49 protein-coding genes (1 of these 49 only partly in view) are annotated in these 57,671 nt (G+C 69.4%); 18 read left to right on the top strand and 31 right to left on the bottom strand.

All coding sequences use genetic code 11. The annotated features are described in order from the left end of the window. Positions 1-258, bottom strand: partial view of a substrate-binding domain-containing protein gene (locus AP234_RS09825; RefSeq protein ID WP_083501946.1) — the beginning only. It extends 723 nt beyond the left edge of the window; only the first 258 of its 981 coding nucleotides appear in the window; its start codon is at positions 256-258; its stop codon lies off the left edge, out of view. A 203-nt stretch (positions 259-461) separates the two neighbouring features. Between AP234_RS09825 and AP234_RS09820 the strand changes: the two genes are divergently transcribed. Next, positions 462-1,511 carry a LacI family DNA-binding transcriptional regulator gene (locus AP234_RS09820; protein WP_055479245.1) on the top strand — a complete coding sequence of 350 codons (1,050 nt, stop codon included), beginning with the start codon at positions 462-464 and terminating at the stop codon, positions 1,509-1,511. Then, on the top strand, positions 1,508-2,599 hold the full coding sequence (locus tag AP234_RS09815; protein WP_055479244.1) for a M20 family metallopeptidase: 1,092 nt from the start codon (positions 1,508-1,510) through the stop codon (positions 2,597-2,599). The genes AP234_RS09820 and AP234_RS09815 overlap by 4 nt, the downstream gene beginning before the upstream one ends. 643 nt (positions 2,600-3,242) lie before the next feature. Here the strand turns inward: AP234_RS09815 and AP234_RS09810 are convergent. From AP234_RS09810 to AP234_RS09745, 14 genes are all read right to left on the bottom strand, one after another. Next, positions 3,243-3,551, bottom strand: coding sequence for a hypothetical protein (locus tag AP234_RS09810; RefSeq protein WP_055479243.1), 309 nt, complete (start codon positions 3,549-3,551; stop codon positions 3,243-3,245). 299 nt (positions 3,552-3,850) lie between these two features. Then, on the bottom strand, positions 3,851-3,973 hold the full coding sequence (locus tag AP234_RS39150) for a hypothetical protein (protein WP_268778033.1): 123 nt from the start codon (positions 3,971-3,973) through the stop codon (positions 3,851-3,853). Between the two features lie 738 nt (positions 3,974-4,711). Next, entirely contained in the window at positions 4,712-5,485 is a 774-nt protein-coding gene (locus tag AP234_RS09800; protein ID WP_268778037.1) for a VOC family protein, read from the bottom strand. After that, positions 5,473-6,495, bottom strand: a complete 1,023-nt coding sequence (locus AP234_RS09795) for a 3-hydroxyacyl-CoA dehydrogenase NAD-binding domain-containing protein (protein ID WP_083501945.1) — start codon at positions 6,493-6,495, stop codon at positions 5,473-5,475. The genes AP234_RS09800 and AP234_RS09795 overlap by 13 nt, the downstream gene beginning before the upstream one ends. Next, the gene (locus AP234_RS09790; protein WP_055479240.1) at positions 6,482-7,411 is read right to left on the bottom strand and encodes a 3-keto-5-aminohexanoate cleavage protein; all 930 of its coding nucleotides are present in this window, start codon (positions 7,409-7,411) and stop codon (positions 6,482-6,484) included. Before AP234_RS09790 ends, AP234_RS09795 begins: the two co-directional genes overlap by 14 nt. A gap of 10 nt (positions 7,412-7,421) precedes the next feature. Continuing rightward, positions 7,422-8,609 carry an aromatic ring-hydroxylating oxygenase subunit alpha gene (locus tag AP234_RS09785; RefSeq protein ID WP_200926324.1) on the bottom strand — a complete coding sequence of 396 codons (1,188 nt, stop codon included), beginning with the start codon at positions 8,607-8,609 and terminating at the stop codon, positions 7,422-7,424. Positions 8,610-8,686: 77 nt separating this feature from the next. Continuing rightward, a complete protein-coding gene (locus AP234_RS09780; protein ID WP_235558061.1) occupies positions 8,687-9,280 on the bottom strand; it encodes a TetR/AcrR family transcriptional regulator in 594 nt (197 codons plus the stop codon). 68 nt (positions 9,281-9,348) lie between these two features. Beyond that, positions 9,349-11,076: an IlvD/Edd family dehydratase gene (locus AP234_RS09775; RefSeq protein WP_055479237.1), complete on the bottom strand. Its 1,728-nt coding sequence runs from the start codon at positions 11,074-11,076 to the stop codon at positions 9,349-9,351. Between the two features lie 86 nt (positions 11,077-11,162). After that, positions 11,163-12,041, bottom strand: a complete 879-nt coding sequence (locus AP234_RS09770) for a carbohydrate ABC transporter permease (RefSeq protein WP_055479236.1) — start codon at positions 12,039-12,041, stop codon at positions 11,163-11,165. Further along, a complete protein-coding gene (locus AP234_RS09765; protein WP_055479235.1) occupies positions 12,038-12,979 on the bottom strand; it encodes a carbohydrate ABC transporter permease in 942 nt (313 codons plus the stop codon). The genes AP234_RS09770 and AP234_RS09765 overlap by 4 nt, the downstream gene beginning before the upstream one ends. 76 nt (positions 12,980-13,055) lie before the next feature. After that, on the bottom strand, positions 13,056-14,465 hold the full coding sequence (locus tag AP234_RS09760; RefSeq protein ID WP_055479349.1) for an extracellular solute-binding protein: 1,410 nt from the start codon (positions 14,463-14,465) through the stop codon (positions 13,056-13,058). Between the two features lie 213 nt (positions 14,466-14,678). Then, complete coding sequence (locus AP234_RS09755; RefSeq protein ID WP_055479234.1) at positions 14,679-16,859, bottom strand: alpha/beta hydrolase-fold protein; 2,181 nt, start codon at positions 16,857-16,859, stop codon at positions 14,679-14,681. A gap of 162 nt (positions 16,860-17,021) precedes the next feature. Continuing rightward, positions 17,022-18,017: a LacI family DNA-binding transcriptional regulator gene (locus AP234_RS09750; protein ID WP_235558081.1), complete on the bottom strand. Its 996-nt coding sequence runs from the start codon at positions 18,015-18,017 to the stop codon at positions 17,022-17,024. Positions 18,018-18,584: 567 nt separating this feature from the next. Beyond that, a complete protein-coding gene (locus AP234_RS09745; RefSeq protein WP_063842833.1) occupies positions 18,585-21,002 on the bottom strand; it encodes a glycoside hydrolase family 3 N-terminal domain-containing protein in 2,418 nt (805 codons plus the stop codon). A 450-nt stretch (positions 21,003-21,452) separates the two neighbouring features. Between AP234_RS09745 and AP234_RS09740 the strand changes: the two genes are divergently transcribed. Further along, the gene (locus AP234_RS09740; RefSeq protein WP_055479233.1) at positions 21,453-22,322 is read left to right on the top strand and encodes a fumarylacetoacetate hydrolase family protein; all 870 of its coding nucleotides are present in this window, start codon (positions 21,453-21,455) and stop codon (positions 22,320-22,322) included. Between the two features lie 145 nt (positions 22,323-22,467). Here the strand turns inward: AP234_RS09740 and AP234_RS09735 are convergent, their stop codons facing one another. Beyond that, on the bottom strand, positions 22,468-22,989 hold the full coding sequence (locus AP234_RS09735; RefSeq protein ID WP_200926322.1) for a TIGR03086 family metal-binding protein: 522 nt from the start codon (positions 22,987-22,989) through the stop codon (positions 22,468-22,470). Positions 22,990-23,008: 19 nt separating this feature from the next. On the opposite strand from AP234_RS09735, the gene AP234_RS09730 reads away from it, so the two are divergent. Both AP234_RS09730 and AP234_RS09725 read left to right on the top strand, forming a co-directional pair. Further along, positions 23,009-23,836 carry a DUF6597 domain-containing transcriptional factor gene (locus tag AP234_RS09730; protein WP_055479231.1) on the top strand — a complete coding sequence of 276 codons (828 nt, stop codon included), beginning with the start codon at positions 23,009-23,011 and terminating at the stop codon, positions 23,834-23,836. Positions 23,837-23,938: 102 nt separating this feature from the next. Continuing rightward, positions 23,939-27,049 carry a BTAD domain-containing putative transcriptional regulator gene (locus tag AP234_RS09725; RefSeq protein ID WP_055479230.1) on the top strand — a complete coding sequence of 1,037 codons (3,111 nt, stop codon included), beginning with the start codon at positions 23,939-23,941 and terminating at the stop codon, positions 27,047-27,049. 5 nt (positions 27,050-27,054) lie between these two features. Here AP234_RS09725 and AP234_RS09720 read toward each other — a convergent pair whose 3' ends face one another. The 3 genes from AP234_RS09720 to AP234_RS09710 form a co-directional block, all read right to left on the bottom strand. Beyond that, complete coding sequence (locus tag AP234_RS09720) at positions 27,055-27,906, bottom strand: ABC transporter permease (protein WP_055479229.1); 852 nt, start codon at positions 27,904-27,906, stop codon at positions 27,055-27,057. Next, positions 27,903-28,874, bottom strand: coding sequence for an ATP-binding cassette domain-containing protein (locus AP234_RS09715; RefSeq protein ID WP_055479228.1), 972 nt, complete (start codon positions 28,872-28,874; stop codon positions 27,903-27,905). The genes AP234_RS09720 and AP234_RS09715 overlap by 4 nt, the downstream gene beginning before the upstream one ends. Positions 28,875-29,053: 179 nt before the next feature. After that, a complete protein-coding gene (locus AP234_RS09710; protein ID WP_055479227.1) occupies positions 29,054-29,899 on the bottom strand; it encodes an alpha/beta fold hydrolase in 846 nt (281 codons plus the stop codon). Between the two features lie 66 nt (positions 29,900-29,965). On the opposite strand from AP234_RS09710, the gene AP234_RS09705 reads away from it, so the two are divergent. Then, positions 29,966-30,517 carry a helix-turn-helix domain-containing protein gene (locus AP234_RS09705; protein WP_055479226.1) on the top strand — a complete coding sequence of 184 codons (552 nt, stop codon included), beginning with the start codon at positions 29,966-29,968 and terminating at the stop codon, positions 30,515-30,517. A 45-nt stretch (positions 30,518-30,562) separates the two neighbouring features. Here AP234_RS09705 and AP234_RS09700 read toward each other — a convergent pair whose 3' ends face one another. Genes AP234_RS09700 through AP234_RS09665 form a run of 8 tightly spaced genes read right to left on the bottom strand, consistent with a single transcriptional unit; the run spans position 30,563 to position 37,987 of the window. Then, complete coding sequence (locus tag AP234_RS09700; protein WP_055479225.1) at positions 30,563-31,507, bottom strand: NAD(P)-dependent oxidoreductase; 945 nt, start codon at positions 31,505-31,507, stop codon at positions 30,563-30,565. Then, positions 31,507-32,361 (bottom strand): class II fructose-bisphosphate aldolase, encoded by an 855-nt coding sequence (locus AP234_RS09695; RefSeq protein WP_055479224.1) that lies wholly within the window; start codon positions 32,359-32,361, stop codon positions 31,507-31,509. The genes AP234_RS09700 and AP234_RS09695 overlap by 1 nt, the downstream gene beginning before the upstream one ends. An 8-nt stretch (positions 32,362-32,369) precedes the next feature. After that, positions 32,370-34,025 (bottom strand): FGGY family carbohydrate kinase, encoded by a 1,656-nt coding sequence (locus tag AP234_RS09690; protein ID WP_083501940.1) that lies wholly within the window; start codon positions 34,023-34,025, stop codon positions 32,370-32,372. 49 nt (positions 34,026-34,074) lie between these two features. Beyond that, positions 34,075-34,968, bottom strand: coding sequence for an SIS domain-containing protein (locus AP234_RS09685; RefSeq protein WP_055479222.1), 894 nt, complete (start codon positions 34,966-34,968; stop codon positions 34,075-34,077). After that, complete coding sequence (locus AP234_RS09680) at positions 34,965-35,777, bottom strand: MBL fold metallo-hydrolase (protein WP_055479221.1); 813 nt, start codon at positions 35,775-35,777, stop codon at positions 34,965-34,967. The genes AP234_RS09685 and AP234_RS09680 overlap by 4 nt, the downstream gene beginning before the upstream one ends. 2 nt (positions 35,778-35,779) lie before the next feature. Further along, positions 35,780-36,718 (bottom strand): hypothetical protein, encoded by a 939-nt coding sequence (locus AP234_RS09675; RefSeq protein WP_200926320.1) that lies wholly within the window; start codon positions 36,716-36,718, stop codon positions 35,780-35,782. Next, positions 36,715-37,419: a deoxyribose-phosphate aldolase gene (gene deoC, locus AP234_RS09670; protein WP_055479220.1), complete on the bottom strand. Its 705-nt coding sequence runs from the start codon at positions 37,417-37,419 to the stop codon at positions 36,715-36,717. Before deoC ends, AP234_RS09675 begins: the two co-directional genes overlap by 4 nt. Continuing rightward, a complete protein-coding gene (locus AP234_RS09665) occupies positions 37,406-37,987 on the bottom strand; it encodes a glucose-6-phosphate isomerase family protein (protein ID WP_200926318.1) in 582 nt (193 codons plus the stop codon). Before AP234_RS09665 ends, deoC begins: the two co-directional genes overlap by 14 nt. Before the next feature lie 357 nt (positions 37,988-38,344). Between AP234_RS09665 and AP234_RS09660 the strand changes: the two genes are divergently transcribed. From AP234_RS09660 to AP234_RS34815, 9 genes are all read left to right on the top strand, one after another. After that, entirely contained in the window at positions 38,345-39,112 is a 768-nt protein-coding gene (locus tag AP234_RS09660; RefSeq protein WP_055479219.1) for a DeoR/GlpR family DNA-binding transcription regulator, read from the top strand. Between the two features lie 61 nt (positions 39,113-39,173). Further along, on the top strand, positions 39,174-40,259 hold the full coding sequence (locus tag AP234_RS09655) for a sugar ABC transporter substrate-binding protein (RefSeq protein ID WP_055479218.1): 1,086 nt from the start codon (positions 39,174-39,176) through the stop codon (positions 40,257-40,259). Positions 40,260-40,277: 18 nt separating this feature from the next. Further along, complete coding sequence (locus AP234_RS09650) at positions 40,278-41,825, top strand: sugar ABC transporter ATP-binding protein (protein ID WP_055479217.1); 1,548 nt, start codon at positions 40,278-40,280, stop codon at positions 41,823-41,825. Between the two features lie 2 nt (positions 41,826-41,827). After that, a complete protein-coding gene (locus AP234_RS09645; protein ID WP_055479216.1) occupies positions 41,828-42,868 on the top strand; it encodes an ABC transporter permease in 1,041 nt (346 codons plus the stop codon). Between the two features lie 207 nt (positions 42,869-43,075). After that, positions 43,076-44,026: a sugar phosphate isomerase/epimerase family protein gene (locus AP234_RS09640; RefSeq protein WP_055479215.1), complete on the top strand. Its 951-nt coding sequence runs from the start codon at positions 43,076-43,078 to the stop codon at positions 44,024-44,026. A gap of 4 nt (positions 44,027-44,030) precedes the next feature. Beyond that, positions 44,031-45,014 carry a 1-phosphofructokinase family hexose kinase gene (locus AP234_RS09635; RefSeq protein WP_055479214.1) on the top strand — a complete coding sequence of 328 codons (984 nt, stop codon included), beginning with the start codon at positions 44,031-44,033 and terminating at the stop codon, positions 45,012-45,014. After that, positions 45,011-46,333 carry an FGGY family carbohydrate kinase gene (locus tag AP234_RS09630; protein WP_055479213.1) on the top strand — a complete coding sequence of 441 codons (1,323 nt, stop codon included), beginning with the start codon at positions 45,011-45,013 and terminating at the stop codon, positions 46,331-46,333. Before AP234_RS09635 ends, AP234_RS09630 begins: the two co-directional genes overlap by 4 nt. Before the next feature lie 24 nt (positions 46,334-46,357). Beyond that, complete coding sequence (eda, locus tag AP234_RS09625) at positions 46,358-47,008, top strand: bifunctional 4-hydroxy-2-oxoglutarate aldolase/2-dehydro-3-deoxy-phosphogluconate aldolase (protein ID WP_055479212.1); 651 nt, start codon at positions 46,358-46,360, stop codon at positions 47,006-47,008. Continuing rightward, the gene (locus AP234_RS34815) at positions 47,005-47,154 is read left to right on the top strand and encodes a hypothetical protein (protein WP_235558060.1); all 150 of its coding nucleotides are present in this window, start codon (positions 47,005-47,007) and stop codon (positions 47,152-47,154) included. The genes eda and AP234_RS34815 overlap by 4 nt, the downstream gene beginning before the upstream one ends. A 7-nt stretch (positions 47,155-47,161) precedes the next feature. Here AP234_RS34815 and AP234_RS09620 read toward each other — a convergent pair whose 3' ends face one another. The 4 genes from AP234_RS09620 to AP234_RS09605 all read right to left on the bottom strand — a co-directional run bounded on the left by AP234_RS09620 (position 47,162) and on the right by AP234_RS09605 (position 51,816). After that, entirely contained in the window at positions 47,162-47,992 is an 831-nt protein-coding gene (locus AP234_RS09620; protein ID WP_055479211.1) for a carbohydrate ABC transporter permease, read from the bottom strand. Next, on the bottom strand, positions 47,989-48,873 hold the full coding sequence (locus tag AP234_RS09615; RefSeq protein WP_152990332.1) for a carbohydrate ABC transporter permease: 885 nt from the start codon (positions 48,871-48,873) through the stop codon (positions 47,989-47,991). The genes AP234_RS09620 and AP234_RS09615 overlap by 4 nt, the downstream gene beginning before the upstream one ends. Positions 48,874-48,971: 98 nt before the next feature. Then, positions 48,972-50,270, bottom strand: a complete 1,299-nt coding sequence (locus tag AP234_RS09610) for an extracellular solute-binding protein (RefSeq protein ID WP_063842830.1) — start codon at positions 50,268-50,270, stop codon at positions 48,972-48,974. A gap of 370 nt (positions 50,271-50,640) precedes the next feature. Next, complete coding sequence (locus AP234_RS09605) at positions 50,641-51,816, bottom strand: acyl-CoA dehydrogenase family protein (RefSeq protein ID WP_055479208.1); 1,176 nt, start codon at positions 51,814-51,816, stop codon at positions 50,641-50,643. Between the two features lie 357 nt (positions 51,817-52,173). Here AP234_RS09605 and AP234_RS09595 point away from each other — a divergent pair, with 357 nt between their 5' ends. From AP234_RS09595 to AP234_RS09585, 3 genes are all read left to right on the top strand, one after another. Continuing rightward, complete coding sequence (locus AP234_RS09595) at positions 52,174-52,851, top strand: GntR family transcriptional regulator (protein WP_235558059.1); 678 nt, start codon at positions 52,174-52,176, stop codon at positions 52,849-52,851. 651 nt (positions 52,852-53,502) lie between these two features. After that, positions 53,503-55,836, top strand: a complete 2,334-nt coding sequence (locus tag AP234_RS09590) for an extracellular catalytic domain type 1 short-chain-length polyhydroxyalkanoate depolymerase (protein ID WP_055479205.1) — start codon at positions 53,503-53,505, stop codon at positions 55,834-55,836. Between the two features lie 200 nt (positions 55,837-56,036). Further along, complete coding sequence (locus tag AP234_RS09585) at positions 56,037-57,647, top strand: MFS transporter (RefSeq protein ID WP_055479204.1); 1,611 nt, start codon at positions 56,037-56,039, stop codon at positions 57,645-57,647. Positions 57,648-57,671: the final 24 nt, after the last annotated feature.

Raw genomic sequence — 57,671 nt, 5'->3', positions numbered from 1 at the left:
TTTGGCCGGATCGTCGTTGGCGTTGAAGATCGTGAGATCGACGTCCGCCTCCTCGGCCGCCTGCTGGGCGCCGGCGTTCATCTCGTTGAAGAAGATCGCCTGCTGGTTGATCTGGACCAGTCCGACCTTCGGCCGGTCTCCGCCGGAGGCGCCGGAAGCGCCGGAGTCGTCTGAGCCGCCGCAGGCCGCCGCCAGCAGGCCGGTGGCCAGGATCGTCGTCGCCGCCGCCAGGCGGGTGAGTCGCGGGGATCGCGCCATGGGAGCTGAGCCTTTCGGGGGGGCGGGAAGGAGAGAGAAGCTTGGGTAATCGATTACCCGGTTTTCGGGCATGCTAGTAGGCCCAAAAATGCAGCGTCAAGATGCGAGTTTTCCAAGGAACCTCTATCGTTCGGTGTGGTCGTGGCATCCCGAAGGTCGGCTAGGTCGATCGAAGGTAAAGATCAAGGGAAATCGATTACACGATGGGCGTGACGATTCACGACGTGGCACGAGCGGCCGGCGTCTCCGTGGCCTCGGCCTCCCGTGCCCTCTCGGGACGGCGCAAGGTCACGCCCGAGATCGCCGAGCGGGTGGCACGCGCCGCCGCCGAGCTCGGCTACCAGCCGAACGCGGTCGCCAAGGCGCTTCGTGACCAGACCACCGGCACCATCGGCATGATCGTCCCGGGTATCGGCAACCCGTTCTTCACCACGATCGTCGAAGCCGTCGAGCGCGAGCTGCAGAACTCCGGCACGGACCTGCTCCTGTGCTCGTCCCAGTACAGTCCGGAGGTCGAGGCGCGGAGGCTGGAGACCCTGCTGGCCAGGCGCGTGGACGGACTGATCATCAGCCCGTGTGACATCGAGGCCAGCGTCCCGGCGGTGCTGGACGCGGCCCGACGGGTGCCCCTGGTGCAGCTCGACCGCTACATCGGGGGCGGCGGGGCCGACTGGGTGGGCGTAGACGACGAGGCCGGGGTGTCCCTGGCGGTCGATCACGTGGTCGCGGGCGGGGCCCGCTCGGTGATCTTCGTGGGCAGCCGGTTGGTGAGCTCCTCCGCCCGGTTGCGGCTGGGCGGGTTCGAACGCGCGGCGGCCCGGGCAGGTGTGGAGGCCCGGGCGCCGCTGCTGGGCGAGTTCACCCTCGAGTGGGGCATCGAGGCCGGGCGCGGCCTGCTCGACAGCGGCCCCCTGCCGGACGCGGTGGTCTGTGGAAACGACGAGATCGCCGTGGGCCTGGTGCGAGCGCTGCGGATCGGCGGGACTCGAGTGCCCGAGCACGTGTCCGTGGTCGGATTCGACGACGTGGGACACGCGACGATGTGCGACCCGCCGCTCACCACGGTACGCCAGCCGGTGGAGGAGATGGCGGCGGAGGCGGTGCGCCTGCTGGGCCAGGTCAGAGCCGGCGACCCCCGCCCCGCGCAGCGCATCGCGATCGCTCCCAGCCTGGTCGTACGGCAGACCAGCCGAGCGGTGGCGGCCGGGACGCCGGTGGAACCGGGCCGGAAGCCGGGAAAGGAGTCCGTGTGAACGAGGCGGTCGAGCTGACCCGCGAGCTGATCAGGATCGACTCGGTGGGCGGGAACGAGGCCGCGGTGGCCGAGCCGCTCGCGAGGCGGCTGTCGGACGCCGGTTTCGCGGTGCGGCGGCACGAGCTCGCTCCCGGCCGCACCGGGCTGGTCGCCCGTTGGGGGACCGGGGAGCCGGTGACGCTGACCGGACACCTCGACACAGTGCCTCTGGGCGGCCGCGCGTGGCGGCATGCGCCGCACAGCGCGGAGATCGACGGAGATCGCCTGTACGGGCGCGGTTCGAGCGACATGAAGGCCGGCGTCGCCGCGCTGGTGGTCGCCGCCGAGCGGCACGTACGCTCCACCGGGCCGAAGGTCGCCCTGGAAGTGGTTTTCACCGCGGGCGAGGAAACCGGGTGTGCGGGTGCGGCCGAGATGGCGGCCGCTGATCTGGTGGGCAGGTCACGCGCCCTGCTGGTGGCCGAGCCGACCGCCAACCGCGCGCTGCTCGGGCACAAGGGTGCGCTCTGGTTGGAGGCCACGACTCGGGGCAGAACCGCACACGGCTCGATGCCGCATCTGGGCGACAACGCGATCTACAAGCTCGCCCGCGTGATCAGCGCCGTCGAGAAGTTCGACGCCGGGGTGCCCGAACATCCCTGGCTGGGCCCGCCCACCGTGAACGTGGGGACGGCGCGGGGCGGGATCAACGTGAACTCCGTGCCCGACCTGGCCACCGCGACCATCGACATGCGCACCGTCACCGGCCAGGATCACGTACGGCTCCGCGAGCGGTTGCTGGCCGCACTCGGTGCTGAGGCGACCCTCGACGTGCTCGTGGACCTGCCCGCGATCTGGACGGAGCCGGACGATCCCTTCGTCCGGGCCCTGGTCGATGCGGGGGCGGGCGCGCCCGGCGACCGCCCGGCGGCCAGCTACTTCACCGACGCCTCGATCCTCGCCACCGCATGTGGCGGGGTGCCGACAGTCATCTGCGGTCCAGGTGAACCGGAGCAGGCGCACGTCACCGATGAGTACTGCCTGATCCACCGAATCGAAGAAGCCGTCGAGATCTACACCACCGCCCTGGCCGGACTCACCCCCTGACGCGGTGACGTCTGGATGCGGGAAGGCCTACGTCTCCAGGAGCGAAGGTCAGCTCGCTCTGGGAAGGGGCCGCAGTTGGACGCTGAGCCGCAGTTCCAGCGCTTCGGCAAGGCGTTCCCGCGGTCTCCTGGTCGTCCTGGTTGAGCGAGTCGAACCACTCGTCGGCCTCGGGCTCCAGTTCCACCTCCCCGACTCATAACACGAACGTCATATGCGAGGCGGCAAGGCTCCTGCCCCTGGAGCGAGAAAATCGGCCCCACCGGAGCGCTCATCCGCTTGGCAGAAGTTCCCGACACGGTCTCACCGGTCGACACGCCTTCGCGGTGCCGTCAGTCGAACCAGACGACCAATCGCACGCCGCCAGGTCCGAACCGCCCCGCCAATGCCTGCATGACCGCGAAAACGTGTTCCCACCCCGTGCCCGGTCCCAGCACATCTCGTCGCGTCACCGGACGATATTCGAGCGTCGCTCCAGAAACCTCCCAGCGGCCCGCCGGAGCCTCGACGGGCGAGGCACCCGACGGCGGCGTGCCGTACGCGTCCACGACACCCTCGGGCCACTGGTCATCGACCCGATACCGGCTGATCAACGAGCCATGTCGTGGCCGAACATCGAGCACCCCCCGAGCGGCAGGGCGGACGGTCAATCCAGATCACGCAACTCTGCCCAGGTGACCCAGGTGCAGCCATGTATGGCGGCGTCGATCCGGACACTGTCCTCATATTCGATGCGAACAGGTTCCGACGCGTCGGCGGGTAGACCGCGTCCGGCCGCGGCCGGAGACCAGCCGAGTCGATCACGAACGCCGAAGAGGCAGCCGAAAGACTCATGGTCACCGCCGTCATAGAGCGGGTAGAGAGGCATGAACACCGCCCAAGCATCCCCGTCGTACCAGTCCTCGTCAGCGGACGGGTGGCGAGCCTCGATATAGCCGTAGATGTCGGTGCCCACGCCGACAGGTTAGACATGTTTAGATCGATGGCCTTCCTGATCCCGTGCCGGCACGTCTTCTCGGCGGAGAATGACGCCAAACGGCAGCCACCTCGATGAGTGGGGCTTCCAGACCCGCATGGGAGTCGGCCACGAGCAGGCCCGCGCCGTACTGCACGTGATCAGCGCTGTCACTCGTGACCGGCCTGAAGCCCAGGTCGACGCGCTTACGCCGCCAAGACCGACTTCTGCGACCACTGCTTGTCGGATGAACAGGTTCGCGCGACGAGGGCAGCGCCCCTCCGCATGCTCTCACCGCATCAGCGTTCGGTCCCTATGCCGACCACGCCATGTCCACCTGGGGTGACCTCGACGAGTTCAAGCACTTCCTTGCCCGGCTCCTCGAATTGCTCATCCTCGAAGAACTCGACGGCTTCTTCCATACCGAGGCCCTGATGAACGGAAGCACCCGTTGGATGACCGGACCTACGCCCGGGTCAGCGCCTCTTCAGGACGTGGTCCGTACGATTCTCAAGCTGGTAGCGCGGGTTCGATTTCCCTCACCCGCTCCAACATCAAAGCCCAGCTTAAGAATGTGATCTAGGGCTGGGCATCCTCGTTTCCCTGGCGCTGACGACTCCGAGTAATCCTGTCGCGGCTGAAGACCGCTACCGCGGAAGGCGCAGCGGAAGCCTACGAACGCAGACTTGAAGTGGCCGCCTGCAACCTATGCGGTCGCGAGCTGTCGGTGATGCAACCTTAGAGGCTCGACTTCAGTGGTGTCGTCGTCGACGACGAGCTCGACGCGGAACCGAACCCCCATTGCCGCACCGAGGCGCAGCAATGTCGCTATATCCGGAATGCCGCCACCGCCCTCGATGCGAGACAGGGCGGGTTGGGACATCCCACCAAGCCGGAATGGTCATCTCGAATAGAGGGTCTGTGATCGTGTAGAAGGTCCCGTCGAAACTGATCACCGCTCCGCCTCTCTCTGCTCCTCCGGGAGACCATAACGAGATCGACACCGACAAGCAGGTGACGCAGTGGCAATCGCCCCCGGCCTTATCCATAACGACGACCAGGAGGCGCACCATAGAGCCGTGGTTCTCCAGGGCGCCCCTCTTCTCAAGGCCGCCCGTCTCTGTCCCGCCGACGTTCGAGCCGGGGAAACCGGCAGTGCCTTATGGGTGGAGCACCTCCGTACCGAGCCGGGCGCGACCGATCGCGATGCCGTCGGCGGGACCGCCGCGCAGGCTCATTCCGGTCACGCCTGGGCGCTCCGAGGCGTGCACCCGGACCGACCCGCCGGGCCATGACAGGTCCAGCGCCGAGTCGTCTTCGGTCACCCGAGCCCCCAGCAGTTCCCCGAAGACGAGCCGGGAGAACTCGAGGTCCGTCGAGCCCAGATGCGTGGTCCCCAGCCGTGCGACCGCTCCCGGTGCGGTCTCCCACAGCGGGGTCCACCACAGCGGCTCGGTGGCTCCCCGGGAGCTGGGGAGGTTTTCGACGTCACGGGTACGAGTCGACAGCAACCGGTCGACCGGCGGGTAGCTCCGATCGGACTGCGCGAGTTGGATGACGACACCGTGCTTGGCGTCCGGCGCGATGAACGCCTCACACCAGGGCGGGTGGTCGTAGTCCTCGCCGACGACGGTCAGGCCGAGTGCGCGGGCCCGCACCACCGTCGTGCGCAGGTCCGGTACGACGAAGGTGATGTGATGCGGACCCTCGCCGCGGGCGTCCAGGAAGCGGGTGAGGAACCCCTCGCCCCTCGGCTCGAGCAGTTCCAATCTCGCACCATCGTCGGCGGTGCCGACGTGGAGCAGCAGGTACCTGAACTGCGCGAGCTGCTCACCGAAGATCGGGGTCGCGCCCAGCTCGCGCCGTAGCCGCCGGGCCCAGCTCATCGCGTCGTGGACGGCGAACGACGTGTGGTCGAGGGCTACGCCGGCGATGGCGTGTCTCCTTTCACGCGGCCGGCCGCCAGGATGGCCGACACGATCATGGCGTCGCGCTGCGCGGCCAGGGCATCGAGGTCACCGGACCTGGCGGCCGTCAGTCCGTCGGCCAGCCGGGCCGCGGTGGCCTCGTCCAGATGTGGCTGACCCAGGTCGTCCCACCAGCGGTTGAAGCTGTCGGCGTACCGCTCGCAGAAGGCACCGATGCCGCCCTCGCCCGCGCCGAGGTGGAACAGCGTCGTCGGACCCCAGGCGGCCCAGCGCAGACCCGGTCCGGACGAGATGGCGGTGTCGATGTCGTCCACGGATGCCACGCCCTCGTTGACGAGGTGGATGACCTCTCGCCACAGGGCCGCTTGCAGCCGGTTGGCGACGTGGCCGGGGACTTCCCGCTTGACCTCGATCGTCACCTTGCCGACGGACTCGTAGAAGTCACGGGCCCGGTCGACGACGTCGGCGGCCGTCCGGTCGTTGCCCATGACCTCGACGAGGGGGATCAGATGCGGCGGGTTGAAGGGGTGACCGAGGACGAACCGGTCCGGATGGTCCCAACCGGCCTGCAGTTCTGTGAGGGTCAGGCCGGATGCCGACGACGCCACGATGGCGTTCTCGGCGAGGGCGGGTTCGATCTCGGCGTACAGCCGGTGCTTGAGCTCGATCCGCTCGGGCACGCTCTCCTGGACGAACTGGGCGTCCGCGACCGCCGTACGCGCGTCGGCGCACACGAGCAGTTCGCCTTCCGGCTCGGCCCGGGTCGTCAGACCGAGCTCGATCAGGGCCGGCCACGCTGTCTCCACCGCGCGGCGGACCCGCCCTTCCGCGGCCGGGTCGGGATCGAACAGCGTGACCGACTTTCCGGCGGCCAGGAACAGGGCGGTCCAGCTCTGGCCGATCACTCCCCCGCCGAGCGAGGCGACACGGGTGACCTCGACGGGCGCCCAGGCGCCCGCGGAAGGGGCCGCCTCGGAAAGGGCCGCCTCGGAAGGGGACAGCTCAGAAGGTGACATGGTCGGCTCCCTTGAGACCGAGCCGCTCGCGGGCCTGTGCCGGCGTGGCGACCTCATGCCCGAGCGCCTCCACGATGCCGCGGATCTTGCGTACCTGGTCCGCGTTCGACGTCGTGAGCTCGCCGGGTCCGATGAACAGGCTGTCCTCCATGCCCACCCTCAGGTTGCCGCCGAGCATGGCGGCCTGCGTCGCGAACGGCATCTGGTGGCGGCCGGCGGCGAGCACCGACCACTCGTAGTCGTCCCCGAACAGCCTGTCGGCCACCGTGTGCATGTGCTGGAGGTTGTCGAGGTCGGCACCGACACCGCCGAGCACACCGAAGACCATCTGGACGAAGAAGGGCGGCTCGATCCAGCCCTGGTCGATGAGCCAGGCCAGGTTGTAGAGGTGGCCGAGGTCGTAGCACTCGAACTCGAACCTGGTCCCGTGACCGTGGCCGAGCTCCTTCACGACGTACTCCAGGTCGGCGAAGGTGTTCTTGAAGACGAAGTCGCGCGTCATCTCCAGGAAGGCCGGCTCCCAGTCGTGCTTCCACTGCGAGTGCTTCCGCAGCATCGGGAAGATCCCGAAGTTCAACGAGCCGACGTTCAGCGATGCCATTTCCGGAGAGGTCGCGACGGCGGCCCGGAGCCGCTCCTCGCGGGTCATGCCGAGTCCTCCGCCGGTCGAGACGTTCAGGACGGCGTCGCAGGCGTCCTTGATCTTCGGCATGAAGTCCAGGAACAGCTCGGGCCGTGGGTCGGGCCGGCCGGTCTCGGGGTCGCGAGCGTGGAGGTGGATGATCGCCGCCCCCGCTTCTGCGGCCTCGATGGACGCGGCGGCGATCTCGTCCGGCGTCACCGGCAGGTGCGGTGACATCGTCGGCGTGTGAATGCCGCCGGTGGGTGCGCAGGTGATGATGACAGGCCTTGGCATGGCCGTACCTCTAGACGGTGCGGGTGGGGACGGCGTCCCCGTGATCGCGCTGGGCCGCGGTCCCTTCCACCCATGTCCGGTAGGCGTCGAGGACGAGGCCGTGGAAGTGATGCACGCCGTGCTCGGACAGCCCCGAGCCGGACGGGTCGTACACGATCCGGCCCTGGTCGAAGGCCGGGGTGTTCATGCCGCGCTGGACGCTCTCCACGATGGAGATGTCCTGCTGCTGCAGCACCTCGTCGATGTACCGCACTGCCTCCACCTCGGCGTCCATGAGCTCGGCCGTCTCGAAGTAGAAGTCCCAGGTCTCCAGGGTGCGATCGGGACCGGCCGGAATGACCTGCAAGACCATGAAGTTGCCGCGACCGGGATATCGCAGCAGACACGTGTTGGGCCACAGCCACCACACCGCGTGCTCCGTCACCGAAGCGCCCGAGACGTCGTACGCGGTGTTCTCCTGCTTGCCGGCCTCGGCGAAGTGACTCGACCAGATGCCGTGGGTCTTCACCTCGTAGGTGTCCATGTCGACGAGCTCGACGAACTCCTTGTGGGCGATGTGACAGTGGTAGCACTCCAGGAAGTTGTCGATGACGTTCTTCCAGTTGGAGGCGATGTCGTAGGTCAACCGCTTCGCATGGGTCAGCCCGGCCACATCGGGGGCCCACCTGGCGATCTCGGCCGCCAGATCCCCGGCCTGCTCGCGCAGAGGAGCGGCGGCCGGGTCCAGGTTCACGTAGACGAATCCCCCGAACTCCTCCACCTGCACCTGGTCGAGGCAGATCTCGCTCTTGTCGAAGGTCGCCATCTTGTCGGCGCGACGGGCCGCCTTCAGCTGCCCGTCCAGGCCGTAGGTCCACGCGTGGTAGGGGCAGACGATGTTGCGTGTCGTGCCGGAGCCCGTGAGCAGCTCATGGGCACGGTGCTTGCAGACGTTGTAGAACGCGCGCAGCGCTCCATCGCGATCGCGGACGATCGCGATCGGCATGCCGGCCACCGTGGCCGACACGTAGCTGCCCGGCGACGCGAGCTTCTCCACGTGACAGGTCCACTGCCAGGTGCGGGCGAAGATCGCCCGCATGTCGGCCTCGAGCCACCGAGGGTCGGTGTACGCCTCCGCCCGCAGCGACATCGATCGGTCAGGGGACTCGTGGAAACCGGTGCCGACACGGCGTACGTCGTCAATCGTGACTGGTGCCATGATTGGGAGCATACGAGTGTTTGAACGACCGTTCAATGCCCTTCTGGACGTCCGTCCAGTTTCGCCGCCGCGACCGGTCACTCGGCGAGCGCGATCTCCTCACAGCGGGCGACGCTCCGGCCGATCGCGGCGTGATCGAGCCCCAGCAGGGCCGTGAGCCACAGACCGTTCTGGATGACGTTGATGTCGGCGGCCCGCCTGTCGCACTCGCCCCGCGGCAACCCGGGACGGGCCGCGCGAATGAGCTCGGCGAGCCCGGCTCGATAGCGTTCCTGGGCCTCAGTGTTGATGCGCTCGAAGTCCTCGTGAGCCTGGGCCAGCGCCCAGAGCTGAAGGCGCAGGGACAGATACTCTGTGGTCAGGAACTCCGGGTCGGCCACCCGCTTCAGCGCGGCACGCAGCCGCTCTTCCGGTTCCAGGGCGGGGTCCGGCTCGACCAGCGCGATGTCCTGCTCCTCGATGCGGTGCAGGGCCGCGCGGATCAGGCTCGTCTTGTCCTCGTAGTAGTAGTTGACCAGCCCCAACGACACCCCGGCCGCACGCGCGACGGCCCGCATGCTGACCCCGGAGATGCCCTGCAGGGACAGCAGCCGAAGCACCGCATCGAGGATCCGTGCCTGCCGATCGACTTTCTCGTCGGCGTCCACCGCACGCACGGGCCTCAGACTCACAGCTCACAACCCTAGTGGCGGAAGCTCGCCGGCCGGTCCGGCCTTCTTGACCGGACGGCCATCCGTGATCAGTGTGAGTGGCGGGGCGTGGCGCTGCCGCTGCCCCCGATGAGGAAGTCCAGGTCCGCGCCCCTGTCGGCCTGCATGACGTGCTCGCTGTACAGCCGTACCCATCCCCGGTCGGCGGCCGGTTGCGGAGGCCGCCAGGCGGCGCGGCGGTGCTCGAGTTCCGCGTCGTCGACCAGCAGGTCCAAACGCCGCGCGGGGACGTCGAGCCGAACCGGATCACCGGTACGCACGAGTGCGAGAGGGCCGCCCACGGACGCCTCCGGGGCCACGTGCAGGACGCAGGTGCCGTACCCGGTGCCGCTCATGCGGGCGTCGGAGATCCGCACCATGTCGGTGACCCCTGCGGTGAGCAGCCGCCGCGGCATGGGCACGTTACCCACCTCGGGGAAGCCGGGATAGCCACGGGGCCCGGCGTTTCGTACCACTATGACCGTGTCGGCGGTGACGTCCAGGTCTGGGTCATCGGCTACCGCGACATAGTCCTCGATCCGGTCGAACACGAGCGCCGGCCCGGTGTGCCGGAGCAGATGGGCCGAGGCGGCGGAGACCTTGAGCACGGCCCCGGACGGCGCGAGCGACCCGCGCAGCACGACGGTCCCCGAGCCGGCGGGCTGAAACGGCTCCGCCATGGTGCCGATGACCTCTCGGTTCCAGCACCGGGCACCGCTGATGTTGTCGGCCACGCTCCTCCCGCTGACGGTGACCTGGTCCAGGTGCAGCAGGGAGGCGATCTCCTTCATCACCGCCGGGACTCCGCCCGCGTACGCGAAGTCCTCCATCAGGTACGCGCCGGAGGGCATCAGGTTCACCAGCATGGGCACATCGGCGGTGAGCGTGTCGAAATCCTCCAGCGACAGGGGGACATCGAGGCGCCCGGCGATCGCGAGCAGGTGCACCACGGCGTTGGTGGAGCCACCGATCGCGGCGTTGACCCGGATGGCGTTCTCGAAGGCCTGCCGGCTGAGCACGGTGGACAGCCGCTGGTCCTCCTCGACCATGGCCACGATCCGGCGACCGGCGGCGTGCGCGAGCGCGTAGCGGCGGGAGTCGACCGCCGGTACGGCGGCGGCCCCGGGTAGCTGAACGCCCAGCGCCTCGGTCACACAGGCCATGGTGGAGGCGGTCCCCATGGTCATGCAGTGCCCCCGGCTGCGGGACATGCAGACCTCCGCCTCGCTGCAATCGGCCGCGGTCATCCGCCCGGCGCGCAGTTCCTCGGTGAAGCGCCACACATCGGTGCCCGATCCGATGTCGCGGCCACGGAACTTGCCGTTGAGCATCGGGCCACCGGTGATCATCAGAGTCGGCAGGTCGACGCTGGCCGCGCCCATCAGCAGCCCGGGCGTGGTCTTGTCGCACCCGGACAGCAGCACCACCCCGTCGAGCGGGTTGGCCCGGACCAGTTCCTCCAGCTCCATCGACAGCAGGTTGCGATAGAGCATGGTCGTCGGCCGCATCAGCGGCTCCCCCAGGCTCATCGCCGGGAACTCCAGCGGCAGGCCGCCGCTCTCCCACACCCCGCGCTTCACCGACTCGGCCAGGTCGTGCAGGTGGGCGTTGCACGGCGTCAGCTCCGACCACGTGGTGGCGATGCCGATCACGGGCCGGCCGTCGAAGACGTCGTCCGCGAACCCCTGGTTGCGCATCCACGATCGATGAATGAACCCGTTGCGTCCTTCCGCTCCGAACCACTCCTGGCTGCGCAGCGGGCGATCCGTCATCGACATCGGCACACCTTCCTGTCATCTGTCCGGCCGCCGGAGAGGCGGCGATCAATGGGCAAGCGCTTGATCGGCGGAAGACCGGCCCCGGCCTACCTCAGGCCTCCGACGGACAGTCCGCCGCGCCAGTGTCGTTGGAGGGTGAAGAACGCGATGATGAGTGGGATCACCGACACGAGCGCGCCCAGGATGATGAGGCTCCACAGAGAGGTGCTGCCCGCGTTGTTCGCCGAGGCGATTCCCTGCCAGACGCCGAGTCCGACGGTGACCGGGAAGAGGCGGTTGTCCGAGAGCATGGCGAGGGGCAGGAAGTAGTTGTTCCAGGACGCCACGGCCGACAGGAGCAGCACCGTGACCACAGCGGGCCGCATCAGCGGGAACGCGACCTGGAGGAACGTCCGCACCTCACCCGCGCCGTCGGCCCGCGCCGCGTCCAGGATCTCGTCGGGCACCGCGTCCCGCGCGTACACGTGCATCAGGTAGACCCCGAACGGGTTGAGCAGCGATGGGAGGATCACCGCCCAGATCGTGTTCGTCAGGCCGAGCCCGGAGAACATGACGAAGGTCGGGATCACCAGGGCGGTCGCGGGCACCATCAACGCGCCGAGCAGGATCGAGAAGCCGAAACGTCTGCCGGCGAAGCGGTATTTGGCGAATCCGTAGCCCGCCATGACGGCCAGGATCGTGGCGCCGAGCCCGCCCGCGAGCGCGTACAGCGTGGAGTTGAGAATCCACCTGCCGTAGATGCCACCGTCGTAGGTGAACAGTTGCCTGAGGTTCTCGAAGTAGTCGATCCGGTCGGTGAACCACAGTGTGCTGCCGCCGCCGAACAGGCCGGGGGCGTCTTTGGAGCTGTTGACGATGACCCACCAGAACGGCACCAGGAAATACACGACCAGGAAGCCGAGGAGCACCTGCATGGGCAGGTTGCGTTGTGGCGGGCGGCGTGCGCCGGAGCGGCCGGTTCTCATAGAAAGCTCCTCCGCTTACGGGTGAAGAACAGGAATGCGTAGACGCCGACGAACACGAGCCCGCCGAGGGCGAAGGAGATCGCCGAACCGTAGTTGAAATTCGCGAGCGCGAACGCCTGCTGGTAGGCGTACATGTTGGGGGTGAAGTCCGGTCCGATGGTGCCGGCCGCGAGGGAACGCAGAAACTGCGGTTCGTTGAAGAACTGCAGGGTGCCGATGAGCGAGAAGACCAGGATCAGGAGCACCGCGGGAGCGATCAGCGGAATTTTGATCCGGAGCGCGATCTGCCATTTTCCGGCGCCGTCCATCCGAGCGGCCTCGTAGAGCGCCGGGTCGATCCCCTGCAGCGCCGCGTACAGGATGATCATGTAGTAACCGGCCCACTGCCAGGTGACGATGTTGACGAGGCCGTAGAAGATCAGGTTGCTGCTGAAGATGTCCGGAGCGGTGGCGCCGAACAGGCCGAAGATGTCGGAGAGCGGCCCGAAGCTCCTGCTGTACAGGAACCCCCACATGACGGCCCCGATGACCGTGGGAATCGCGTACGGCAGGAAGATCATCAGCCGCGAGAACCGGGTGAAAAGGGAGGTGACGGCATCCAGGATGAGGGCCAACGCGAGCGCGACGATGATCTGCAGCGGAATGGCGACGAGGGAGAAGCGTACGACGAACCACGCCCCGGAGAGAAAACTCGGGTCGGTGAACGCCTTCACGTAGTTGTCGAGGAAGACGAAGCTGGTGCCGCCGATCAGTTTCTTCTGGAAGAGGCTGAGATAAAGCGCGTACACGAGCGGCGCGATGAGCAACGCCAGAAAGACGATCCCGAACGGCCCGACGAAGAGCCACCCCATCAGGTGCTCACGAAGGCGCACCTTGCCGCGGACCTTGTGCGGTTTCTCTTGACTGCTCGGCACACTTTCCTCGATCAGGAGGGTCATCTTGGGCTCCGAGATGTCGATGCTGGGAGTCTCGGGTGGGCCAGACGGTCGAGGACGGCCTGGCCCACCCTGCTTGTCACTGAACGGTGAAGCCCTGTTCCTTGGCGTACTTCACCACGTCCTCCTGAATGCGGTCGGCGGCCTGCGCACCGGTGACAGAACCCTCGATGATGGCACTGACCTGCTTCGTCATGGCCTCGAAGTAGTACTGGCCGAACGGGCTGTAGGTGACGCCCTTGTAGGCGTTCGCCGCGGGGACGTAGACCTCCTTGTTCGCCTGCTGACCATCGAAGAACGACACCTTCAGGTCCACGAATTCGGGATCGTTGAGCGCCTTGAGGTTCATCGGGAAGATGATCTGGTTGGTCCAGCCGTCGGTGAGCGACTTCTCGTCGGCGTAGAGGCCGTACGCCGCCTTCGCCGCCAGTTCCGGGTTCTTCGCCTGACTCGTCACGGAGAAGGCCGACCCGCCCCAGTTCACCTGAACCGGGTTGTCGGCGTCCCACTGCGGGAGCGGCGCCACCGCGAACTTGCCGGTGTCCTTGCCCTTGCCGACGCCGGCACCGGTGAGGTAGCCGGGCGCCCAGGCCGCCGAGATGTACGTCGCGTACTTACCGTTGATCACACCGGAGATGTACTCCGGCGTGAACTGGTTCTGCGTTCCGACCAGCCCCTTGCGCACGAGGCCCGCCCAGTAGTCGAGCACGTCCTTGGACGCCTGGTCGTTCAGGTTGATACCGATCAGCTCCGGCTGCGCCGGGTCGTAGGTGAACGGCACGGCGCCCTTCTGAATCTGCAGCGCCATCGTGACGGCCGACACGTTCGCCCCCAGGTCGCCGAACAGCGGGCCCCCCGCGTCCTTCACCTTCTGCGCCGCCTGCTCGTACTCGGCCCACGTCTTCGGCGGCGTGATGTCGTACTTGTCGAAGATGTCCTTCCGGTAGATCATCGCCATCGGGCCGCCGTCCACGGGCACGCCGTAGACCGCGTCACCGATCGAGACGTCCTTCCACGCGCCCTCGCTGTAGTTCTCCTTCACGCTGTCAAAGCCGTACTTCTTGATGTCGACGAGCGCGTTCTGGATCTGGAAGGTCGGGATCCGGTCCATCTCGATCATGATCACGTCTGGCGCACCGGTGCCCGCCGAGATGGCCGTCTGGAACTTGCGGTACTGGTCACCGCCCTGGCCGACGTTGGTCCAGCAGACCTGCACCTCGTTGCTCAGTTCGTTGAAGTTGTCGACGACGAGTTCCATGTTGGGGTACCAGCCCCAGAAGGTCACGACCGGCAGGTCCTTCTTGCTGATCGTGTTCGTGCAGTTGCTCGCGTCGTTTCCGGTCACGTCGTTTCCGGTCGCTTCGCTTCCACCGTTGCTCGCGCTCGCGTTGCTCGCGCCGCCTCCCCCCGTGGAGGAACAGGCGGCGAGCACGCACGCGGCGGCGAGCATGGCTGCGGTGGCCAGTGGTCTTCTCGTCTTCGTTGACATGATTTCCCCTCCGGGATCGCTGCGCACACGGGTCATGCGCCGCCGCTGAGGCCGAGCGATCGACCGGAACGGGGCACGGGTGATACGACCCCGCGCCCCGTTCTTCGTGCCGATCCTCATGTGAGCGCTCACATGCCGCCGATGCCCGATGAGCACCACCTGGGGCGGGAGCGTGGCACCCCCGGCGGCGTGGCCTCGAACGGGCGGGCCCGGCTAGCGCTTGAACAGGCGCGGAGCCAGGTCGATGAGGTTCTTCTGCCACACGTCCCAGCCGTGCGGCCCGGGGGTCACCCCGTCGAACTCGTAGCGGATACCGAGGTCGTTCAAGGTGTTCAGGGACGCCATGAACGACGGGTACACGAAGTCGGTCTGGTCACCGACGTACAGACGCAGCAGCTTGGTCCCGTTGTTGATCGCCTCGGCGTCGACGCCGGCACCGCTGCCGAACCCGGCCGAGAACGCCGCGATGTAGGCGAACTCGCCCGGATGCGCCTTGAGCACCCCGAAGGTATGTCCACCGCCCATCGAGAGGCCGGCGAGCGCCTGCTGCGACGGGTCGCTGGAGATGTTGTAGCGGGCACGGGCCGCCGGGGCGATGTTCTCCCGCAGTTCCTTCGTGAAGTTGGACACGTTGCCGTTGCCCATCACGACGACCATCGGCACCAGGTCCCCGTCGAGGAACTGGTGGTCGAGGATCTGCTTGGCGCGTCCCATCTCGACCCAGTCCGTGTAGCTCTGGCCGCCACCGTGCTGGAGGTAGAAGACGGGGTACGGCTCAGCGCGGTCGGGGTCGTATCCGGGTGGGGTCCACACCAACGCGGTCCGGTCCTGGTTCGCGACGTTGCTCCGGTACGTCAGGCTTTCGACCTTTCCGCCCTGGCCGTCGGGAACGTCCGAGAGCAGACGCGACGCCTCTCCGGGGATGAGGAAGGTGCTCCAGGTCGGCTCGGTCGTCACCTTCGTCGGGTTCGACACGTCCTTGACCGCGACCCGATCCACGATCACCCGGTAGTAGTAGAACCACGGGTCCAGCGGACCCACGGTCCCCCGCCACCGGTCGCCGTCGCGGGACAGCGGAACGCGCAGCCAACTCCCGCCGGGAGCCCAGTTCGCCCACACCGTGACGTGCTGAGCGTCCTTGAAGTCGGTCGTGGTCTCGAAGGTGACGAAGCCGTCCTCGGTCAGGAACGGCGTCGGGGTGGTGCCGGCGGCCGGCGGGTCGAACTCGCCCTTCAGCGGCCCGTGACCGGCGCTCGGACCGTGATCCGACACCGTACGGAACAGCCGCGGCACGAAATCGATCAGGTTCTCCTGCCAGGCGCTCCAGTTCGCCCCGGCGTCGGGGTTGACCCCATCGAACTCGTAGTCGATGCCGGCCTCGTCCAGCGCCTTCGTCAGGCGGTTGGTCGCGTTGTACGCGGGATCGGTCACGTTCCCGGTGTACAGACGCACCAGCTTGACGTCGCGGTTGATCGCGTTGGCGTCCGCACGGCTGACGCTCTCCTCCAGAAGACCCGAGAACGAGCCGACGTAGGCGAACCGACCGGGGGTGGTCAGCGCGGCACGCAGCGCCCGCGTCCCACCCTCGGACACACCGGCGATCGCCTGGTGCGCCGGGTCGCGGAGGACGTGGTACTTGTCCGCGGCCGCCTTCCGGAGGTCCTTCAGCTCCTTGTCGTCGTCCGACGCGTCGCCGTCGCCGATCACGACCACCATCGGCGCCATGGCACCCTGGGCCGACAGGTTGTCGAAGATCTGCTTGGCCCGGCCGAGGTCGAGCCAGTCGGTGGCGGTCCCGTCATCACCGGACCGCAGGAACAGCACCGGGTAACCCTTGGGCCCCTTGGCCTGGTACCCCGGCGGCGTCCATACCAGAGCCGACCGCTCCTTGTTCTTTACGTGGTAGGTCAGGGTCTCGACCTTGCCACCCTGCCCCTGAGGCGCGTCCGCCAGCAGGCGCGCCGAGTCACCCTGGACGAGGAACGTGCTCCAGAGAGGCTTGGACGCCACACCGGTCCCGTTCGTCGGATCCTTGAGCCCCTTGGTGTCATCGCCCGTGACCTGGTAGTAGTACAGCCCCGGCTTGAGTGGGCCGAGAACCCCCGACCAGGCATCGCCACGACGGGTGAGACCGAACTCCGCCCAGGTGAAGGAGGGGCCGAAGTTCCCCTCGATGACGACCTGCGACACCTGGCCCACGTTGGCCTGGACGTAGGCCGCCGGGACGGTGAACGACGCATAGCCGTCCTCGGAAACATCCAGCCACGGCGTGTCCGCCGCCGCCGGTCGCGGCGCGAGCAGCACCGCCGCGATCGCCATGACTCCGGCGACGATCGCCGCCGAGAGCCGGCGCACGCCCGTGGGGCGCACGCCGCCGTGATACTGTAACGTCATAGAAAAGCTCCTTTGACGGCCGGCAGCGGATGGCCCCGACTTGCCGGCCCGGCTTATCAGTCGGATGTGTTGTGGACTCTGTGTCTACACCTCCGTCTGTCGTGGGTCTGCCTTATTCACCTGAACCTCAGGTGAGCCTGCGTGCCACGCTGTGGGCGTGTGTCACGGTTCGGTCGTGACCCTCGGTGATGCGGTGGAGCCGCGGACCACCAGACGGGTCGGGAGCAGTATTTGCCGGGGGCCCTCCCACTCACCGGTCACGAGCGACTTCAGCATGCGTGCGGCCTCGTACCCGAGTCGGTACATCGACTGGTCCACCGTGGTCAGCCCCGGCTCGGCCAACGCGGCCTCCGGAATGTTGTCGAAACCGACCACCGACAGGTCGCCGGGGACGCTGAGCCCCAACTCCTTCGCGACCTCCAGAACCTTCAGGGCCATCCCGTCGCTCGCCGCGAAGATCGCCGTCGGACGGTCCGCCCTTTTCAGCAACTCGCGCGCCAAGGGGACCGCGGACTCGGGATTGAAGTCCCCTCTGCCGATCAAGGCGGGATCGACGGGAACACCGGCTTCGGCCAGTGCCCTGCGGTAACCCTCCTCACGCGACCATGCCGCAGCCAGGCTGGAACGGCCCGCGATGAACCCGATACGCCGGTGCCCCAGGTCGAGCAGATGCTCGACCACCGTGGTGGCACCCGTGAGGTTGTCCGCCGTCACCGACGGCACCGTCGAGTCCCGCACCGGATCGATGACCACGACCGGAGTGCTGGTCCGCACCTCACCCCAGGGGGTGACCACGATGCACCCGTCCGTGAGCGTGCCCGACAGGCGGGTGAGATGCCGCTGCTCCCAGCCCTCCGAATACGTCCCGTAGAGATCACTGTTGGCGTAGATGATCAGGTCGAAGCCCGACTGGGTCAGCGCGTCCATCACGCCCTTGAGCACCTCGGCCGTATAGGACTGGAAGCTGTGGGTCACCAGGCCCAGAACGTTGGTACGGCTGCGCCGCAGGCTCGCCGCCACGAGGCTTGACTCGTAGCCCAGCCGCTCGATGGCCGAACGTACCTGCGCGATGGTGCCGGCGCTGACGCCGTACCGGCCGTTCACCACCCGGGAGACTGTCGCGGTGGAGACACCCGCCAACCGCGCGACGTCACTCATCGTCACCGGTGCCCCACCCTCGGCCATATCGTCCTCTTTTGCTGCAATCGTTATCGGTTACGTTTCCAGCAAAGTAAGCGATAACGATTGCGAACACAAGCCCCTTTCCGGTCTCTCAGTACACTGACCGCGTCCCCGGAAGAGAAGGCCAGATCAGGCGGGCGGGCCGGGGCATGGCGACCTATGAGCGCGGAGTCGAAAGGCGCGTCGCCCACAATGGACACGGCGAATTCGGCGCCGGCTCGCAGGCGGAAGCTTGACGACCTCACAGGCGTCAACGTTCGCCGACGGTCGGCGCCGAGTGGCCGGTGTCCGGCGGATGACGTGGACGACGTGCCCGACGGGTGGCGAAATGCCGTTCCTCCGCCACCCGCCCGGAACTAGCGCCCCTCCCGCCAACCTTTGCCCCGTCGCGTCGCCCAGGGCAGCACCTCGCCGCGTTGGAGTCGTCGCTCGTAGCTCCGCTACTCAGCTCCTCCTCCGCCTTGCGATGCACCACCCTGGACACCGCTCCTTCCGGGCAAACCTTGGCGGTCGCGGCACTAGCGGTCTCGCCTCACCACGCCGTCATGCCCGCCCGAGCGGGCCACGTGAGGTCGCCGGCGGCGGTTCGCCGACGCCGACCGTGCCCGCATAGACCTTTTCGACCTCCGGCCGGTCGGCGCCGCCGGTGATGGTGAACGTGCCCGCGTGGGTGTGGGTGTGGGTGTCGGAGGAGAAGCCGACGTACACCTCGATGTGTCCGGTCTCCACGGTGTAGTTCATGTCCCGGTCGTAGAAGCCGAGCTGGCCGGTGGGCAGGTGGAACCGTACGACCGATCGCCGCCCGGCATCGGCGGACACGCGGGCGAAGCTCTTCAACTCGAGCACCGGCCGGGTGACCGTTGCCCGCGGGTCGCGAATGTAGAGCTGGACGACCTCCTCACCGGCTCGATCGCCGATGTTGGCCACGGTGACCTCCACCGCGACGCCGTCCCCGGCGGTCACCTCGGTGCGGTCCAGCGTGGCCTGTTCGATGACGAACGGGACGTACCCGAGCCCGTGACCGAAGCGGTAGCGCGGGCGAACGGGCGAGTCGACGTAGTCACCGTGCCAGTGCGACCGTCCGCCGGACACCTTGTGTCCATAGAAGACGGGTATCTGCCCCACGGAGCGCGGGTAGGAGATGGGCAGCTTCCCGCTCGGGCTCACCTCGCCGAGCAGAACCTCGGCGATCGCCTGCGCCCCGGTCTGTCCGGGCAGCCAGGCCATCAGCACCGCGGCGCACTTCTCGTGCAGGAAGTCGCCGCCGACCGGTCGACCGGCGACGAGCACCGCCACCACGGGGGTGCCGGTGGCGACGACGGCACGGACCAGGTCCTCCTGGACACCGGGGAGATCCAGGCTGGACCTGTCCCGCGACTCTCCCGTGGTGGCCCGGGTCGTCAACCCCGAACGATCTCCCATGACCAGCACCGCGACATCGGCCGCCGCGGCGGCGGCGACCGCCTCGTCGAAACCGTCCCTCGATGTATCGATCACGTCGCACCCGCGCGCGTAGCGCACCCGGTCGCCCAGGCGGGCCGTGAGCTCGTCACGCACCGTGGGCAGCCCGTCCGTGCTCTCGTCGATCTCGAGGTCGTCCGGGATCGTCATCATCTGGCCGAGCAGGCCACGCCGCTCGCGTGCCTCCGCCAGCGACTCGACATGCGCCGCGAAGGAGTAGTCGCCGAGGAGGTGCCGGGCGTCGTCCGCGTTCGGCCCGATGAGGGCGATCGTTCCGGTGCCCGGCCGCAGCGGCAGGATGCGGTCGTTCTTGAGCAGGACGAGGCTGCGGCGAGCCATCTCGAGCGCGACCTCCCGGTGCCGCTCGGGGTTCACGGTCAGCGCGACCACGGCCTCGTCGACGTAGGGGTTCTCGAACAGGCCGAGCTCGAACTTGTGCCGAAGAACCCGTGAGACCGCTTCGTCCAGTTCCCCTTCGTCGACCTCTCCGGCGTCCAGGGCGCCTGCCAGCGCGCCCGCGTACGCATCCGTCGCCGGAAGCTCGACGTCGGTACCCGCGGTGAGCGCCAGAGCCGCCGCCTGCCGCTTGTCCTCGGCGAAGCGGTGATACGAATGGAGATCGTCGACGGCGAAGTAGTCCGACACGACGGTCCCCGCGAAGCCCCACTCCCCACGGAGGACATCGTTGAGGAGCTGACGGTTGGCGTGGCAGGGGATCCCGTCCAGCTCGTGGTAGCCGGCCATCACCGACTGAAGGCCCGCCTCGCGGACCGCCGCCTCGAACGGATACAGATACACCTCGCGCAGCAGACGAGGCGGCAGGTGCGCGGGCGCCCAGTTCAGCCCACCCTCGGACGCCCCGTAGCCGACGAAGTGCTTGGCCGTCGCGATGACGCCCTCCGTAAGAGAAGAACCCTGGAGGCCCCGGATGAACGCCACGCCCATGCGGGCCACCAGGTGCGGATCCTCCCCGTAGGTCTCCTCCGTCCGGCCCCATCGCGGGTCCCGTACGACGTCCAGCACCGGTGAGAGCCCCTGGTGGCTTCCCATCGCGCGCATCTGCTCGCGAACGGCATCCGCCAACCGCCGGTTGAGCTCCGGCTCCCAGGTGCTCGCGACACCGATCGCCTGGGGGAAGACGGTCGCTTCACGCGCCATCAACCCGGAGCACACCTCCTCGTGCACGATCGCCGGGATCCCCAGCCGGGTCTGCGTCACCAGAAAGCGCTGGATCTCATTCGCCACCCGCGCCACCTGTGCCGCCTTGAGGCTGGTGGCTCCCGCGATGCGAGTCACGTGCCCCAATCCGTGCCGAAGGACCGTACGCGCCCGCTCGGCCGAGAAACGGCCGCCCTCGATCACCGAGAACGCCCAGGCGCTCCCCAACTGAGCGAGTTTCTCCTCCCGGGTCATCCGAGCCATCAGATCCGCCACGCGCTCCCCAACGGACGCGGTCGGATCGGCGTAAATCGCCGCAGACTCCCGCCTCACAGTGGTCACCAGGTCACCCCAATCACCGCTACAGCCCCTTTCCTCCGCCATCGATGGCAGCGCCAGACGCCTCTGAACGCGCCCCGGCAGACCACATCGAGACCGGCCCGTACCTCGCCGCCGCCGATTCCCCCTCCGGGTGAGTGAGCCCTCCCGAGCGAGATTCGGACCACCCGGGGACAGCGTGGGTCGCCCCCCGTGGCGACGTCGATCACGTGGATCCCGCCTCTTCGCAAACGTAATCGGTAACGTTTACAATCCAACCGTTACCGATCACGTCCACTTTGTCCAGAGCTCGCACCGAAGACCCTCACGCACCCGCCGGCCCGACACTCCCGTGTCGGAGCCGGGCCGTCCGCGGAGTCGCGGTACGAAGGGAGCCACCTGCCGGTCACGACCCTGACCGCTGAAGCCCGCCCGCCCGGCGGCGACCACTGCCGCGACAGAAGGGAAACCCAAGTGCACATCGTTCGATACCGGCGGCATACCGACCCCGGCCCACGCATCGCAGTGTTGAACGACGGCGTCCTGTCCCCCCTGCCGGTAGCCGGCATGTTCGAGCTTCTTCAGCACCGGAAAGAGGAGATCGAACGGATCTGCGCCGACGCCGCCCCCGACTGCTCGGTCAGCGAGGTGCGGCTGCTCGCGCCCGTGGACGGCGCCATGGAGGTGTGGGCCTCAGGCGTGACCTACCTGCGCTCTCGCGATGCGCGCGTGGAGGAGAGCGCCCTCAAATCGGTCTACGAGCTGGTCTACGACGCCGAGCGTCCCGAGCTGTTCTTCAAGTCGCCTGCCTGGCGGGTGGTCGTCGACGGCGAACCCGTCGGCATCCGCTCCGACTCGGCGCTCAACGTTCCCGAGCCCGAGCTGGCCCTGGTGGTCAACCGCTTCGAGGAGATCGTCGGCTACGTTGTCTGCAATGACATGAGCTCACGATCGGTGGAGGGCGAGAACCCGCTCTACTTACCGCAGGCCAAGATGTACGCCGGCGCATGCGCCCTCTCCGCGGGCATCAGACCCGCGTGGGAGGTCGAGCCCGCCGATCTCGCCATCCGCCTGACGGTCGCTCGCGACGGCACCGTCATCTGGGACGGCACGACCTCCACCAGGCAGATCCGGCGCCCGTTCACCGAACTGACCGCCTATCTGTTCCACGCCGAGAACCATCCCCATGGGGTCGTGCTCTCCACCGGGACCGGCCTCGTGCCCGATCTCGACTTCCGGCTGCACGCGAGCGACGTGATCACGGTGACGATCGACCAAGTCGGCGAGCTCAGCAATCCGGTGGTCGTGGGCAAGGAGCACTTCGGCTTCCTGACGACCCCGTGACGCCAGAGGCGATCACCGCCCCACTCACGACGTCCTGAAGAGTCGGCCAGGTAACCGTCATCCGGGGGCAGGGAGCGGAGCGGGCGGGAGCGCGGACCGCACGGGAAGCCCGCGGCCGGAGGGCTTCGCAGCGGACCGGAGCGGGTCACACCGTCCAGGCCGGATCCCGGCCGATGACGCCGAGCAGGCGATCGAACAGCGGGGCGTCGTCCGGCACTGCCACCGGCGGCCCGAAGACACCGCGTTGCCTGCCCGTCTCCACCATCTGGTCGGTGAAGTGCAGCACCCGTGCGACGGCCTCGGGATCCGGCTCGTACCCCTGACCCGTGGCTCTGGCCAGGTCCCAGCCGTGCACGACCATGTCGACGAGGTACATATGGCCCAGCGCGGTCATCGGCATGCCCATGGCGGGACTGGTGCCCTCCCACGCCTCGGGCCGCGACCAGGCGGCCAGCGTGCCCTCCGCTCGCTCGGGGAAGTCGCCCGCGTAAGACCGCTGCTCGGTCATCGGCCCCTTGCGAGCCAGCGACTCGAACAGCTCCGCCACCCACTCGAGGTGGTTGATCAGGTCCTTGACGTCGAACTTCGCACACGGCGTCGGGAGCCCGAGTTGCTCCTGCCGAACCGTCCGCACCAAGCCGGCGGTACGTTCGGTGGCACGCCTCATCAGCGGCATCATGTCTTCCATGGCGACCAGCGTGCCCCGCCCGCCCGGAGGGCGGCTTGTAGAAACGCGACAGCGCGGCTGGGTCGACCCGTACGCCGGGCTCAACGCCTTCGATTTCGTCCGGCAGGCGCCATCACCCGAGATCGCGGCGTATGTGGAGCACTTCTGGGTCGTCACGTGGACCGATCTCGCCGAGCCGTACGAACAGCGCATCGTCTCGCACCCCACCGTGAACATGACCATCGCCCGGGACTTCCGCCGGATCGCGGGAGTGATCAAGGGCGGCTTCTCCTACACCATGCGAGGCAGCGGCCGCGTGCTCGGCACGCGCTTCCGCCCGGGTGGTTTCCGGCCGTTCCTCGGCGGTCCGGTGTCCCGGCTGACCGGCCGGTTCGTGGAGATCGGCGACATGTACGGCGCGGCGGGCGTGACCCTGGTCGAGCAGGTCCTGGCAGAACCCGACGTCCGGGCCGCCATCGCGCTCATCGAGACGTTCCTCCTGAGCCTGGGGCCAGATCACGATCCGCTGGCGGAAGAGGTCGCGGCATTGGTGGCGATGGTGGAGAGCGACGTGTCCGTGACCAGGGTCGACGAGCTGGCCGCCAGATCGGGGCGGTCCGTACGCTCGTTGCAGCGGCTGTTCCGGGACCATGTCGGCGTCGGCCCCAAGTGGGTGATCCGCCGCTTCCGCCTGCACGAGGCCGCGGAGCGGGTCTATCAGGGCCTCGACCTCGCCACGCTGGCCGCCGAGCTCGGCTACACCGATCAGGCCCACCTGACCCGCGACTTCACCGCCGCGGTCGGCATGCCCCCAGCGGCCTACGCCCGGCTCGCGGGCCCGGCCTGATCAGAATCGCCGTGACGCCACCTCAGCGGCCGCTCACCATGTGGGCCCTGCGGGGTGAAGACGAGAACGGGCGGACGGCTCGGCGAAGCCTAGAATTGGGCCATGCCGATCGACCTGAGTCTGCTTCACGGCGTGCGGTGGCGGGGGCAGGCGGTGGTCGGCGATAGGGCTCAGGCGCTGCTCGCCGCCCTCACGCTCGCCTCCCGGGCCGTGAACGCGGACCGCCTCGTCGCGGAGGTGTGGGGGGAAGACGAGCCGGCCAATCCGGCGAAGGCGCTGCAGGTCCTGGTGTCCCGGACCAGGTCGGTCGTGGGGCCCGAGGCACTGGCCACGGAAGGGGGCGGCTACCGGCTCGTGGTCGCACCCGGCCGGATCGACGCCGGCCGGCTGCACGGTCTGGCGGACCGGGCGCGGGCGCTGCTCGCCGAGGATCCGGCCGCGGCGGCAGCGGCGGCGGAGGAGGCCCTCGCACTGGGCGCCGGGGTGCTGCCTCCCGAGGGCGACGGTCCACTGGCCGAGGTGCGCCGGCGCGCGGAACGCGACCTGGCGTCCGCGCGGGTCGTGCTCGCCCGGGCCCGGAGCCGGAGCGGCGAGCACGGCACCGCCCTTCCCTGGCTCGAGGAGGCCGTGCGCGTCCACCCCGACGACGAGGGGCTGCTCGCCGACCTCCTGCACAGCGAGGCGGCGGTGCGCGGAACGGGTGCCGCACTGGACCGCTTCGAGCGCTACCGGTCGGATCTGCGTGACCGGGTCGGCGCCGACGTCGGCCCGGAGCTGCGGCGAGTCCATCGTGAGCTGCTGGCGCACGACAGTCCCGTACGGGCCGGCGTGCGGTTCGACACGACCCCGCTGCTCGGCCGTGACGACGACCTGCGTCGGGTGCGGGCACTGCTCGCCACCTCCCGGGTGGTGTCGATCCTCGGTCCGGGCGGGCTCGGCAAGACCCGGCTCGCCCATGTCGTCGCCCGCGAGGCCCAGCAGCCGGTGGTGCACTTCGTCGAGCTGGTCGGCGTGACCACGCCCGAGGACCTGGTCGGCGAGGTCGGGTCGGCGCTCGGCGTCCGCGACTCGGTGACCGGACGCCGCACGCTCACCCCGCGGCAGCGCGCCGACGTCCGTACGCGGATCGCCCAGCAGCTCGATCTGGCCCCGGCGCTGCTGGTGCTCGACAACTGCGAGCATCTGGTGGAGGCGGTCGCCGACCTGGTCGCCTATCTGACCGCGACGACACGGGAGCTGCGCGTCCTCACCACGACCCGCTCGCCGCTGGCGATCGCCGCCGAACGCGTCTATCCGCTGCCCCAGCTGGGCACCCGCGACGCGGTCGAGCTGTTCCGCGACCGCGCGACCGCGGCCCGGCCCGGTGTGCACCTCGACGAGGATGACGTGCGTGCCGTCGTGGCCCGCCTGGACGGTCTGCCGCTCGCGATCGAACTGGCCGCCGCGAAGGTGCGGGTGATGTCACCGGCCGAGATCGCCCGTCGGCTGGCGGACAGGTTCTCGCTGCTGCGCGGCGGCGACCGAAGCGCCCCCTCCCGGCACCAGACGCTGCTGGCGGTGATCGACTGGTCCTGGAACCTTCTCGGCGAGCGGGAGCGCCGGGCCCTGCGCCGCCTGTCGGCCTTCCCTGACGGCTTCACCCTCGACGCGGCGGAGGAGGTGCTCGGCGACGACGCTCTCGGCGATGTCGAGGAGCTCGTGGAGCAGTCCCTGCTCACCGTCGTGGAGGCGGCCGGCGGCGTCCGCTACCGCATGCTCGAGACGGTACGCGAGTTCGGCCGGGTGCGGCTGGACTCGGCCGGTGAGACCGCCGAGGCGCGGGCCGCCGTACGCGATTGGGCCGTCGGTTACGCGAACCGGCACGGCGCTCGGCTGTACTCGCCGGAGCAGGTCGACGCCATGGACCGGCTGCGTTCCGAGGAGACGAACCTCGCCGACATCCTGCGCGAGGCCCTCGCCGGCTCCGATCCGGAGGCGGTGGTGGTGCTGTTCTCCGCGCTGGGCGGCTACTGGTCGATCTGCGGGGACCATCCGCGCAGCATCGTGCTCACCCCGGCCGTCGCCGCCGCCCTGAGCGGCTGGACGCCGCCGCCCCGGCTCCTCGACCGGGCCCGGACGGCCCTGAGCATCGCGCTGTTCAGCACCGTCATCGTCCCCTTGGAAGAGACCGGGACGCTGACGCGACTGCTGTCCGGGCTGGGCGCCGACTCGGCGAACCCCGCCATCCGGGCGATGGTGACGGGGTTGCTCACGATGGTGTCGGATCCCGAGCACGGTCTGGACGAGCTGACCACCGATCCCGACCCGCTGATCCGCCGGATCGCGCTGCACTGGCTGAGCCACGGCAGGGAGAACGCCGGCGACCCGGTCGGTGCGATCGAAGCGGCCCGCGCCGCCCTCGAACTCGTCGGCGACGACGGCGGTCCCTGGCACCGGGCCGTGCTGCACACCCAGCTGGCCTCCCTGTACGCGAACCTCGGTGATACCGCGTCGGCCTCCAGGCATGCCACCGAGGCACTCCCGGTGCTCGAACGCCTCGGGGCGGTGGACGACGCCGTCCAGATCCGCGCCACCCTCGCCATGGCGGCGCTCGCCGAGGGGCGCCGCGACGAGGCCGCACAGATGATCGACGACATCGAGGCGTTCGCTCCCCAGGGCACCTACGGCGAGGTCCTGTCGGTCAGCGCCGGCCGAGCCCAGCTGGCCCTCGCCGACGGCGACATCGCCGAAGGGCTGCGGCGGCACCGCGAGACCGCCGAAGTCATCCGCGACCTGCGCGTCCCCGGCGCACCGGACGGTTTCGTACCGTGGTCCGTCCTGGGGGAGATCATCGCGCTCTCGGCGTTCGCCCAGTACGGCGAGGGCGACGACGGCGCGGACCTCTTCGAGTCGCTGCGGGCCAAAGTCCTCATCGTGGTGGATCCGGATCACAGCTTCAGGGATTACCCGGTGATGGGGATGGTGCTCGCCGGGCTGGGGATCTGGGGCCTGCTGAAGGGGGCGCTGCCCGCCGAGGATGCGATCCGGCTGCTCGTGCTCGCCGAACGGTTCGCCTACAACCGGTTCGTTCCGACGTTGCAGTGGCCGATCCTGTCCGCGCACGCCGAACGGACCGCCCCCGGCGTCATGGCCCGCATCGAGGCCGAGTACGGCGAACGGCGTGGCCCCGACCTGCTGGCCGAGGCCCGTGCCGTACTGGAGCGGGTGGTCTGACACCGCTACATCTTGCGGGAGTACGAGCGGACCGCCAGCGGAGCGAAGATCGCGACGACGACCACGCAGCCGATGACCGCCCAGCCGACCTCGGCCGTCACGGCTCCGTCGTTGAACAGGTCGCGCACCGCGGAGACGACGTGCGACACCGGGTTGACCTTCACGAACGCCTCCAGCCAGCCGGGCAGCGTCTCGGCGGGGACGAAGGCGTTGGACAGGAAGGTGAGCGGAAACATGATCATCATCGAGATGCCCTGGACGCTCTGGGCCGAACGCGCCATCGTGCCCAGCCAGGTGAAGATCCACGCCAGCGACCAGCCCGCGATCACGGTGAGCGCGACGCCCCCGACGCAGCCGAGCACTCCGCCGCCGGGGCGGTAACCGATGAGCAGGCCGGTGACGAGCGTCAGCACCGACGCGATGCCGTACCGGATCAGGTCGGCGATCATCGGGCCGGCCAGGGGGGCCAGCCGCGCGATCGGCAGGGACTTGAAACGGTCGAAGACCCCCTTGTCCATGTCTTCGCGCAGTTGCACGCCCGTCGCCATGCAGACGGTCAGGGCCGTCTGAGCGAGGATGCCGGGGATCAGCACCGGGAGGTAGTTCGACACGCTGCCGGAGATCGCGCCGCCGAAGATGAACGCGAACATCGCCGTGAACAGCAGGGGCTGGATGAGGACGTCGAAGAACTGCTCGGGCTTACGGCGCATCTTCTTCAGAGCTCGCCATGCCATCGCCAGGACCTGGGCCCAGGTCTCCCGCACCGAGCTTCGGGACGTGGTGCCGGCGACCACGGCGGACGGGTCGATGCGCCGAGGTTTGAACGTGGTCGGGGTCATGGTGCTCGTGGTGGTCATCGGGCCGCCTCCATCTGGGGTTGATCGTCGGCGCCGTGGCCGGTCAGCGCCAGGAAGACCTCGTCCAGCGTCGGCTTGGCGACGCTCACCGACGAGATGCCGAGGCCTGCTTCCCGCAGGCCGATCAGGACGTCCGCGGCCCGGTCGGGGTCGGGGAGGGGGATGTTCATGCGTCCTGATTCCGGGGTCAGGACCGGTTCCTCGCCCAGCAGTCGGCGTACGACGTTCGCCGCCAGGGCCGTGTCGGAGCCGTCCGCGAGGCGGAGCTGCAGCGTCGAGTCGCCGACCTGGGTCTTCAGGGCGTCGGGGGTGTCCTCGGCGACCTTTCTGCCCCGGTCGATCACGGCTACGCGGTCGGCCAGCTGGTCGGCTTCGTCCAGATATTGGGTGGTGAGGAGGATCGTGGAACCGTCGGTGACCAGCTCGCGGATGGTGTCCCACATCTGGCCCCGGGTTCTCGGGTCGAGGCCGGTCGTGGGCTCGTCCAGGAAGATCAGGGGCGGGCGGGTGATCAGGCTCGATGCGAGATCCAGACGGCGGCGCATGCCGCCGCTGAACTGGGAGAGGGGACGCTCGGCCGCCTCCTGGAGGTCGAAGCGTTCGAGCAGGTCGACCGCGATGGCCTTGGCCCGGGTGCCGGTCAGGCCCTGCAGGCGGGCGAACAGCCAGAGGTTCTCTCGGGCGGTCAGATCCTCGTCCACCGAGGCGTACTGGCCGGTGACGCCTACCAGCTGCCGGATGCGGTGGGGCTCCCGTCGAACGTCGACGCCGAAGATCTCCGCGTGGCCGCCGTCGATCGGGAGCAGGGTGGCGAGCATTCGGAGTGTGGTGGTCTTGCCTGCTCCGTTGGGGCCGAGGACTCCGAAGATCTCGCCCTGCCGTACGCGCAGATCGATTCCGTCCACGGCCCGGAAGTCTCCGAAGTCCTTGACCAGGCCCTCGGCGCGGACGGCGCTGAGGTCCGCCATGACGCGTCTCCTCTCTCCGCCGGGTACCTCCCGGCGTCCGAGGAGAGCCTCCGCGTCATCGGCTTCGTCGCGGCTTCACTCCGGTTTCACCCCTGATTTGGCGGTTTCACCGGCATGTCACGCGGGAGGGCGTCGGCCTTCCACCACCGCCACGCCCTCGGGTGAGCCCCGGGCGCGCATCAGGAGCCGTGGTCGAGGAGTCGTCGTGTTCTGTCCGCGACCAGCCGGGGCTTCTCCGCCTGGATGAAATGCGCCGAGTCGACCTCCTCGAACCGCCCATCAGGCAGGCTGTCGGCGAGACGGCGCTGGTGCTCGCGGATGCCGGCGTGCTGCCGCTCCCGCCCTTTGGCCGGCCGGGCCGCCGACAGCAGGATCGTCGGACATTCCGGGGAGCGGGGCGGCCGGTGGCGGAACTCGGGGATGGCGGCGACCACGGCTTTCATTTCTTTGCGGGTCTGGGAGATGCCGGCGGGGGTGAAGTCCTCGGCGAGCATGGTCGCGTAGGTGTCGGCGGGGAACAGGTGCCGGACGTTGCGCGTGAACAGCCTCGCCATCGGGCGGATGCCGGTGAGCGGCTGCGCCAGGGCCAGCACGCGGTCGAGCTTCCTCACCGTCTGGTCCCACGTGTCGTACACCGGGGCGGTCTCGGGAGTGGGGTCGACCAGCAGCAGTCCCCGGAGCCGGGAGGCCAGGCTCTCGGCCGCGCGCCGGGCGACCAGGCCGCCCATGCTGTGCGCGACGAGCACGAACCGGCCGGGGACCACCTCCTCGACCATCGAGACGAGATCGGCGGCCATGTCGTCGATGCTCAACTGCGCCGCGGTTCTGCCGCTGCGGCCGAACCCCGCCCGGTCGTAGGCGACCAGTCGGGCCCGGTCGGCCAGCAGCGGCAGCACCGGATCCCAGCAGGTGCGGCCGCAGCCCTGGCCGGCTTCGAAGACCACCCAGTCCGATCCCTGTCCGGACTCCTCGACATAGACGCGCCGGCCGTTCACCGGCACCGTCCGCCCCGGTGTTTCCCGCATGCCGCCCTCCTCCCACCTCAACGTTTTCATTTTGGATAATGGTAACGCATATGAAATCGTTGAGCCATGGACGTTGTCGAGCAGTTGCTGCACCCAGTGCGGCTGCGCATCGTGCACGCGCTGGCTGCAGGACACACACTGACGATCGCGCAGTTGTGCGCCCGCATGCCCGAGGTGTCGAAGATCACGGTGTACCGCCAGGTCGCGCTGCTGACCGAGGGGGGCTTCCTCCAGGTGGACGGCGAGCAGCGGGTGCGCGGTGCCGTCGAGCGCCGCTACCGGCTGCGTCCGGACCGGCCGACGATCGACGTCGGCGCCGCCGCGGCGATGTCGCTCGAAGACCATCGCCGGGGATTCGCCGCGGCCATGGCCGTCCTGATCGCCGAGTTCAACGCCTACTTGGACCGTGATGGCGCCGATCCGGCCGCCGACTCGGTGTCCTACCGGCAGGGCACGCTGTGGCTCAGCCCGGACGAGCTCGCCGCGACGATCACCGATCTGCGCGCGGTGCTGCGCGACCGGGTCGCCAACACTCCCACCTCGGACCGCGCACCGTATCTGCTCAGCGCGATCCTGTTCCCTACCGGGCGGCCGTCCCCGGACGAAGCCGATCGCTGATGCCGGTGACCGGCCGCTCCGCGAGCACGGCCCGGGGCGGACGATTCACGATCGGAACGCGCCGGTCCGATCCTCCTCTCGGAGGGCGGCGAGCAGGTTGTCCACCGCCGCCTCCGAAGCCCGTCGTACGCTTTCAGCCGTCGCGGCGCCGAGATGCGGCGTCGGCAGCACTCGGGGGTGGGCGAGCAGGGGCGAATGTTCCGGTGGTTCGCGATCGAAGGCGTCGACGGAGTACATCGCGAAACGGCCGGACTCGAGGTTGGCCAGCAGGGCCGCTTCGTCGACGAGCGTCGATCGCGCGGTGTTGACCAGGACGACGTCGTCGCGCAGCAGCGCGAGCTCGGCGGCCCCGAGGAGCGGGCCGTCCGGCGCCGGCGGAACGTGCAACGACACGACTTCGCTGCCGCTCAGCAGGTCTTCCAGCGACAGAAGCGGCACGTCACCGGCGTCGGTGACGTACGGGTCGTGCGCCACGACCCGCATGCCGAGGCCCTGCGCGAGGTGAGAGAGGCGGCGGCCGATCGCGCCGAAACCGACGACCCCGAGGGTGCGGCCGGCGGCCTCCCTGCCGATGGCGCGCCGCCAGCCCCCGGCGCGTAGGGCGGCGGCGGCCTCGGGCAGTCCGCGCAGCCCCGCGAGGGCGAGGGCGAGGGCGAGCTCCGCGACCCCCTGCGCGTTGGCGCCTCGGGCGGTGACCACCCGGACACCGGCCGCCGCGGCGGCGACGTGATCGATGGCGTCGGTGCCCGCGCCGTTGCGGCTGATCACCCGCAGCGAATCGGCGCGGGACAGCACGTTCGCGTCGATGGTCTCGACCCCGGCGATCCATCCCACGATCCCGGGCACCGCGGCCGCGAGCTCCTCCGGGGTCGGCTGACGCCCCGGTGTGGGGGTGACGACCGTGTAACCCGCGGCCTTCAGGCGCTCGACCGCGGCCGACCCGGCGCTCGACATCGATCGAGGAGTGACGAGAACCCGGGGCGCCGTCATCACGACACCACCGCCGGCCGGGGGCCGAGCAGCCTGAGCAGTCGTTCGACCTCGGCCGCCATCGCGTCGCGGGCCGGCGCGATGTACTTGCGCGAGTCCATCATCTTCGGGTCCGCCTCGAGCCGCTCACGCACCACGTGCGTGAACACCTTGTTCAGATGCGTCGCTATGTTGATCTTGGTCATGCCGCGGGTCACCACGGTCCGCAGCGTCTCGTCGTCGACGCCGGAGGAACCGTGCAGCACGAGAGGCACCGGCACCGCCTCGAAGATCGCCGTGACCAGTTCCAGGTCGACCACCGCGTCTCGCGTGGCCATCGCGTGCGAGGTCCCCACCGCGACGCCGAGCGAGTCGACCCCGGTGCGTTCGCAGAAGCGGCGCGCCTCGGCGGGGTCGGTACGCGCACCGGGCTCGTGCACCCCGTCCTTGCCGCCGACCTCGCCGAGCTCGGCCTCCACCGCGACCCCGCGGGCGTGACAGTGCTCGACGACCTGACGGGTGACCTTCAGGTTCTCCTCGTACGGCAGGCGGGATCCGTCGAACATCACCGAGGTGAACCCGAGGTCCACCGCCTGGTGCACGAGGTCGACGTCCTCGGCGTGGTCGAGATGCACGGCGACGGGGACGTCCGCGGTCTCGGCCAGGGCGAGTACGGCCAGCGCCAGCGGCCGCAGCCGGCCGCCGTGGTAGCGGACGGCGTTCTCGCTGATCTGGATCATCAGCGGCGCGCGGGCCGCCTCGGCGCCGGAGATGAGCGCCTCGGCGTGTTCGAGCATCGTCGCGTTGAACGCCCCGACGCCGTGCCGCGCGGTGCGGGCGGCGGCGAGGATCGGGCGGGGGTCGGCAAGGGGCACGCGTCCTCCTACTGTTTCGCGCTGGGGTCGCGCGTTGTCGTGCTGCGGCCGCCCCGATCGGGGTCGTGGCCGCCCTGTTCCGTGGCGCGGTCGCCACTTCCGGCGATGTGGTCGTCATGGGTCGCCGCCGCCCCGGCGTGGGCCCGGGTCGCGGCACGCGCGGCGTCGAAGCGCGCCCGCGGCAGCGCATAGGCCCGGGCGAGCTCGGGGCGCGGATCGACCCGCAGCGCCGCGTGCCGTGCCGTACGGCGCAGTGCCGCGGTGTCCGTCCAGGCGCCGATGCCGAGCAGGGCGAGCGCGGCCGCCCCCAGGGCAGTGACGTGCTGGGCGGAGTGCGGACGGCTGACCGGGCGGCCGGTGAGGTCGGCGAGCACCTGCAGGGTGAGCCGGCCGCGCGCACCACCCCCGGTCGCGATGATCTCGTTCGCGGCGATCTCAGCGGTGGCCGGCACCGCGGCGAGCATCGTGCGCGCCGCGTCCGCCAGGCTGAAACCGATCCCCTCGATCACGGCCCGGGCGAGGTCGCCGTGCGTGTGCCCGAGATCCAGCCCGAGGAACGCTCCACGCACGGCCGGGCCGCCCTCCGCCACGGTGCCGCCGGCCAGGGTGGGTACGCAGGTGAGGCCGCGGGCGCCCACCGGCGCCGCCGCGGCCTCCTCCAGCAGGACGTCGAGGTCGTCGCGGCGCAGCAGGGAGGCCAGCCAGGACAGGCTGCTGCCGCCGCCGAAGGTGGAGAGGGCCGAGATGTGAAGACCGGGGAGCACATGATCGAAGACGAACGGCCGGGCGACGTCGTCGAGCACCGGATCGCTCCCGGCCACGGTGACCCAGTTGGACGAGCCGAGCGACACGTACGCCTCGCCGGCGCGGTCGAGGCCCGCGCCGAGTGCCATGCACGAGTTGTCGACGCCGCCGGCCACCACCGGCAGCCCGGCGGGCAGTCCGGTGGCGGCCGACGCCTCGGCGCTCACGCTGCCGATGACGGCGGTCGACGGCACGATCCGCGGCCACCAGTCGGCGGGCACGCCGAGGTCGTCCGTCACCTCGGGGATCATCCGGCGGGTGGCGAGGTCGTAGCAGCCGCTGCCGGAGGCGTAGCTCGGGTCGGTGCGCTGGACGCCGGTGAGCCGCGCGTTGACCCAGTCCTTGCTGCCCAGCAGGCGGACCGTGCGGGCGGCGACATCGGGGTGCTCGGCGCGCAGCCACGCCGCCTTGAACACGGTGTACATGCCCCGGGGGAAGCCGTTGCCGGTGCGCAGATACCACTTGCTCTCATCGGCGCCGGAGAAGTACGCCGCCGCCGGTTCCTCTCCCCGGATGTCGGACCAGATCGGCACCGCGTCGAGCAGCGCGGCGCCACCGGCGTCGACCGGCACCATCGCCAGGCTGTGGCCGGACAGCGCCACGGCGAGCACGCGGTGCCGGTCGGCGCCGGCATCGGACAGTTCGCGAGCGGAGCGGACGAGCGCCTCCCACCAGTCCTCCGGGCGCTGCTCATGGCGTCCGGGCGCGGGATAGAACGTCCGGTAGGGGGCGAACGCCGTACGGACCACCCGGGCATCGAGATCGACGAGTGCGGCCTTGCACCCGCTGGTGCCCAGGTCGAAGGCGACGACGGCCTCGCCGGCGGTGTCGCCGTTCCTTCTCATGTCGCGGGATGTCATCGGGAACCCTTCGGGGATGCTTGGCTCACTCGTCCTGCCCGGGCACGCCTCATGGGTGATCGCACCGATCCGGGTCGATCACTGCCTCGTGCTGCATGCCCGACCGCATCCGCGACAGGCGCATCTTCATGGTGCGGATCTCGTCGAGCGCCGGGTCTCCGCGGCGCAGCAGCACCATCGTGGCGAGGATGTCGACGACGACGAGCTGGGCCAGCCGCGAGATCGTCGGTGTGTAGACGTCGGTGTTGTCGAGCGACTCCACGATGAGGGCGATCGTGCTCAGCTCCGCCAGCGGCGAGGCGCCGCCGGTGATGCCGATGACGGTCGCCCCCCGAGCCCGGGCGAGGCGCGCGGTGTCCAGGATCGACACCGTGCGGCCGGTGTTGGAGATGGCGACGAACGCCGTCGAGGTCGTGCTGGTCGACGCGGCGAGGAACTGCTGGTGGGTGTCGACGGGCGCCGAGCACGGGACGCCGAAGAGCGGGAACTTCTGCTCGGCGTCCATCGCCACGATGCCGGAGGCGCCGAGGCCGATGAAGACGATGTGCGAGCACGTGGAGAGCGCCTCCACCGCACGGTCCAGCGCGCCCAGGTCGAGATGGCGGCGGACGTGGTCGAGCGAGGTTATGGAGAAGTCGAAGATCTTGCTGACGGTGGTGGTGGTGTCGTCCTGCGCCTCGATCACCGATTGAGTGGCGGGTATGCCGAGCGCGACGCTCTGCGCCAGCTGGATGCGGAAGTCGTGAAAGCCGTCGCACCCGATCGCGTTGGCGAACCGGACGATGGTCGGCTGGCTGACGGCGGCGGCCCTGGCGAGCTCGGCGAGCGTCATCTGCACGACCGAACGCGGGTCGGCCAGCACCACGTCGGCGACCTTGCGCTCGGAGCGGCGCAGCTCCTGCAGGCTCTTGTTGATGCGCTCGAGCACCGGTCCGTCGCTCAACGCTGCCTCGCAAGGTCGAGCGCGGCGCCGTGCTCGGGCACGCGTACGGTGACACCGTGGCGACCGGCGAAATCCAGGTCGAAAGCGGCGGGATCGGCGGTGTTGAAGTCGAACATCCCCCAATGATGCGGCACCAGGGTTTCGATGCCGGAGAGCGCGCACAGCTCGACGGCCTCGGCGAAATCGAAGTTGCCGGGGACGCCGTTGGCCAGCCGCCGGGCGTCGCGGCCGTTGACCGGCAGCAGGGCGACGTCGATGTCGAGGCCGCTGAGCCGCTCGGCCAGACCGTCCCACGGCGCGCAGTCACCCGAGTGGTAGACGCGGGTGCCGCCCGCGTCGACGACGTATCCGAGGTAGCGGTCGTCGCCGTGCTCGTCGACGACCCGCTCCTCGTGCGCGGACGGCACAGCGGTGACCGTGAAGGGCCCGTAGGCGACGCTCTCGCCGTCGGCGAGCGGGTCGAGCCGCGACGGCGAGGCCGCCGAACGGCGCAGCGCCTCGTCCAGGACCGCGCGAGGGCAGGCCAGCCGCAGGTGCGGCTGGGCCGCCATGAGCGGTGCCAGGGTGTCGGGGTCCATGTGGTCGGTGTGGGCGTGCGAGCAGAGCACCGCACGCAGCGGCGGCAGCTCGTTCACGGCGACCGGGGCCGGGCGCATCCGGACATGCGGGAAGATCGTGCCCTTGTACTTGCGGGCCAGTGAGTCCGAAAGGTAGGGGTCGATGAGCAGGTGCTGCTCCCCCTCCTCGGCCGTACGGCCGGCCGGGGAGGTGAGCAGGAAACCGGCCTGTCCCAGCCACAGCGCCCGCATCGTCACCGGACCTCCAGTGCGGCCGTGTACAGCCGCTCGAAGCCCGGCCCCGAGGTGGGGATGTCGAGGTCGAAGACGGCGTCGATCACCCGCGTCCAGCCGTGCACGAAGTAGCGCCAGCCGTCTTCGATCGTGAGCCCGTCGGCCTCCGCCCTGGCGCGTGCCCGCCGCAGGAACCCGAGCTCCCCCCGGTAGTTGAAGTCCCAGACGTAGGCGCCGCGCGGGAAGACGGCCGCGTCGCTGAGCGGCGAACCGGGACGGTCCTTGCCCATGCCGGTGGCGTTGACGACGAGCGCGCCCGGAGCGAGGTCGGCCAGCAGCGCGTCGTGCGCCTCACCATGCCCGAGGTGATGCATCCGCCAAGTGATCTCGCCGTCGCCGCCCTCCGTCGCGGCGGCGATGGCGGCGAGCCGGTCCTCGGCGATATCGGTGACGACGACCCGCCCCGGCGCTTCGTCGGCGGCCCGATGGGCGAAGTAGTCGCACAGTGCGAGGGCCGCGCCGCCGGCGCCCATGACGAGCACGTCACGGCCGGCCAGCCGCGGGACGATGGCGTGCAGCGACAGCTTGCTGGTGATCGTGTCGAGCGCCAACCCGTCGATCCGGCCGTCGCGTGCCACCAGGGCGCTGACCTCGTGCAGCCGGGCGGCATCGTCGTCGACCCGCCGCAGCAGGCCGCGGCAGGCGGCGTACAGGTCGAGCTTGTGCGTGGTCACCAGCGCGCCGCGCGACAGCGGGTCGTCGCGCAGGTGCTCGACGACGCGGCGGTAGGCCTCCGGCTCGGCCCCGACGGGGATGTCGACGCCCACCAGGTCGACGTCCTCCAGGCCCAGCAGGGGACGCCACGCGGCGAACACTCGGTGGATCGCCGACGAGCCGGTGGTGACGCCGATGAAGTACATGGTCGGCCGCTCGGCCGGCCGCAGATCACCGAGGGTCACCGCCCACCCCCTCCCGTCTCGGCCCCGCTCGCTTCGGCGACCAGCCGTACGGCGTGAGCGGTGTTGATGCCGAACCTGGTCGCACCGGCGTCGAGCAGTGCCCGTACCTGCTCCAGCGACCGGATGCCGCCGGAGGCTTTGATCTCCCGGTCCCCGGCGACCTCGCGGATCAGGCGAACATGCTCGGGGGTGGTCGCCACGCCCTGCCAGCCCGTGCCGGTCTTCAGCGATTCCGCGCCCGCTTCGACCGCCGCACGCGCGGCCTCACGGATCTGGCGCTCGTCCAGCAGGCCGACCTCGAGGATCACCTTGACCGGCACCCGGCCGCCGACCGCGGCGAGCACGGCGGCGACGTCGCGCGTGGCCGCGGCCGTCTCGCCGGACCGGACCAGTCCGATGTTCATGACGACGTCCATCTCCTGCACGCCGGCGTCGAGCAGCCAACGGGCCTCGGCGACCTTCACCTCGGTGGCCGAGCCGCCGGAGGGGAAGCCCACGGGCGATCCGGCGTTCGTGGTCGACCCGTCGAGCAACGCGCGCAGCACGGGCAGCCAGGAGGGCAGCACATGCGCGGCGATGAAGTCGCCGGCCAGTGCGTGGCGGGCCAGCTCGACCACGTCGGCACGCCCGTGCCGGGCCTGTACCGCGCTGATGTCGACCATGCGGGCCAGCGCGTGCCCGGTGAGCTCAACGGGGGACATAACCGGGGTTCTCCTCAAGCCGCCAGCCCCCGGCCTCGGCGACCACATGGTGCCGCATGCCCCTGGAACGGGCGATGATCTCGTAGTCCTGGCCCGCGTCCGCCGGATAGCAGAACAGGGTGACCAGGTCCTCGTCGCCGACGTTGACGCTGCGGTGGATGTGGACCGGCGGGACGTAGGCGACGACGCCGGGGCGCAGCTCGGTCACGACGGTCTGGCCGTCGAGGGTCTCCATCAGCATCAGCCCGTGGCCGGACAGACAGTGGTAGATCTCGGTGCGGTCGTGCTTGGCGTGGATGTGACCGCGGGTCATGTGGAACTCCGCGCCGACACGGCCGGGCGACAGCGTGGAGATGCCGGTGATGAGGTCGCCTGTCTCGGTCGAGGGACGGAACTCGTCGACGTGGTAGATCACCCGGTCGGCTTCACGCTCCAGTCGTGCCGCGAACGCCTCGGCGTCGGCGAACAGGCCGTCGAGATCGGACAGCCTCTTCTCGTAACGGCCGGTGCGGCCCCTCAACCCTTCCGGTGTGATGACCAGACCCGGTCCTGGCAGCGGCTCGGACACCCTGCTCCTTCTTCTCGCCGGTAGCGCGGACTGCGCACTTCTCATCATCGTTGTAGCAGAATTACAAAAGCTTGTCATCCTCGGCCGACCGCACGCCGATCATATGTAGCGACGCTCCAGAAGATCCCGACAGGCGCACCCGCCATGCTGGATCTATCTGCCCATCTATAGCTTCGTGTCCGAATCGAACGGTGGGCGATGCGACCGCGACCATGTTGCCTGTGTAACGTTTGGAAGCACACCCGTTGACATCTCCCCCGCCACATGTAGTGTTGCTCCTCGAATTGGATGTCTTGCCACGTAAGACGTGGTCAAGGGCGTGGGAACCCACAGCGCTCGACGAAAGGAGCAGTCGCGATGGACGTGTCGGCCCGCCGTCGGGAAATCGTCGACCTCCTGCGCTCCGTGGGACGGGTGGACGCGACCGAGCTGTCGAGCCGCTTCGCCGTCAACGTCGAGACCATCCGGCGCGACCTGTCCGCGCTGGAGGAGTCGGGGGCCCTGCGCCGCGTACGCGGCGGCGCGGTCGCCGGCGCGAAATCGGCCGTCGAGGGACGCGTCTCCAGCCGCATATCCGAGCGGCGCGAGGAGAAGGCCGCCATCGCGCGCGCCGCCGCCGCCGAGATCCCGCCCTATGGCGCGATCTTCATTGAGGCCGGGTCGACCACCGGTCACCTCGCCCGGCTTCTCCCCGGCCGTGGCGACCTGCTCATCGTCACCAACGCCCTGCAGATCGCGCTCGAACTGGCCGACCTGGCGTGCTCTACGGTCATGACCATCGGCGGCCGGGTGCGCCCGGCCAGCTACGCCGAGGTCGACACCTGGGCGCTCGAGCGCCTCGGCCGGCTGCGCTTCGACGTCGCGTTCGTCGGCGCCAACGCCGTCGACGGCGTGTGGGGGCTGTCGACGCCCGACCCCGGCGAGGCCGCGGTCAAGGCGGCGATCCTCGCCTCGGCGAACAAGACGGTGCTCATGACCGACCACACCAAGTTCGGCATGCAGGCCACCTGCCGGTACGGCGCGATCGAGGACATCGACCTCATCGTCACCGACAGCGGAATCGACGACGCGACGGTCGAGGACCTGCGCGCGCACGGCACGGAGGTCCGGCTTGTCGACACCTGACTTCACCCGACGACGGCCGCTTCCGGCCACTCCCGCCCCCAGGCGTCACCTTGGAGGAAACATGAGATCACGCCCCCGACTCAGGACTCTCGCCGGCGGCACCGCCGCGCTGCTGGCCGCCACACTGTTCGCGACGGCCTGCGGCTCCGACAACGGCGACGGCGGCAACGCCGGCGCGGCCGCCGACAGCGCGGCCAGCCAGCCGATCGAGGGCCGGCCCGTCCCGACCGACCAGAAGCCGGACGCCGAGACCAAGATCGCCATGATCGGTTTCGCCAACAACCCCTACTGGGTCTCGGTGAAGGCCGGCGCCGACTACGCCGACGGCGTGCTCTCCTCTCGGAACGGCAAGGTCGACTGGATCGTCGCCGGAGACAACATCGACGTCCAGACGGTCTCCAGTGCCATCCGCGGCGCCGAGTCCCAGGGATACAAGGGCATCGGGTTCTTCATCGCCGGAGAGGGCAACTGCGCCGACATCAAGAACCTGTCCGCCAAGGGCGTCAAGATGGGCGCCTACAACACCCTCTTCGACTGCGTCGCCGACTCCGGCGGCACCGTCAACTACGCCCAGGAGCAGTACAAGGCGGGCCAGACCGCGGCCGAAGAGATGATCAAGGCCACCGGCGGCAAGGCCGGCAAGGTGGGCATCATCGTCAGCCAGTTCACCGCCCCCGGCTCCGAGCAGCGGCGCAAGGGCTTCATCGACGGGCTCAAGGGCTCGAACCTGACGCCGGTGGGCGAGGGCGTCGAGGCCAAGGACTCCGCGTCGAACACCTTCACCGCGGCACAGAACTTCCTGCAGTCCAACACCGACCTCGTCGGCATCTACGCCACCGCGGGAGGCCCCTTCGGCGCCGCCCAGGCGGTCGCCGCCGCGGGCAAGCAGGACACGGTCAAGGTGATCGGCTTCGACATCACCAAGGAGAACATCGACGCGATCAAGAACGGGTCGATGTACGGCGTGATCGGCCAGGACGCCTTCGGACAGGGGTACAACGTGGCGATCGAGCTGTTCAACGCGGCCGTGACGGGCAAGAACCCCGACTCGGTGACGCAGGAGGCCAACGCCCCCTTCGTCACCAAGGAGAACCTGGCACAGCACGACCCGTCGGCGTTGCCGCTCGGCACGCTGGGCACCTCCTGACGGAAAGATCCTCACTCCATGACGACCTCTGCCCAGGTTGGCAACGCCGGGCCGGCGGCCCTCTCGGTCGTCGGCCTGGCGAAGTCGTTCGGCGCCGTCAAGGCGCTGCGCGACGTGTCGCTCGCCTTCCCGGCCGGCCAGGTCACCGGGCTCCTCGGTGAGAACGGCGCCGGCAAGTCCACCCTCATCCGCCTGTGCTCCGGGGAGATGCAGCCCGACAGCGGCCGGCTCCGGCTCGACGGCGAGGACGTCGGCTTCGGTTCGCCCCTCGAGGCGATCGCCGCCGGTGTCGTCGTCGTCCACCAGGAGCCGCTGCTCATCAGCGAACTGACCGTCGCCGACAACCTCTTCCTCTATGACCTCGGCGAGCGCCCCGGCTACGCCATCGCACGCCGGAAGGACAACGTCCAACGGGCGCGTGAACTGCTCGACCGGCTGCAGATGACCGACTATCTGCCCGACCCGTCGACGCCGTGCCGGGAGCTGTCGGCCGCCGCGCGCCAGATGGTCGACATCGTGCGGGCGCTGTCGCGCCGGCCCAAGGTCCTCTTCCTCGACGAACCCAACTCCAGCCTCACCCACGAGGAGTCCGAGCGGCTGTTCGCGGTGGTGAAGCGGCTGCGCCGCGACGGCGTCGCGGTCGTGCTGGTCAGCCACCGCCTGGCGGAGGTCTACTCGATCGTCGACCACGTGATCGTGCTGAGGGACGGCACGTTCGTGGCGGCCGGTCCACCCGATGAGATCGACGAGAAGCGCGCCGTCGCCCTGATGGCCGGCGATCGCAAGCGCGCGGTCGTCGCGGAGGTCATGGCCGACCGCCGGGGCACCGCCGAGCAGGCCGAGGTCGCGCTCGATCTCAACGGTCTGACCGGCGAGGGCTTCACCGACATCGACTTCACCGTGCGCCGCGGTGAGATCGTCGGCATGGCCGGGCTCGTCGGCGCGGGCCGCACCGAGATCGCCGAGGCGGTCATCGGGGTGCGCCCGGTCGCGCGCGGGAGCATCAGCGTCGGCGGCCGCCGGGTGCGGATCTCCGGGCCGGGACGGGCCCAGAAGTTCGGCATCGCCTACGTCGCAGAGGAGCGCCGCACCGAGGTGTTCCACTCCCAGAGCGTCGGCTACAACCTCACCGTACGAATCCTGTCGACCCTGGGCAGACTGGGCTGGGTCTCTCCCCGCCGTGCCGATGCGAAGGCCCGCGAGCTCACCCGGCGATTCGGCGTCAAAACCGCCTCGACCGGCGCGCTCATCACCTCACTGTCCGGCGGCAACCAGCAGAAGGTGCTGCTCGCGCGGGCCCTCGCCGCCAAACCGAAGGTCCTGATCCTGGACGAACCGACCCGTGGCGTCGACGTCGGCACCAAGGCCGAGATCTACGCGACGCTGCGGGAGCTCGCCCGTACGGAGGGACTCGCGGTGTGGTTCATCTCCTCCGAACTCGAGGAGATCGTCGAACTCGCCGACCGTGTCGTCGTCATCCGTCGAGGGCGGATCGCCCTCGACGCCCCCAACAACGCCGGACCCCAGCCCATCGTCGCCGCGGCCATGGGCTCAACCGAAGGATGAAGATGAGTGCCTCCACCGTCTCCGGGCGGGCCCGGAAGCGCTCCTGGATGGACGTCCCCCTGTCGGTCGTCAAGCGCCAGGAAGCGGGCCTGCTCGGCGTCATCATCGTGCTCGGCCTGCTGGTGAGCCTGGCCAACGACAGTTTCCTGAGGAAGGACAACCTCTACAACGTCCTGCAGACGGTCGTGGTGGTCGGCGTCATCGCCGTCGGCCAGACGTTCGTGCTGATCGCCAAGGAGATCGACCTTTCGGTCGGCTCGGTGCTGGCGCTGTCGGCGGTCACCGCCGGCTCGGTCTACGGCAGCGGAGCCGATCCCTGGGTGGCGATGGCCGTCGGCGTCGGCGTGGGAGCCGCGTGCGGCCTCGCCGTCGGCACCGTGGTGGTGATCGGGCGGGTCAGCTCGTTCATCGTCACCCTCGGCATGCTGTCGATCGCGCGGGGTCTCACCCAGCTCATCACCGGGGGTCTGCCGCAGACCATGCCGCCCGAGCTGTCGTTCATCGGTCAGGGTCGCGTCCTCGGCGGCATCCCGGTCAGCGTCATCATCTTCATCGCACTGGTGATCATCGGCCAGCTCCTGCTCACCCGGACGATCTTCGGCCTGCGGGTCACGGCGATCGGCGACAACGACGCGGCAGCGCGTACCGGCGGCATCCCGGTGGCCCGCACCCGAATCCTCACGTTCGTGCTGATCGGCACGCTGGCGGGCCTCGCGGGGATCATCTTCTCCACCCAGGTGGGCGTGGCGGAGGCGCAGGCCGGAACCGGATATGAGCTGGACGTCATCGCGGCGGCCGTGATCGGCGGCGCCAGCCTCTCCGGCGGCCGCGGATCGATCGTCGGCGCCTTCCTCGGCGCCTGTCTGCTCGGCGTGCTGCGCAACGCGTTCATCCTGCTGGCCCTGTCGCCGTTCCTGCAGCAGCTCAGCATCGGCCTGGTCATCGTCCTGGCCGCCCTGTTCGACCAGGCACGCCAGGGCAATCTCCGACATCTCAGCCTGAGTTCCCTCCGCCGGCGGCTCCTCGCCCGCACGCGAGCCTGAACAGAGGCCCGCGCGGGAGCCGTACGAGACCACCCGACCGAGAGCCGTACGAAACCCGACCCGAGAGCCGTACGAAACCCGACCCGTGAGCCGTACGAAACCCGACCCGAGAGCCGATCCGAGAGCAGAACGCGCCTTCGCCGCGTCAGAAGAAAGGACGGATGCACCACCATGAGGCCCCAACCGTTCCGAGTTCACGACCAGCGCGTGGTCCGAGCCTTCATCGAGGCACGGCGCGGCCACGCAGCCGACGAGCCGCGCCTCAAGCTGGGGTGGAGCAACTGGGGGTTCGGCACCGAGGATCTCGCGGTCTCGGCGGCGCGGCTGGAGAAGTACGGCGTGCGCTACATCGAGCTGCACGGCAACCTCTACTCGGAAGACCTCGGCTACCGGCCGGAGGAGACCCTCCGGGTGCTCGGCGACCACGGCATCACCGTCTCCGGCATCTGCGGGATGGTGACGCCGCAGCAGGAGTTCGCGCACAACCTGCCGCACGTCCGGGCCCGCGCCATCGAATACTTCCGGCGCCAGGCGACGTTCGCCAAGGCGGTGGGCGGCTCCTACCTGCTGTTCGGCGCCGGCTCTGTCGGCCGGCCCACCCCGTTCGACTCCTACGAGACGGAGCGCTCGGCCCAGACCATGCGGCTGGTGGCCGACGACTTCGCCGCAGCGGGCATCCGCGGCGCCGTCGAGCCCATCCGGCCCGAGGAGACCAGCGTGGTGCACACGTTCGAGCAGGCGCTGCGCCTGCTCGACCTGGTCGACCACCCGGCGATCGCGCACATCAACGGCGACCTCTACCACATGCTCAGCGGCGAGTTGCACATCGGGGCGACGATCCTCGACCACGGGCACCGCATGCTGAACCTGCATCTGGCCGACACCAACCGGCGCGCCCTCGGGCACGGCCTGCTGGACCTCGACGTGGTCATCATGGCGCTGTACGCCATCGGCTACCAGCGCGGCGACAACTACTGCTCGGCCGAGCCGCTCGGGGCGGGCGGCAACCCCTACGCCGCGATGAACCTGCCGCCGGACTCCGAACGGCTCGACGAGCTGGTGCGCGTCACCGCCCAGACCTTCCGCGAGCGTGAGGAAGAGGTGCTGGGCGCGAGCGACGAGGAGCTCTGCGCTCTCTACCAGATCGAGGCACTGTAGTTCCATGCCGGACTTCACGCTGCACGTCGTCTGTCCCAACCCGGCGCTCGACCGGCTCCAGGTCGTGGCGAGGCTCCAGCCGTACGAGGTCCACCGGGTCTCGGCGGTGCACAGCCTCGCCGGCGGCAAGGGCATGATCGTCTGCAGGGGCGCGCGTCGCCTCGGCGCGACCGTGACGGCGCACGGCTTCGTCGGCGGCGCGGTGGGCCGGCTGATCCGGCAGGGCTGCGAGGATCTCGGCGTGCTCGACCGGCACGTCGAGATCGCCGGCGAGACCCGGGTGACGCCCGTCGTGATCGAGCAGAGCACGGGTCGCTCGACCGTGTTCAACGAACGCGGGCCGCACGTGACCGACCTGGAGCAGGAACGGCTCACCGCCGAGCTCGCCGCCCTCGTGCGCCCGGGTGACGTGGTCGTCTCGACGGGCAGCCTGCCGCCGGGCTGCGCGCCCGACTTCCACGCCGGGATCGCCCGCCTGGCGCTCGCGAACGGGGCGACCGCGCTCGTCGACGCGCACGGCGAGTCGCTCGCCCGGGTCATCGACGACGTCCGGGCCCGGCCGCTGAGGGAGGGCACACTGATCGTCAAGCCCAACATCCACGAGCTCGGCGGCGTGCTCGACCGTGCTCTGCCGGACGGCGAAGCGGCGGCGGCGGCGATGCGCGGACTGCACGGCGAAACCGGGGCGACCTTCGTGGTGACCGTCGGCGCGAAAGGGGCGGTCTGGGTCGACGCGGCCGAAGAACTGGCCGCGGACAGCCCGGCCGTGGAGACCGTGAACGCGACCGGCTCGGGCGACTCGTTCCTGGCCGGCCTGGCGGTCGCGCTGGGCTTGGGCGAGCGCCCGGCATCGGCGCTCGCGCTGGCATCGGCGATGGGCGCGGCCAACGCCGCCGCGCTCGCGCCCGATGTCGACCCCGAGCTGGTCGCGGAACTGCGCGGGCGGGTGACCGTGGTCCGGCGCACTCCGGGGGTGGGGGCCGCGTGAGTCAGTTCATCGGCATCGACATCGGCACCACGCGGACGAAGGTCGGCTGTTACGACGCCGAGGCCGGCCGCCTGGTCGCGCTGCGCCACGCGCCCACCGTCGTCCAGGACGATCCCTGGGGTGGGCGCCGGGACGCCGGTCGGGTCGCCCTGGCGGTCGCCGAGCTGCTCGCGCGGTTGACGGCCGATCCCGCGGTGCGGACCGACCGCCTGGCCGGTGTCTGCGTCGGCTCCGTCGGCGAGGAGGTCGTCCTCCTGGCCGACGACGGCTCGGTGACCGCGCCGGTGCCCGCGTGGTTCGCGGGTCACGGCCGGGAGGCCAAGGCTGCGTCGAACGGCCGCGGCACGCCGTGGGCCGATACGGACGAGACGTTTTCGATCTTCAAGCTCCTCTGGCTGGCCCGCCACATGCCCGACGAGCTGGCCGCGGCCCGCACCTTCACCTCGCTCGCCGACTTCGTCGCCCGCGACCTGCTCGGCGACCCCGCCGCCCCGGTCTTCCTCAACGTGTCCCATTCCTCCCGCACCGGGCTGCTCGACGTCCGCGCGGGAGCCCTGTGGCAGGACGCGCTGCCCGAGATCGGCCTGACCACGTTGGCGCTGCCCGACCTGGTCGACAGCGGCACCGTGGTCGGCCGTACCTCCGGCGCCGGGGTGCTGCCGGCCGGCGTGCCCGTGGTCGCGGGCGGGCACGACCACATGTGCGGCGCGTTCGGGTCGGGCGTACGACGGGCCGGTGACGTGTACGTCTCGGCCGGCACGTCCGAAGCCCAGGTGCTGCTGCTCGACCGGCTGCCCGACGAGGTCGAGCCCGGCATCGACACCGGCCTGTTCGTCTCGGGCGGCCTGCGTTTCCTGCACCGCGCCACCCCCTCCGGCCGGTACTACCAGGCCTGGCGCGACCTGCTCTATCCCGGTGTCGACGACGCGGTCATGTGGGCGGAGCTCGCCCAGGTCATGGCCGAGGTCGAACCCGCGTCGATCGACGCCGACCGTCGCAGCGCCAGGCTCGCCGCCATGCCCATGGACGTCACCCGCGGCCATGCGATGGCCAGCCTGCTCAAGGGCCTCGCCGTCGAGGCCGAGACCACGACCACGCGGCTCGGCCGCCTCGGCGAGACCGAGATCGCCGACGTCACCGTGGCCGGCGTCGCGACCGGCTGGGACACCTGGCGCCGCCTGCGCCAGGAAGCGACCGAGCGCCGGCTGCGCTTCGTCGTCGAACCCGAGGCCACCGTCCTCGGGGTCGCCGCGCTCGCCCAACTCGGCGTCACCGGCGAGGCCGACGTCCCGGCGCACCTGATCACCGTCGATTCCTAGAGTCGACTCCCAGAGAGGAACATCATGGTCACGCCCGAAACGCTGGGCCGGCATCGTCTCGTCCCCGTCGTGGTTCTCGACGAGGCGGAATCCGCCGCGCCGCTCGCCGACGCACTCGTCGAAGGCGGCCTGCCGATCGCGGAGGTCACCTTCCGCACGCCGGCCGCGGCCGCCGCGATCGCCCGGATGGCCGCACACGGCGGCGTCACGGTCGGCGCCGGAACCGTGATCACCGTCGAGCAGGTGGACGCCGCCGTGGAGGCCGGCGCCCGTTTCATCGTGTCGCCCGGGTTCAGCCCGGCGATCGTACGCCGCTGCCGTGAGCTCGGCGTTTTCGTCCTGCCGGGGGCGACCACGGCCACCGAGATCATGGCCGCCCTCGAAGCGGGCATCTCCGTGCTCAAGTTCTTTCCGGCGGGCAGTTCCGGCGGCGTGTCGGCATTGTCCGCGTTGTCGGCGCCCTTCGGCCAGGTCTCTTTCGTACCGACCGGTGGGATCGACGCGGCCTCGGCTCCCGACTACCTCGCGCTGCCGTCCGTACTCGCCGTGGGCGGCAGTTGGATGGTGCCCCGCGCGGCGATGGCCGCAGGCGATTTCGGACTCATCGCCGACCTTGTCGCGGCGAGCGTCCAGACAACATCGGCCACGCCGACGCCGCCGGAATGGCCGGGTTGATCAAGATTGTGCCGGCGCTCGAGCACCGCACGCTGCCGCCCAACGTCAACTCCGCGACACCCGACCCGCCCGACGCGGTGATCGTCGCCGACAAGGACCTGATCCAGCGGGAGGCGGACAGGCGGCTCGCCGCCTGGTCGGGCTGACCGCCGGCTATTTGCTCATGCCGGCGGTCAGCCCCGCGATGATCTGCTTGGTCGCCAGGACGAACAGCACGAACAGCGGCGCCGTGGCGAGGACCAGCCCGGCGAACAGCGCCGACCAGTCGGTGGTGTACTCGCCGAAGAACTGCGACAGCCCGCGCGGGATCGTGAACTTCTCGTCCGAGCGCAGCAGCACCAGCGGGTAGAGGAACTCATGCCACAGCGGCACGAACTGGAACAGCATCACCGACGCCAGCGCGGGCCGCACCAGCGGCAGCATGATCTGCCCGAAGATCCGGAAGTCGCCTGCCCCGTCGAGCCTGGCCGCCTCGTCGAGTTCGCCGGGCAGGGAGCGGTAGAACGCCGACAGCACGAAGACGCAGAACGGCACCCCGGATGCGGCGTACAGGAGCGTGATCCCGAGCAGCGAGTCGATCAACCCCATGGAGTCCATGAGGTAGAAGATCGGCACCAGGCCCAGCCGGATCGGCAGCATGAGCCCGGCCAGGAAGTACGCCCCGAGCACCCGGCTGCCGAAGAAGTCGTGACGGGCCAGCGGATAGGCCGCCAGCGCGGAGACCGCCGTGCCGAGCAGCACCGCGCCGCAGGTGACGACCAGCGAGTTCAGGAAGTACGTGCTGAACGACGCCTCCGTCCACACCCGGCCGTAACTGTGCAGGGTGGGGGATGCCGGCAGCCCCAGTGGAGCGGTGAAGATCTCGCTCGTCGGCCGCAGCGAGTTGAGCAGCATGACGACCAGCGGCAGCAGCGCGACGACCGCGTACCCCCACAGCAGCAGGTGGACGGCCACCCGGCCCGGAGCACGACGCCCGGCCGTCACACCAGCATCCTTTCGCGGCGGCGGAAATACGCGGTGGCGAGCAGCGAGACCCCGAAGATGAACACGAACATCAGCACGGCGAGCGCCGACGACCGCCCGATCGCCTCCACGCCGCCTTCGACGAACGCGACCCGGTAGAACAGCAGACCGAGCACGTCGGTCGAGCCCGCCGGGGACCCGGTCGACCCGGCCATCGCGTAGATCAGGCCGAAGGCGTTGAAGTTGCCGATGAACGTCAGCACGCTCACCACGCCGATGGCCGGGGTGAGCAGCGGCAGCGTCACCCGTCGGAACGTCTGCCAGGCCGAGGCCCCGTCGACCCGGGCCGCCTCGTGGTATTCGGCCGGGATGCCGGCGAGCGCGGCGGAGAACAGCAGCATGGGGAAGCCCACCCACTGCCACGCGTTGACCACGATGACGATCGGCAGTGCCGTACGCGTGTCGCCGAGCCAGGGCAGCGCCCACGAGTCCAGTCCGACCGCCTCGAGCAGCGCGTTGACCGGACCGAACGTCGGGTTGAGCAGCAGACTCCACAGGTAGCCGACGACCAGCGGGTCCACCAGGTAGGGGGTGGTGAACGCGGCCTGCAGAAATCGCTTGCCGCGGCGGTACCTGAACAGCAGGAGGGCGAAGAGCAGCCCGACCGTGTTCTGGATCAGCATGGTGCCCGCGAAGAACAGCCCGTTGTGCCAGAACGCCCGCCACAGCTGCTGGTCGTAGGGGTAGACGCCGAACAGATCCCGGTAGTTGTCGAGCCCGGCGAACCCCACCTGCCGGATCCCGCGCCACTCGAAGAAGCTGTAGTTGAGCGCGGTGACCAGCGGATAGATGATGAAGACCGAGTAGAGCAGCAGCGCGGGCAGCAGGAAGACTGCCAGCACGCGCCACCGCGGCACGTACCGGCGACCGGTGCCGGCACGTGCCGCGCGAGGTCCGTTCGCCCCGCGCTGTCCGTCCGCCTGGCGGCGTGGCCGAGCGCTCAGTTTCCCGGCTTGAACCACTGCTCGACGCCCTTCCGCACGCTCTCGGCGACCGCCTTCGGTTCGGCCTGGCCGGTGAGCATCTTCTGCAGCTCGTCACGGAAGACCGCGTCGCCGTTCGGCTGGCCGTACCGGAAGTCGACGAGCAGCATGTACGGCGCGCCGTTCGCGGCGTAGTTCCCGGCCATCTCGGCCAGCAGCGGGTCGGACGGCGTGACCCCGGGGACGGCCGACAGCTGTTTCAGCTCGTTCGCGTAGAGCTGCCCGAACTCCGGCGTCGCCATCCATTTGACCAGTTCGAGCGCCTCGGCCTGGTGGGCCGACTTGGCGTTGACCCCGAACGAGCCGTCGGCCCAGCCCGGCGTGACGGGCGTGGTCACCGGGGAGCCGGGCGGCGGCGGCACCTGGAAGACGCCGATCTCCAGGCTCGGATCGGCCTTGAGCACCGGCGCCAGGTCGAAGGTGCCCGTCGGGTACATCGCGGCCTTCCCGCTGACGAACAGCGCCTGCACGTCGGGGATCTTGACGGCCACCACGTCCTTGGGGAAGTACGGCTTCAGGTCCTCGATCAGCTTGATCGAGGCCGTGAAGTCGGGGTCGGTGAACTTCTTCTCACCGCGGAGCACCGCGTCCCGGAACGCGGTGCCGCCGTAGCGGGCGTTGCCGAAGATCTCGTGGACGATCGGCAGCGTCCAGGTGGCGTCGGGCCCGGCCGCTACGGCGAACGGCGTGATCCCGGCCGCCTTCAGCTTGTCGGCCGCCGCGATCATCTCGTCCCAGGTGGCGGGGGGCCGGATGCCGTGGTCGCCGAAGAGCTTCTTGTTGTAGAGCACCTGGAGGGTCTGGTAGGCGAACGGCACTCCGTAGATCTTGCCGTCGCGGTAGCCCTTGGCGCCCTCCAGCAGTTTGCCGTCGAAGCCGGACAGCGCCTCCACCTTGCCGTCGAGCGGCACCAGCTGGCCCGCCTCGACCAGCGGCTGAAGCCCGCCGTACGCCCGCAACTGGGCGACGTCGGGCCCGCCGGTGCCGGACAGACCCGTGGCCAGGATGTTGTTGTACTCGGTGGCCTGGAACGGCTTGAACTCGACGTGGATCTTCGGATGCGACTCCTCGAACTTGGCGAGGATCTTCTCGTACGCCTTGACGTCCTCCACCCGCCACGACCACAGGCTCAACGTGACCTTGTCGGCGCCGGCGCCCGCGTCGTCGCCCTGGCCCGACGCGCCGCCGCCGGGCGCGCACGCCGCCAGCGCCAGCGCGAGCACCCCGATCGCCCCCGAGATCCACCTTCTCGTCATGAGACTTCCTTTCGGCCCGTAGCCACTTCGGATTCGGCGTTGGTGGGCGGCCTTCGGACACCCTCGCATGGCGGTAAAAATCATGCAAGCACGCTGCGTTGACTGAAAATTACTTACATACGGGCGGATGGTCAACGCTTTCTTCGCGGGAACTTGGCACGGCGGGCAGGGGGCGGAAGCGGGCCCCCCTCGCAGTGCCGCTCAGGGCGTCGGGCCCGCCTGAATCTGTTCTGTCGTGGCCACGCCGATTCGGATCACTCCCTCGAGCGGCCGTGCCAGCGGGTCGCGGTCTCGGTCCCGGCAGGTGGATACGACACGCCGGGGTGCGCCGGTGTTCTCCGTCCGCGCGTCACGACACTCCGGCCGCGCGCTAGGACCTGAACGCCGAACTGCCGGTCAGGGCCCGGCCGAGGGTGAGGGCGTGCACCTCCTCGGTGCCCTCGTAGGTGGCGACCGACTCCAGGTTCACCATGTGCCGCATCACCGGATACTCCAGCGTGATTCCGCTGGCGCCGTGCATCCCCCTCGCGGTGGCGGCGACACGTTGAGCGGCACGGACGTTGGCGAGCTTGCCGAAACTGATCTGCGAGTGGTGCACCCGGCCTTCGTCCTTGAGCCTGCCGATGCGCAGAGCCGTCATCATGGCGTGGTTGACGTCCACGAGCATGTCGGCGAGCTTGCGCTGGGTGAGCTGGAACGACGAGATCGATCGGCCGAACTGCACCCGCGACATGGTGTAGTCGAGCGCCGACTCGTAACAGGAGCGCGCGGCGCCCGCGGCCCCCCAGACGATGCCGTAGCGTGCCTCGGACAGGCACGACAGCGGCGCCTTCAGTCCTTCGGCTTCGGGAAGCACGGCATCCCGGGGCAGCCGTACGTCGTCCAGGACGAGCTCGGATGTGATGGACGCGCGCAGAGACAGCTTCTTGTGGATCTCCGGAGCGGAGAATCCGGGAGTGCCGGCGGGCACGACGAAGCCACGGATGCCCTCGTCGGTGGCCGCCCAGACGACCGCGACATCCGCCACCGACCCGTTGGTGATCCACATCTTGGTGCCGTTCAGCACCCAGTCGGATCCGTCGCGGCGCGCCCGGGTACGCATCGAACCGGGGTCGCTGCCCGAATCCGGCTCGGTCAGGCCGAAACAGCCGATGGCCTCGCCCGACGCCATCCTCGGCAGCCACTCCTGCCGCTGCTCCTCACTGCCGAAGCGGTGGACGGCGGTCATCGCGAGAGAGCCCTGCACGGAGACGAAGCTGCGCAGCCCGCTGTCGATCGCCTCCAGTTCGCGACAGGCCAGCCCGTAGCTCACCGCGTTCGTGCCGGCGCAGCCGTACCCCTCCAGATGCATGCCGAGGAGGCCGAGTGCGCCGAGTCCCTTGGCCACGTCGCGGATGCCCGGGATGGTGCCGGCCTCGAACCAGTCGGCGACGTGCGCAAGCAACTCGGCGGCGCCGTACTCGCGCACGGCGTCGCGGATGGCCCGCTCGTCCTCTGTGAGGTCCTGGTCGACGGCGAGGAAGTCGTGGGGGTCGGGCTTCGTCACGGGTTCGCACCTTCCATGGGGTCTGGTGGACCACGCCGTCCGTCTCCAGTCGGCGGATCTCTTCCGGGGACAGGTCGAGCTCGGCCGGCACCTGTCCGGTGTGCGGCCCGAGCAGCGGCGGGACAGCCCTGATCGTCGGCCACCTTTCCGACCATCCGCAAGGCTTCGAGACCGAAAATTTATTTTGGATCCAATATTAAGTCTCCAAAGTCCTGTTCGGCTTCCACGACCTCGGTAGGATCCAGCCCGGCCGCATCGCCGATCCGGTGCCGGTCGAGGGGGACGCGACCGAACTGAACGGCCTCGCCGAGCGTGCGCCTTGTCATGATGGACGGCAAGATCAGGCGGAACCACAGAGTGGGTTGGACCATGGACATCGAGGCCAGACCGCCTCAGACGACGCAACAATACGTCCTGTCACAGGTACGCAGGGCGATCCTGACGGGCAAGCTCGCCCCGGGAGCTCCGATCAGGCAGGACACGCTGGCCGAGCAACTCGGCGTCAGCAGGGTTCCGATCAGAGAGGCACTGAAGATCCTCGAAGGCGAGGGCCAGGTGACCTACCGGCCCAGGCGCGGGTACGTGGTGGCCGAGCTCGCCCTTGAGGACTTCCTCGAGGTCTACCGGCTCCGGCGGATCCTGGAGGAGGAGGCGATCCGCCAGACCCTCGGCGGAATCACCGACGAGGACGTGACGAGGCTGGAGGAGGCACACGCCGAGGTCGTACGGAGCTCCCGGATTCACGACATCACCGCGATGGCCGCCGCCAACCGGCTGTTCCACTTCACGTTGTTCGAGGCAGCCGGGATGCCGCGCCTGCTGCGGTTCCTGAACATCCTGTGGGATGCCACGGATGTCTACCGCTCCCGCTACTACAGCGAGGAGAGCAACCGGGACCGGGTCGACCAGGAACATCTCGGCATCATTGAGGCGGTCCGTGCCCGCGACGCCGACGAACTGGTGCGTCGGCTCAACGAACATCGTGACGGCACCGTCGCGACGCTCCGCGAGTTCATTACGGAACGGCAGATATGACGCTGACCATCATCAACGCCTAGAACGTCGGCACGATCTCCATCTCCGCCGGCCGCCGTACGGGTGCCAGCACGGCCGGCGAACCGTCGAAGATCAGAGCCCGGCGAGTGGGCCCGACCAGCTCGCGGATCGACGGCCACAGGGGGAGGCGGGCATGCGGTCAGCCTATCGGCCCGGTGGTGACCCCACTGACCGGATCATCGGACACGTGCCCCCGGTGCCCGGCTCTCGATCGCGAGGCTCGTACGGCGAACCCCGGCATCCGCCGACGTCTCGATAACTCTCGAAATTCCTCCGAAAGTTTCACTGATGGGCCTTACCGTGGAGTGATAGAGCACTTACTCATCACCCGCGTCACACCGACCCTCTAGATCTTGATGACCGACGATCGCTCCACGAGCTTCTCGCGAAGTTCGCCGCGGACGGGTTCATTTAGCTGCAAATATCACCCTGCGCAGCAGACCGATTCACTTTCTTGCGCCTACACGGGAACCCTTGCCGCCCTGAAAGCTTTCGTGCATCATCCGAAATATTCCAACCCCCTGCATCCGACCGGCGGAGCAGCTCGACTGCCGTTCCCAGAGCACCACGCTCCTCCGCCGGCTTGGTCACGACGGCCGGATCGCAGCCCATGAGGAGGGATCGTCCAACGTGAAACGGCTTTTATCCGCCCTGGTGGCCGCGGCGATGATTCCGCTGGCCGCCGTAATCGTGACGCTCGGCGCCCAGCCGAGCGCGGCGGCCTCGCTGACCCGCGTCACGAACTTCGGCAACAATCCCAGCAACCTGAACATGTACATGTACGTTCCGGACCGGGTGGCCGGCCGTCCGGCCCTGCTGGTCGCCATCCACTACTGCACGGGAACCGCGTCCGCCCTGTTCAACGGGTACTTCCGCGACTACGTCACGGCCGCGGACCAGTACGGATACGTCATCGTGTTCCCCGAGGCCACGCGTAGCGGACAGTGCTTCGACGTGTATTCGCCGCAGGCGCTGAAGCGGGGCGGCGGCAGCGACCCGGTCGGCATCATGTCGATGGTCGACTACGCCAGGTCGAGGTACAACGTCGACCCCGACCGGATCTTCGTCAGCGGGGTCTCCTCAGGCGCCATGATGACCAACGTCATGGCGGCCGAGTATCCGGACGTGTTCAAGGCGGGCTCGGCGTTCATGGGCGTACCGGCCGGCTGTTTCGCCACCAACGACGGCTCCACCTGGAACAGTCAGTGCGCCAACGGCCAGGTCAGCAAGACCGCCCAGCAGTGGGGCGACCTGGCCCGCTCGATGTACCCGGGCTACAACGGCACGTATCCGCGGATGCAGCTGTGGCACGGGAGTACCGACAGCACGCTGAACTACAACAACTTCGGCGAAGAGATCAAGCAGTGGACGAACCTCCACGGCATCAGCCAGTCGCCGGTGTCCAACGACTCGCCGTCCTCCGGCTGGACCCGCACCCGCTACGGCAGCAACAGCACCACGGCCCCGGTCGAGGGCGTCAGCGTCTCGGGTCAGGGGCATTCGCTGCCGCTCAACGGCATGATCGCTTACGCCATCGACTTCCTCGGCCTGAAGAGCACCGGATCGGGCACGCCCACCCCGACCCCGACACCCACCCCCACGCCGACTCCCTCGCCGTCCGACCAGCCGGGTACGACGCTGGGCGCGGCGGCCGCTCGCAGCGGGCGGTATTTCGGCACCGCGATCAGCGCGAACAAGCTGAGCGACTCGACCTACACCACGATCGCGAACCGTGAGTTCAACATGGTGACGGCCGAGAACGAGATGAAGATCGACGCCACCGAGCCCCAGCAGGGCCAGTTCAACTTCACCCAGGCCGACCGCGTCTACAACTGGGCCGTGCAGAACGGCAAGCAGGTCCGCGGCCACACCCTGGCCTGGCACTCCCAGCAGCCCGGCTGGATGCAATCCCTGTCCGGCAGCGCGCTGCGCCAGGCCATGATCAACCACATCAACGGCGTCATGGCCCACTACAAGGGCAAGATCTACCAGTGGGACGTCGTCAACGAGGCCTTCGACGACGGCACCGGCGGCCGCCGCGACTCCAACCTCCAGCGCACCGGCAACGACTGGATCGAGGTCGCCTTCCGCACCGCGCGCGCCGCCGACCCGGCCGCCAAGCTCTGCTACAACGACTACAACATCGACAACTGGACCTGGGCCAAGACCCAGGGCGTCTACAACATGGTCAAGGACTTCAAGCAGCGCGGCGTGCCGATCGACTGCGTGGGTCTGCAGGGCCACTTCAACAGCGGCAGCGCCTACAACCCCAACTTCCGCACCACGCTGCAGAGCTTCGCCGCCCTCGGCGTCGACGTGGCCATCACCGAGCTGGACGTGGAAGGCGCCTCGCCCACCACCTACGCCAACATCGTCAACGACTGCCTGGCCGTCTCCCGCTGCGTCGGCATCACCGTGTGGGGCGTCCGCGACAGCGACTCCTGGCGCTCCAGCCAGACCCCGCTGCTGTTCGACGGCAACGGCAACAAGAAGCCCGCCTACACCTCGGTCCTGAACGCACTCAACGCCGCCACACCGCGGCCCACCCCCACGCCCACCCCCACCCCGACACCGACACCCACTCCCACCCCGACCCCCACGCCGACCCCGACCCCGACACCGACACCGACACCGACACCGACACCGACACCCACGCCGACACCCAATGACGGGGGATGCACCGCGACCATGCGCACGGTGAACTCCTGGCCCGGCGGATTCCAGTCCGAGGTCTCGGTACGCGCCGGCGACTCGGCGATCAGAAGCTGGACGGTGAACTGGAACTGGACCGGTTCCCAGGGCATCACCCAGCTGTGGGGAGGCCTTCACTCCGGCTCCGGCTCGTCCGTCACCGTGCGCAACGAGTCCTGGAACGGCAACGTCGCGGCCAACGGCACCACCACCTTCGGGTTCATCGGCAGCGGCTCCCCCGCCACGCCCTCGCTGACGTGTAGCGGGTCCTGACCGATGACACACCCCTGATCCCAGGAGGGAGCCGACATCCGGGCACCCTCGCCCACGGGCGGGGGTGCCCTTCTGCGTGAAGTCGGCGACCGTGTTCGGCACCCCCGGTGATCGGCGACACCGGGGTGGCGGCACGTGATCGGTGACGCGACGTTCAGCGACACGGTGTTTGGCGACACTATGTTGCTATAGTTCGCGACATGCCGTCGCCAAACCCACGCCAAAGTTGGTTGCCGCTGGCCGTGCTCGCGGTGGGCGTATCGATGGTCGTCATCGACGCGACGATCGTGAACGTCGCCGTCCCGGCGATCCTCGCCGACCTCGGGCTCGGCGCCACCGATGTGGAGTGGATCAACTCCATCTACTCCCTGATGTTCGCCGCCCTGCTCATCCCGCTGGGCCGGCTGGGCGACCTGCACGGCAGGCGGCGGCTGTTCGCCTGGGGCATCACGGTCTTCCTGCTGGCGAGCGTGCTGGCGGCGCTCTCGGTGAGCGGCCCCATGTTGATCGGGGTGCGGGCGATCCAGGGCGCGGGAGCCGCGATGGCGGTCCCGATGACCCTCGCCATCATCAACTCGATCTACCTCGGTAGACAGCGCACGATCGCCTTCGCGGTCTGGGGATCGATCATCGGTGGCATGGCCGCGGTCGGCCCCCTGCTCGGCGGCTGGCTGGTCACCGAGCACGGCTGGCGCGCCGCGTTCTGGGTCAACCTGCCCATCGGCGCGCTGGTGCTGCTCGGTGCGCTGCGCGTACCCGACTCCAGAGACGATCACGCCGCCGGCACCGACCTGCCCGGCGTCGCGCTGGCCGTGCTCGGCACCACCGGCGTGGTCTTCGCCCTGATCGAGGGCCAGCGGTACGGCTGGCTCGACCCCCTGCGGCCCGCCCACGTGCTCGGCCTGCGGTTCGAGGACGTCTCCCCGGTGCCGTTCGCCCTGGGCATCGGCCTGCTGGCGCTGGTCGCCCTGGTGCTGCTGGAACTCCGGCGGGCACGGGCCGGGCGACCCGTGCTGATCGATCTGACGCTGTTCCAACTGCCGAGCTTCCGGTACGGCTCGGTCGCGGCGCTGATCGTCTCACTCGGCGAGTTCGGCATGATCCTGGTGCTGCCGCTGTTCCTGCAGTCCGCGCTCGGATACAGCGCGTTCCAGGCCGGGCTCGTCATCGCGACGCTCGCCCTGGGGACGTTCCTCGCCGGCGGCATGGTTCCGGAGCTGTCGAAGAAGTGGTCCAGCCGGGTGATCGTCCGGGTCGGCCTCTCGCTGGAGGCCGTGGGCGCGGCGGGGATCGGAATGTCCCTGACACCCGGCATGAGCGCGTGGCCACTCGTGCCGTGGCTGGTCGTGTACGGCACCGGCATCGGCTTCGCCACCGCCCAGCTCACCAGCGTCCTCATGGCCGACGTGCCGGCCCGGCAGTCGGGACAGGCCTCCGCGATGCAGAGCACGATCCGCCAACTCGGCGCCGCGCTGGGGGTCGCCGTCCTCGGCGGGGTGCTGGTGGCCGGTCTCGGCTCGGCCGTCGAGCGCAACCTGGCCGACCGGCCCGAGGGCATCCGTACGAGCGTGGCCCGCGTGGTCTCCGACAGCGCCGGTGCCGCCATCCCCGGACTGCGTGATCCCGCGATCCACACCGCCGCGGTCCGAAGCGCCGCCGAGGCGACCCGTACGGTCACGATCACCACGGCGCTGGCGCTGCTGGTCGGGGTGGCCGCCACCCTGCTCCTGCCCCGTACGGTGGCCGGAGAGGAGCCGCACCCGCAAGCGTCGGCCACGGCCGATACTGGAGGTCGCGACCTGGAGGTGTAGATGCCAAGGATCACCGCGGCGACC

It is taken from the genome of Sphaerimonospora mesophila, from assembly GCF_001417795.1.
Taxonomy (GTDB): Bacteria; Actinomycetota; Actinomycetes; order Streptosporangiales; family Streptosporangiaceae; genus Sphaerimonospora; species Sphaerimonospora mesophila.
Note: the sequence above shows the minus strand (reverse complement) of the source record. Positions and strands in the feature narration are given on the sequence as shown.

What these genes read in the sequence shown, in the direction of transcription:
- AP234_RS09795 (WP_083501945.1), bottom strand. Translation starts at nt 6,495, where the DNA reads ATGTCACCTTCTGAGCTGTCCCCTTCCGAGGCGGCCCTTTCCGAGGCG.
- AP234_RS09770 (WP_055479236.1), bottom strand. Translation starts at nt 12,041, where the DNA reads ATGAGAACCGGCCGCTCCGGCGCACGCCGCCCGCCACAACGCAACCTG.
- AP234_RS09790 (WP_055479240.1), bottom strand. Translation starts at nt 7,411, where the DNA reads ATGCCAAGGCCTGTCATCATCACCTGCGCACCCACCGGCGGCATTCAC.
- eda (WP_055479212.1), top strand. Translation starts at nt 46,358, where the DNA reads ATGGTCACGCCCGAAACGCTGGGCCGGCATCGTCTCGTCCCCGTCGTG.
- AP234_RS09710 (WP_055479227.1), bottom strand. Translation starts at nt 29,899, where the DNA reads ATGCGGGAAACACCGGGGCGGACGGTGCCGGTGAACGGCCGGCGCGTC.
- AP234_RS09680 (WP_055479221.1), bottom strand. Translation starts at nt 35,777, where the DNA reads ATGCGGGCGCTGTGGCTGGGACAGGCCGGTTTCCTGCTCACCTCCCCG.
- AP234_RS09775 (WP_055479237.1), bottom strand. Translation starts at nt 11,076, where the DNA reads ATGTCGATGACGGATCGCCCGCTGCGCAGCCAGGAGTGGTTCGGAGCG.
- AP234_RS09650 (WP_055479217.1), top strand. Translation starts at nt 40,278, where the DNA reads ATGACGACCTCTGCCCAGGTTGGCAACGCCGGGCCGGCGGCCCTCTCG.
- AP234_RS09660 (WP_055479219.1), top strand. Translation starts at nt 38,345, where the DNA reads ATGGACGTGTCGGCCCGCCGTCGGGAAATCGTCGACCTCCTGCGCTCC.
- AP234_RS09725 (WP_055479230.1), top strand. Translation starts at nt 23,939, where the DNA reads ATGCCGATCGACCTGAGTCTGCTTCACGGCGTGCGGTGGCGGGGGCAG.
- AP234_RS09820 (WP_055479245.1), top strand. Translation starts at nt 462, where the DNA reads ATGGGCGTGACGATTCACGACGTGGCACGAGCGGCCGGCGTCTCCGTG.
- AP234_RS09610 (WP_063842830.1), bottom strand. Translation starts at nt 50,270, where the DNA reads ATGACGAGAAGGTGGATCTCGGGGGCGATCGGGGTGCTCGCGCTGGCG.
- AP234_RS09785 (WP_200926324.1), bottom strand. Translation starts at nt 8,609, where the DNA reads ATGGCACCAGTCACGATTGACGACGTACGCCGTGTCGGCACCGGTTTC.
- AP234_RS09730 (WP_055479231.1), top strand. Translation starts at nt 23,009, where the DNA reads ATGGCGACCAGCGTGCCCCGCCCGCCCGGAGGGCGGCTTGTAGAAACG.
- AP234_RS39150 (WP_268778033.1), bottom strand. Translation starts at nt 3,973, where the DNA reads ATGGAAGAAGCCGTCGAGTTCTTCGAGGATGAGCAATTCGAGGAGCCG.
- AP234_RS09765 (WP_055479235.1), bottom strand. Translation starts at nt 12,979, where the DNA reads ATGACCCTCCTGATCGAGGAAAGTGTGCCGAGCAGTCAAGAGAAACCG.
- AP234_RS09655 (WP_055479218.1), top strand. Translation starts at nt 39,174, where the DNA reads ATGAGATCACGCCCCCGACTCAGGACTCTCGCCGGCGGCACCGCCGCG.
- AP234_RS09700 (WP_055479225.1), bottom strand. Translation starts at nt 31,507, where the DNA reads ATGACGGCGCCCCGGGTTCTCGTCACTCCTCGATCGATGTCGAGCGCC.
- AP234_RS09735 (WP_200926322.1), bottom strand. Translation starts at nt 22,989, where the DNA reads ATGAGGCGTGCCACCGAACGTACCGCCGGCTTGGTGCGGACGGTTCGG.
- AP234_RS09720 (WP_055479229.1), bottom strand. Translation starts at nt 27,906, where the DNA reads ATGACCACCACGAGCACCATGACCCCGACCACGTTCAAACCTCGGCGC.
- AP234_RS09690 (WP_083501940.1), bottom strand. Translation starts at nt 34,025, where the DNA reads ATGACATCCCGCGACATGAGAAGGAACGGCGACACCGCCGGCGAGGCC.
- AP234_RS09645 (WP_055479216.1), top strand. Translation starts at nt 41,828, where the DNA reads ATGAGTGCCTCCACCGTCTCCGGGCGGGCCCGGAAGCGCTCCTGGATG.
- AP234_RS09750 (WP_235558081.1), bottom strand. Translation starts at nt 18,017, where the DNA reads ATGAGTGACGTCGCGCGGTTGGCGGGTGTCTCCACCGCGACAGTCTCC.
- AP234_RS09635 (WP_055479214.1), top strand. Translation starts at nt 44,031, where the DNA reads ATGCCGGACTTCACGCTGCACGTCGTCTGTCCCAACCCGGCGCTCGAC.
- AP234_RS09755 (WP_055479234.1), bottom strand. Translation starts at nt 16,859, where the DNA reads ATGACGTTACAGTATCACGGCGGCGTGCGCCCCACGGGCGTGCGCCGG.
- AP234_RS09585 (WP_055479204.1), top strand. Translation starts at nt 56,037, where the DNA reads ATGCCGTCGCCAAACCCACGCCAAAGTTGGTTGCCGCTGGCCGTGCTC.
- AP234_RS09715 (WP_055479228.1), bottom strand. Translation starts at nt 28,874, where the DNA reads ATGGCGGACCTCAGCGCCGTCCGCGCCGAGGGCCTGGTCAAGGACTTC.
- deoC (WP_055479220.1), bottom strand. Translation starts at nt 37,419, where the DNA reads ATGTCCCCCGTTGAGCTCACCGGGCACGCGCTGGCCCGCATGGTCGAC.
- AP234_RS09760 (WP_055479349.1), bottom strand. Translation starts at nt 14,465, where the DNA reads ATGTCAACGAAGACGAGAAGACCACTGGCCACCGCAGCCATGCTCGCC.
- AP234_RS09705 (WP_055479226.1), top strand. Translation starts at nt 29,966, where the DNA reads ATGGACGTTGTCGAGCAGTTGCTGCACCCAGTGCGGCTGCGCATCGTG.